The 43,904-nt window shown below is 69.4% G+C and carries 38 protein-coding genes, 1 pseudogene and 1 other annotated feature; of the genes and pseudogenes, 23 read left to right on the forward strand and 16 right to left on the reverse strand.

The window, feature by feature from the left end:
* Positions 1–129: 129 nt before the first annotated feature.
* Genes WD341_RS06860 through WD341_RS06875 form a run of 4 tightly spaced genes read left to right on the forward strand, consistent with a single transcriptional unit; the run spans position 130 to position 4,770 of the window.
* On the forward strand, positions 130–1,665 hold the full coding sequence (locus WD341_RS06860; protein ID WP_368424694.1) for a tripartite tricarboxylate transporter permease: 1,536 nt from the start codon (positions 130–132) through the stop codon (positions 1,663–1,665).
* Positions 1,665–2,486, forward strand: coding sequence for a sugar phosphate isomerase/epimerase family protein (locus WD341_RS06865; protein ID WP_368424695.1), 822 nt, complete (start codon positions 1,665–1,667; stop codon positions 2,484–2,486). Before WD341_RS06860 ends, WD341_RS06865 begins: the two co-directional genes overlap by 1 nt.
* Positions 2,483–3,931, forward strand: coding sequence for a mandelate racemase (locus WD341_RS06870; RefSeq protein WP_368424696.1), 1,449 nt, complete (start codon positions 2,483–2,485; stop codon positions 3,929–3,931). The genes WD341_RS06865 and WD341_RS06870 overlap by 4 nt, the downstream gene beginning before the upstream one ends.
* A complete protein-coding gene (locus WD341_RS06875; RefSeq protein ID WP_368424697.1) occupies positions 3,928–4,770 on the forward strand; it encodes a sugar phosphate isomerase/epimerase family protein in 843 nt (280 codons plus the stop codon). Before WD341_RS06870 ends, WD341_RS06875 begins: the two co-directional genes overlap by 4 nt.
* Positions 4,771–4,818: 48 nt before the next feature.
* Here the strand turns inward: WD341_RS06875 and WD341_RS06880 are convergent, their stop codons facing one another.
* Positions 4,819–5,850 carry a cobalamin-independent methionine synthase II family protein gene (locus WD341_RS06880; RefSeq protein ID WP_368424698.1) on the reverse strand — a complete coding sequence of 344 codons (1,032 nt, stop codon included), beginning with the start codon at positions 5,848–5,850 and terminating at the stop codon, positions 4,819–4,821.
* 100 nt (positions 5,851–5,950) lie between these two features.
* Between WD341_RS06880 and WD341_RS06885 the strand changes: the two genes are divergently transcribed.
* The 12 genes from WD341_RS06885 to WD341_RS06940 all read left to right on the forward strand — a co-directional run bounded on the left by WD341_RS06885 (position 5,951) and on the right by WD341_RS06940 (position 16,628).
* Positions 5,951–6,721, forward strand: coding sequence for an ABC transporter permease (locus WD341_RS06885; RefSeq protein ID WP_368424699.1), 771 nt, complete (start codon positions 5,951–5,953; stop codon positions 6,719–6,721).
* A gap of 23 nt (positions 6,722–6,744) precedes the next feature.
* Positions 6,745–7,440: a TetR/AcrR family transcriptional regulator gene (locus WD341_RS06890; RefSeq protein ID WP_368424700.1), complete on the forward strand. Its 696-nt coding sequence runs from the start codon at positions 6,745–6,747 to the stop codon at positions 7,438–7,440.
* Positions 7,441–7,554: 114 nt separating this feature from the next.
* Positions 7,555–8,355 (forward strand): phytanoyl-CoA dioxygenase family protein, encoded by an 801-nt coding sequence (locus WD341_RS06895; RefSeq protein WP_368424701.1) that lies wholly within the window; start codon positions 7,555–7,557, stop codon positions 8,353–8,355.
* Between the two features lie 292 nt (positions 8,356–8,647).
* Positions 8,648–9,781 carry a cupin domain-containing protein gene (locus WD341_RS06900; RefSeq protein WP_368424702.1) on the forward strand — a complete coding sequence of 378 codons (1,134 nt, stop codon included), beginning with the start codon at positions 8,648–8,650 and terminating at the stop codon, positions 9,779–9,781.
* Positions 9,782–9,840: 59 nt separating this feature from the next.
* On the forward strand, positions 9,841–10,968 hold the full coding sequence (locus WD341_RS06905; RefSeq protein WP_368424703.1) for an LVIVD repeat-containing protein: 1,128 nt from the start codon (positions 9,841–9,843) through the stop codon (positions 10,966–10,968).
* Between the two features lie 20 nt (positions 10,969–10,988).
* Positions 10,989–11,372, forward strand: coding sequence for a RidA family protein (locus tag WD341_RS06910; protein WP_368424704.1), 384 nt, complete (start codon positions 10,989–10,991; stop codon positions 11,370–11,372).
* A gap of 70 nt (positions 11,373–11,442) precedes the next feature.
* Entirely contained in the window at positions 11,443–12,030 is a 588-nt protein-coding gene (locus WD341_RS06915; protein ID WP_368424705.1) for a glutathione S-transferase family protein, read from the forward strand.
* On the forward strand, positions 12,027–12,947 hold the full coding sequence (gene fhmpcd1, locus WD341_RS06920) for a 5-formyl-3-hydroxy-2-methylpyridine 4-carboxylate 5-dehydrogenase (RefSeq protein ID WP_368424706.1): 921 nt from the start codon (positions 12,027–12,029) through the stop codon (positions 12,945–12,947). Before WD341_RS06915 ends, fhmpcd1 begins: the two co-directional genes overlap by 4 nt.
* Before the next feature lie 32 nt (positions 12,948–12,979).
* Positions 12,980–13,483 (forward strand): TRAP transporter small permease, encoded by a 504-nt coding sequence (locus tag WD341_RS06925; protein ID WP_368424707.1) that lies wholly within the window; start codon positions 12,980–12,982, stop codon positions 13,481–13,483.
* Complete coding sequence (locus WD341_RS06930; protein ID WP_368424708.1) at positions 13,480–14,769, forward strand: TRAP transporter large permease; 1,290 nt, start codon at positions 13,480–13,482, stop codon at positions 14,767–14,769. Before WD341_RS06925 ends, WD341_RS06930 begins: the two co-directional genes overlap by 4 nt.
* A 32-nt stretch (positions 14,770–14,801) precedes the next feature.
* On the forward strand, positions 14,802–15,824 hold the full coding sequence (locus tag WD341_RS06935) for a TRAP transporter substrate-binding protein (RefSeq protein WP_368424709.1): 1,023 nt from the start codon (positions 14,802–14,804) through the stop codon (positions 15,822–15,824).
* Between the two features lie 63 nt (positions 15,825–15,887).
* Positions 15,888–16,628 (forward strand): SDR family NAD(P)-dependent oxidoreductase, encoded by a 741-nt coding sequence (locus WD341_RS06940; protein ID WP_368424710.1) that lies wholly within the window; start codon positions 15,888–15,890, stop codon positions 16,626–16,628.
* 80 nt (positions 16,629–16,708) lie between these two features.
* Here WD341_RS06940 and WD341_RS06945 read toward each other — a convergent pair whose 3' ends face one another.
* Together WD341_RS06945 and WD341_RS06950 are read right to left on the reverse strand one after the other, a co-directional pair.
* Complete coding sequence (locus WD341_RS06945; RefSeq protein WP_368424711.1) at positions 16,709–17,140, reverse strand: hypothetical protein; 432 nt, start codon at positions 17,138–17,140, stop codon at positions 16,709–16,711.
* The gene (locus tag WD341_RS06950; protein WP_368424712.1) at positions 17,137–18,729 is read right to left on the reverse strand and encodes a GMC family oxidoreductase; all 1,593 of its coding nucleotides are present in this window, start codon (positions 18,727–18,729) and stop codon (positions 17,137–17,139) included. Before WD341_RS06950 ends, WD341_RS06945 begins: the two co-directional genes overlap by 4 nt.
* 111 nt (positions 18,730–18,840) lie before the next feature.
* Here WD341_RS06950 and ppaT point away from each other — a divergent pair, with 111 nt between their 5' ends.
* A complete protein-coding gene (ppaT, locus tag WD341_RS06955; protein WP_368424713.1) occupies positions 18,841–20,022 on the forward strand; it encodes a pyridoxamine--pyruvate transaminase in 1,182 nt (393 codons plus the stop codon).
* 56 nt (positions 20,023–20,078) lie between these two features.
* On the opposite strand, the gene WD341_RS06960 is transcribed toward ppaT, so the two are convergent.
* The 5 genes from WD341_RS06960 to WD341_RS06980 form a co-directional block, all read right to left on the reverse strand.
* Entirely contained in the window at positions 20,079–20,888 is an 810-nt protein-coding gene (locus WD341_RS06960; protein ID WP_368424714.1) for an N-acyl homoserine lactonase family protein, read from the reverse strand.
* Positions 20,889–20,952: 64 nt separating this feature from the next.
* Positions 20,953–21,888: an ABC transporter permease gene (locus tag WD341_RS06965; RefSeq protein WP_368424715.1), complete on the reverse strand. Its 936-nt coding sequence runs from the start codon at positions 21,886–21,888 to the stop codon at positions 20,953–20,955.
* Between the two features lie 3 nt (positions 21,889–21,891).
* Positions 21,892–22,965: an ABC transporter permease gene (locus WD341_RS06970; protein ID WP_368424716.1), complete on the reverse strand. Its 1,074-nt coding sequence runs from the start codon at positions 22,963–22,965 to the stop codon at positions 21,892–21,894.
* Complete coding sequence (locus WD341_RS06975) at positions 22,965–24,554, reverse strand: ABC transporter ATP-binding protein (RefSeq protein WP_368424717.1); 1,590 nt, start codon at positions 24,552–24,554, stop codon at positions 22,965–22,967. The genes WD341_RS06970 and WD341_RS06975 overlap by 1 nt, the downstream gene beginning before the upstream one ends.
* Before the next feature lie 202 nt (positions 24,555–24,756).
* The gene (locus tag WD341_RS06980; RefSeq protein WP_368424718.1) at positions 24,757–25,806 is read right to left on the reverse strand and encodes a BMP family protein; all 1,050 of its coding nucleotides are present in this window, start codon (positions 25,804–25,806) and stop codon (positions 24,757–24,759) included.
* A 386-nt stretch (positions 25,807–26,192) separates the two neighbouring features.
* On the opposite strand from WD341_RS06980, the gene WD341_RS06985 reads away from it, so the two are divergent.
* Positions 26,193–26,930: a FadR/GntR family transcriptional regulator gene (locus tag WD341_RS06985; RefSeq protein ID WP_368424719.1), complete on the forward strand. Its 738-nt coding sequence runs from the start codon at positions 26,193–26,195 to the stop codon at positions 26,928–26,930.
* A 36-nt stretch (positions 26,931–26,966) separates the two neighbouring features.
* Here WD341_RS06985 and WD341_RS06990 read toward each other — a convergent pair whose 3' ends face one another.
* Positions 26,967–28,643, reverse strand: a complete 1,677-nt coding sequence (locus WD341_RS06990) for a GMC family oxidoreductase (protein ID WP_368424720.1) — start codon at positions 28,641–28,643, stop codon at positions 26,967–26,969.
* 204 nt (positions 28,644–28,847) lie between these two features.
* Positions 28,848–28,903: a sequence feature (sul1 is cis-regulatory element that is thought to sense ions involved in sulfur or methionine metabolism; They are found in Alphaproteobacteria), on the forward strand.
* A gap of 75 nt (positions 28,904–28,978) precedes the next feature.
* On the opposite strand from WD341_RS06990, the gene WD341_RS06995 reads away from it, so the two are divergent.
* From WD341_RS06995 to WD341_RS07015, 5 genes are all read left to right on the forward strand, one after another.
* Positions 28,979–30,463, forward strand: a complete 1,485-nt coding sequence (locus WD341_RS06995; protein WP_368424721.1) for a SulP family inorganic anion transporter — start codon at positions 28,979–28,981, stop codon at positions 30,461–30,463.
* Between the two features lie 10 nt (positions 30,464–30,473).
* Positions 30,474–31,328, forward strand: coding sequence for a universal stress protein (locus WD341_RS07000; RefSeq protein ID WP_368424722.1), 855 nt, complete (start codon positions 30,474–30,476; stop codon positions 31,326–31,328).
* Between the two features lie 236 nt (positions 31,329–31,564).
* Positions 31,565–32,164, forward strand: a complete 600-nt coding sequence (locus tag WD341_RS07005; protein WP_368424723.1) for a hypothetical protein — start codon at positions 31,565–31,567, stop codon at positions 32,162–32,164.
* A 56-nt stretch (positions 32,165–32,220) separates the two neighbouring features.
* Positions 32,221–32,763, forward strand: a complete 543-nt coding sequence (locus WD341_RS07010) for a macro domain-containing protein (RefSeq protein ID WP_368424724.1) — start codon at positions 32,221–32,223, stop codon at positions 32,761–32,763.
* Positions 32,764–32,792: 29 nt separating this feature from the next.
* Entirely contained in the window at positions 32,793–33,146 is a 354-nt protein-coding gene (locus tag WD341_RS07015) for a TraR/DksA family transcriptional regulator (protein ID WP_368424725.1), read from the forward strand.
* 122 nt (positions 33,147–33,268) lie between these two features.
* Here the strand turns inward: WD341_RS07015 and WD341_RS07020 are convergent, their stop codons facing one another.
* From WD341_RS07020 to WD341_RS07050, 7 genes and pseudogenes are all read right to left on the reverse strand, one after another.
* Entirely contained in the window at positions 33,269–33,619 is a 351-nt protein-coding gene (locus WD341_RS07020; RefSeq protein ID WP_368424726.1) for an AMP-binding protein, read from the reverse strand.
* A gap of 127 nt (positions 33,620–33,746) precedes the next feature.
* The gene (gene ppsA / locus WD341_RS07025; protein WP_368424727.1) at positions 33,747–36,170 is read right to left on the reverse strand and encodes a phosphoenolpyruvate synthase; all 2,424 of its coding nucleotides are present in this window, start codon (positions 36,168–36,170) and stop codon (positions 33,747–33,749) included.
* On the reverse strand, positions 36,167–38,650 hold the full coding sequence (locus tag WD341_RS07030; protein ID WP_368424728.1) for a glycoside hydrolase family 65 protein: 2,484 nt from the start codon (positions 38,648–38,650) through the stop codon (positions 36,167–36,169). Before WD341_RS07030 ends, ppsA begins: the two co-directional genes overlap by 4 nt.
* Positions 38,640–40,259, reverse strand: coding sequence for a trehalose-phosphatase (gene otsB / locus WD341_RS07035; RefSeq protein ID WP_368424729.1), 1,620 nt, complete (start codon positions 40,257–40,259; stop codon positions 38,640–38,642). Before otsB ends, WD341_RS07030 begins: the two co-directional genes overlap by 11 nt.
* Positions 40,260–40,527: 268 nt before the next feature.
* Positions 40,528–40,722: pseudogene (locus tag WD341_RS07040) on the reverse strand (hypothetical protein); the annotation flags it as partial.
* Between the two features lie 435 nt (positions 40,723–41,157).
* Positions 41,158–42,933, reverse strand: coding sequence for an alpha-amylase family glycosyl hydrolase (locus tag WD341_RS07045; RefSeq protein WP_368424730.1), 1,776 nt, complete (start codon positions 42,931–42,933; stop codon positions 41,158–41,160).
* A 193-nt stretch (positions 42,934–43,126) separates the two neighbouring features.
* On the reverse strand, positions 43,127–43,904 hold a 778-nt coding region (locus WD341_RS07050; protein WP_368424731.1), incomplete at its 5' end, for a F0F1 ATP synthase subunit gamma.

Here is a 43,904-nt window from a genome sequence, read left to right on the forward strand (position 1 = left end):
CCTGGCGGGCTCGCCCGCGGCGTCGAAGCCCTCGAGCGTAGCTTCGGCTACGCTCCTCAGGCTTCTCCTGGCGGAGCGAGCCCGCCAGGTGCGATGCCGACCCCTTCCAGTATGAGAGATCCAGGCTAGATGGAGGGCCTGGGGTACTTTCTCGACGGCCTGGCCGCCATCGCCTTCGACGGCGGGGCGCTCTTCGCCGTCGGCTGGGCGACCCTGCTCGGCATCGCCGTCGGCATGATGCCGGGGCTGACCGCGACCCTGGGCGTGGCGCTGCTGACCACCCTGACCTTCCGCATGGCGCCCGGCGACGCCATCCTGATCCTGATCTGCATGTACGTCGGCGCGATCTACGGCGGCAGCCGCAGCGCCATTCTGCTCAACATCCCCGGCACGCCGGCCAATGCCGCCAGCGCGCTCGACGGCTTCCCCCTGGCCCGCGCCGGCCAGGCCGGCAGCGCCCTGGTGCTGGCGACCTCGGGCTCGACCCTGGGCACGGTCTTCGGCCTGCTGGCCCTGGCCCTGGTCGCGCCGCTGCTCGCCGAGTTCGCGCTCAGCTTCGGCTCCTTCGAGTTTTTCTGGCTCGCCGTCTTCGGCATCATCATCTCGGGTCACCTGACCGCGCTCGATGACCCGATCAAGGGCTGGATCGCGGGCTTCCTGGGCCTGCTGCTGGCGATGGTCGGGCAGGAGGGCATCCACGCCTACCAGCGCTTCAGCTACGGCTGGACCGACCTTGCCGGCGGCATCGGCCTGCTGCCGGCCCTGGTCGGCGCCTTCGGCTTCGCCGAGGTGCTCTCGGTCATGAAGGCCCGGCGCTACGACCTGGTGCGCGAGGCCGGCCGCGCCGGCCTGCCCGACCTGCGCGAGCTCTGGCGCTACAAGCGCACGCTGCTGCGCTCCGGGGTGCTCGGCACGCTGATGGGCCTGATCCCGGGCGTCGGCGAGGACATGGGCGCCTGGACCTCCTACGCCGCCGCGCGTCGGGCGAGCCGCGAGAAGGCGCGCTTCGGCAAGGGCGCGCGCGAGGGCCTGTTGGCCGCTGAGACCGGCAACAGCGCCGCCGTGCCGGGCGCGCTGATCCCGGTGCTGGTCCTCGCGGTGCCCGGCTCGGCGCCTGCAGCGGTGCTGCTGGCGGCGCTGCTGATCCACGGCATCCGGCCGGGGCCGCTGATCATGATCGAGTCGCCGGCCTTCGTCTTCGAGGTCGCCGGCATGCTGCTGTTCGCAGCGCTCGCGATCCTCGTCCTCGGCCTCGCCCTGACCCGGCCGCTGCTGAGCGTGCTGCGGGTGCCGCGCGAGCGCCTAATGCCGATCGTCTTCGTGCTCTGCACCGTCGGCGCCTTCGCCATCGCCAGCCGGGTCTTCGACATCTGGGTCATGCTGGCGATGGGTCTGGCCGGCTTCGCGCTGCGCGAGATGAAGTACCCCATGGCGCCGCTGGTCCTGGGCATCGTGCTCGGCGACATCCTCGACAAGTCCTTCCGCCGCGGCATGACCCTCTCCGACGGCAGCCTGGAGCCCTTCCTGACCCGGCCGATCTCGGCGGTGCTGGGCCTCGCCTGCCTGGTCACCGTGCTATTCAGCTTCCGCGCGGTGCGCGGCGGCGCCGCCGTCGCTCTCGGCCGCCTCTGGCCGACCCGCCGCGACAAATCCCAGGAGACCTGATGCGCCTGTCCCTCTGCAACGAGGTGCTGCGGCACCTGCCCTTCGCCGAGCAGTGCGACTTCGCGGCGACGCTCGGCTACGAGGGGCTGGAGATCGCCCCCTTCACCCTCGCCGAGGACCCGACCCGGCTTTCGGGCACCGCCGTCGGCGAGGTCCGCAAGGCCCTGGCCGACGCCGGCCTGGCCGCGACCGGCCTGCACTGGCTGCTGCTGGCGCCCAAGGGCCTGTCGATCACCGACCCCGACGAGGCGGTACGCGCCCGCACCCGCGAGGCGATGGAGCGGCTCTGCGGCCTCGCCGCCGACTTAGAGGCCCCGGTCCTGGTCCACGGCTCGCCGCAGCAGCGCCGCACCGGCGGCGACCCCGACGCCATCGCGCGGGCGGTCGAGATGCTCGCCTTCGCCGGCGAGGCGGCCGGGCGCGCCGGCGTCACCTACTGCCTGGAGCCGCTGGCGCCGCGCGAGACCGACTTCGTCAACACGGTCGCCGAGGCCGCCGAGATCGTGCGCCGCCTCGACCTGCCCGGGCTGCGCACCATGATCGACTGCTCGGCCGCCGGCCAGAGCGAAGGCCGCCCGGTCGAGGCGGTGATCCGCGAATGGCTGCCGAGCGGCCTGCTGCGCCACGTCCAGGTCAACGACCCGAACCGCCGCGGCCCCGGCGAGGGCGAGCTCGCCTTCGCGCCGATCCTGCGGGCGCTGGTCGAGCTCGGCTACCAGGGCGACGTCGCGGTCGAGCCCTTCGACTACCGGCCCGACGGCGGCGCCTGCGCGGCGCGCGCGATCGGCTACCTGAAAGGCATCCTGGAGGCAATCCGATGACCAGCGACCCTGCCGGCAGCGCCGCCGTCGCCCTGGAGGCCGTCGAATTCTTCGAGCGGCCGGTGCGCCTGCGCATGCCCTTCCGCTTCGGCATCGTCACCCTGACCCACGCGCCGCAGGTCTTCCTGCGCCTGACCCTGCGCGACGCCGTCGGGCGCCGGGCGACCGGCGTCGCGGCCGAGCTGCTGGCGCCGAAGTGGTTCGACAAGAACCCCGACCTCAGCAACGAGCAGAACTTCGACCAGCTGCGCCGGGCCCTGGTGCTGGCGCGCGAGCGCTACCTGGCCGGCCCCCAGGGCCTCGCGCCCTTCGCCCTCCACGCCGCCCACGAGGCCGCGCACTACGAGGCCTGCGCCGCCGAGGGACTGAACGGCCTGGTCGCCGGCTTCGGCACGGCGCTGCTCGACCGCGCGGTGATCGACGCGCTCTGCCGGCTCGAGGGCCTCGACGTCTTCGAGGCGGTCGCGGCCAACCGCCTGGGCATCACGGCCGCGACCGCGCCCGACCTGGAGGGCTTCGAGCTCGAGGGCTTCCTGCGCGGCCTGGCGCCGGCCGACTCGATCCAGGCGCGCCACACGGTGGGGTTGGTCGACGCCCTGACCGACGCCGGGATCCCGGCCGGCAAGGCCGTCGGCGACGGCCTGCCGGAGAGCCTGGAGGCGGCGGTCGGCTACTACGGCCTGCGCCGCTTCAAGCTGAAGGTGCAGGGCGACGTCGCGGCCGACCTGGAGCGGCTCGCCGGCATCGCCACCGTGCTCGACCGCGCGGGCGGCGACTACCTCTCGACCCTGGACGGCAACGAGCAGTACCAGGATCCCGAGGGCGTGCTGGAGCTGTGGCGGCGCATCGGCGAAGAGCCGAGACTGGAGCGCCTGCGCCGCTCGATCCTCTTCGTCGAGCAGCCGATCGCGCGCAGCGCCGCCCTCTCGGCGCCGCTCGGCCGGCTCGCCGAGGCGGCCAAGGTCGAGGTCGACGAATCCGACGCCGACATCTCGGTCTTCCCCAAGGCCCGGGCGCTCGGCTACCGCGGCATCTCCAGCAAGTCCTGCAAGGGCTTCTACCGGTCGCTTCTGAACCGGGCGCGGGTCGAGGCCTGGAACCGGCAGGAGCCGGAAGCCGGCTACTTCATGTCGGCCGAGGACCTGACGACCCAGGCCGGCATCGCCGTGCAGCAGGACCTGGCTCTCGCGACCCTGATCGGCTGCACCCACGTCGAGCGCAACGGCCACCACTACGTCGACGGCATGGCCGGCGCGCCCGAGGCCGAGCAGGCCGCCTTCCTGGCGGCCCATCCCGACCTCTACCGCCGCGACGGCGGGCGCGCGCGGCTGCGCATCGAGCAGGGCCGGATCGCGCTCGGCTCCCTGCGCACCCCCGGCCTCGGCGCCGGGCCGCTGCCCGACTGGTCGGCGATGGAGCCCATGAAGGAAGCCCCCCGGCCATGAGCGATCCCGATCCCAGGGGCCTCTCGATCAACCTCGCGACGCTGCGCGGCCAGTGCGACCTGCTGCAGGCGGTCGAGCAGTGCCTCGCCCAGGGCATCACGGCGATCGCGCCCTGGCGCGACCAGATCGCGAAGGTCGGGCTGCCGGCCGCGGCGCGGGCGGTGCGCGAGAACGGCCTCAGGGTCACCGGGCTCTGCCGCGGCGGCATGTTCCCGGCCGCCGACGCGGCCGGCCGGCGGGCGGCGATCGAGGACAACCTGCTTGCGCTGGAGGAGGCGGCCGAGCTCGGCGCCGACTGCCTGGTGCTGGTCGTCGGCGGCCTGCCCGAGGGCTCCCGCGACATCGCCGGCGCCCGCGCCATGGTCGCCGACGGCATCGCGACGCTGCTGGAGCCGGCGCGCAAGGCCGGCATGCCGCTGGCGATCGAGCCGCTGCACCCGATGTACGCCGCCGACCGCGCCTGCATCAACACGCTCGACCAGGCCCTCGACCTCTGCGAGGCGCTGGACCGCGACGGCCTCGATCTCGGCGTCGCGGTCGACGCCTACCACGTCTGGTGGGACCCGAACCTGGAGGGCGCGCTGCGCCGCGCCGGCAAGCGGATCCTGGCCCACCACATCTGCGACTGGCTGGTCCCGACCCGCGACCTGCTGCTCGACCGCGGCATGATGGGCGACGGCGTCATCGACCTCGCCGGCCTGCGCCGCTCCGTGGAGGCCGCCGGCTTCCACGGGCCCCAGGAGGTCGAGATCTTCTCCGCCGAGAACTGGTGGAAGCGCCCGCCCGAGGAGGTCGTCGCGACCTGCCTCGAGCGCTGGCGCCTGCACTGCCAGGCGTGACCGGCCAGGCGTGACCGGCCAGGCCTGACCGGCCAGGCGTAGCGGGGGCTACTCCGCCGCCTGGGCGCCGCGCCGGCCCTCGTAGAGGTCGCGGCCGGCGGTCAGGGCGCGGATCTTGGCGTCGGCGACCGAGCGCTTGAGCATCCAGAAGCCGCAGTCGGGGTGGATGTAGCGCACGCGCCCCTCGCCGAGCAGGCTCTCGGCCCGCTCGATCTGGCCGGCGATGGAGTCGGCGGACTCGACGACCGTGGACTTGATGTCGACGACGCCGAGGCCGAGGCCGATCTCCGGCTTCAGGTCGCGGAACACGGCCAGTTCCTCGATCGGCCGGTGCGCGCACTCCATGACGATGTGGTCGGCGTGGAGCGCGTTCAGGTAGTCCATCAGGTGGCCCCAGGTGCCCTTCTGGATGGTCTGGCCGCCGTAGTTGCCGAAGCAGAGATGCACCGCCGGCGTGCCCGGCACGGCGTCGAGAACCCGGTTCATCGCCTCGGCCGCCCAGCCGCCCTCCTCGGGGCTGCCCGGCAGGTTCGCCTCGTCGACCTGGATCACCGCGGCCTCGCAGTGGCTGACCTGCTCGGCCAGCACGTCGGCGATCGCCAGCGCCAGCTCGGCGGTCGACTTGTAGTGGTCGTCGATCAGCGTCTTGGCCAGCATGTGCGGGCCGGTCAGGGTGAACTTCAGCGGCCTCGACGCCAGCGAGACGGCGCGCTGGCAGGCCTGCGGCAGGTCGAGGGTGCCGCTGTCGAGCGGCCCGTCGACGACGCCCGGCGGCACGGCGCGAAAGCGCATCCCCGGCCGCGCGCGGTAGGCGACGGCCTCGTCGAAGCGGACTTCCGTGCGCACGCCGCCCATGCGGCTGACGAAGTACTCGATCATGCCGTTGGTCTCGGGGTGGTTGACGTCGAAGCGGTAGAGCTCGCCGTCGCAGACCAGGTCGATGCCGGCGCTCTCCTGGGTGTCCAGCACGACCCGCGTCGCGTCGACCAGCGCCTGGGTCGAGGGCAGCGCGACCAGCCAGTCGGGCACGGGGTAGGATCCCACGACGGTGGTTTTGATCCGGGGCTCGTTCGACGGCATGCTATCCTCCTCGGGGTTTGCGCTATAATTATCCAGACGGTTAAAAGAGACAAGCCGCCGAGGCAAGGCCGCGGCGAGGTCGGACGAGACGGGGAGAAGCATGCAGCCGAAACTGACCACCTGGCAGCGCTGGGGGCTGGCCATCGCGGTCCACCTCCTGCTGGTCGCGCTCTGGCACTTCTGGGTCGAGCTGGCGGAGGTCCCGGCCTACGTCGTGCCGACGCCCTGGGACACCCTGATGGCCCTCGGCGACGACTACGACTGGGTGCACAACACGCTGGTGACGGGCGGCGAGATCTTCGCCGGCTATTTCGCCGCCGTGATCTTCGGCGTCGGCATGGCGGTGCTGTTCTCCTGGTCGCGCATGCTCAACGCCCTGCTGATGCCGCTGATCGTCTCGACCAACATGATCCCCAAGGTCGCGCTCGGCCCGATCATCATCGTCTGGTTCTCCTACGGCTTCATGCCGAACGCGATCATCGCCTTCTCGATCTGCTTCCTGCCGATCCTGCTGACCACGGCGCGCGGCCTGCTGGAGGTCGAGCCCGAGCTGCTCGACCTGGTGCGCGCGCTGCGCGCCTCGCGCTGGCAGGTCTTCACCAAGATCCAGCTGCCGGGCTCCCTGCCCTACATCTTCTCGGGCATGAAGGTCGCCGTGGTACTGGCCGTCGCCGGTGCCATCGTCGGCGAGTTCATCGCCTCGGGCGAGGGCCTCGGCTACCTGATGCTGCAGGTCCAGGTCACGCTCGACACCGCGGCGATGTTCATGGCGGTGCTGCTGACGACGCTGATCGGCGTCGTGCTCTACGGCCTGGTGATCGGGCTCGAGCGGCTGGTCGTGGTGCAGGACCGCCGCCAGTCCGGCGCGTGACCGCGGCCGCGGAGGCCGCGGCGATGCCGGACGCGCCCGAGGAACCGGCGGCGCAGCGGGCTGCCCAGCGCGACCCGCAGCGCGCCCGGCGCGACATCCTGCGCGCGGCGCGCGCCGAGTTCGCCGCCTACGGCCTGGGCGGCGCCCGCGTCGACCGGATCGCCGCGCAGGCCGGCCTCAACAAGCGCATGCTCTACTACTACTTCCGGAGCAAGGAGGGGCTGTTCACGGCGGTCCTGGAGGCGGTCTACGACGAGCTCTGCGCGCTCGCGGAAAGCCTGGAGGTCGAGGCCGGTCCGCCGCTCGAGCGCCTCGAGCACTTCGTTGAGCTGGTCTTCGACCACTACGCCCGCCACCCCGACTCGATCACCCTGCTGAACAGCGAGAACCTGCACGGCGCGCGGCATCTGGCGACCTCGCCGCGCCTGAAGGAGCTGAGTCCCGGCTTCCGCAAGCAGCTCGCGCGCCTGATCGCGCGCGGCGAGGCGGACGGCAGCTTCCGCCGCGGCATCGACCCGGTCGACCTCTACCTCTCGATCGTCGGCCAGATCTATTTCGTGCAGTCGAACGCCGCGACCCTGTCGCTCTTCTTCGGCCGGGACATGACCCGGCCGCGCGTGCGCCAGGAATGGCGGCGCCACGTCCGGCAGATGATCCTGGCCGGCGTCCGCGCGCCCGAGCGCGCGCCCGAGCGCCCCCCCGAGCGCACCGGCCGCTGATCCGCCTGCCCGCCCGGAACCGTCCGGACGGGCCGGGCTCTTGCCAGCCTTCCCGCGCTATGTAACCATCCGGTTAAAAGCTGCGTCCGGATGCCTGCGAGCGGAGGAAGTGCCATGTCGAGCGTCACCGTCGGCCCCGAAGCGACCGGCGCCCAGCCGGACTGGCTGCGCCGCTACTGGCAGGACGGCCACGTCACCGTGCCCGGCATCTTCTCTGCCGAGCAGACACAGGCGGCCATCGCCGACGCCATGGCCTGGGCCGACGCCTTCCTGGCCGAGCTCGACGCGGAGAAGCGGGCCTGGTACCTCGACCGCGCGGGCGCCAGCGGCGATCCCGAGGCGGCGGCACGCTCGGCGGTGCTGCGCAAGCTCGACAATCCCCACGCGCTGCGGCCGCTGTTCCGCGCGCTGGCCGCGCACCCGCCGCTGGTCGAGCGCGTCGAGGCGCTGATCGGCCGGGGCGTCAGCGTCTACTTCAGCCAGATCTTCTTCAAGCCGCCCCACGGCGGCGGCCCGAAGCCGGTGCACCAGGACAACTTCTACTTCGGGCCGGCCGACCCCGACGGCATGGTCACGGCCTGGATCGCGCTCGAGGACGCCGACCTGGAGAACGGCTGCCTGCACTACGCCGAGGGCAGCCACCGGCGCGGCGTCCTGCCCCACAGCGCGCCGGAGGGCCGTCCCTTCGACCTGCAGATCCCGGAGAAGGCCCGCGCCGGACAGGCCATGACGCCGGCGCCGGTGCCGGCCGGCGGCGTCAGCTTCCACCACGGCGGCACCTGGCACCAGTCGGCCGACAACCGCTCGAAGCGCTGGCGGCGCGCCTGCGCCCTGCACTACGTGCGCAACGGCAACGCCTTCGCGACGCCGGCCCTGCCCTACGACCACTCGCTGGTCGTCCGGATCACCGGCTGAGGACCGGGCGCGGGCAAGCGGTCGCGTAATGGTTCGGAACGCGCGGCGGCCATCCCTATTGGTCACACGACGGGCCGCGCCGCGGGTCCGTGACCGCCCGTGCCCCGCCCGTCCGCTGTGGTGAGCCGCCCGATGTATCCGCGCGACCGAACTTTACCCTGCGCGGACCTTTGACTTTCCAGCAAGCCCGCGCATAGAGTTCGCCTGAACGGGCAGCGTTCGACTGAAACCAATAGCGAAATTGGTTTCGTCCGGCCGCTGCCCGAGCCGTGCCAGATCCGGGAGGTGCAGGGTGGGCGCAGAGAGCAACATCAAGGCGGCGCTGGACAAGCTCTACGACGAGGTCCACCAGGCCAACATGTTCCCCTTCTGGGCGACGACCACGGAGGTCGCCCACGACGAGATCCGCCAGCTGATGGCCTCGCCCAAGGCGCTGCCCTATGTCTGGCGCTACCGGGACCAGATCGGCCCGCTGCTCGAGCGCTCGGCCGAGCTGGTCTCGATGTCCGATTCCGAGCGCCGCTCGCTGATCCTGGTCAACCCGGGCCTGGCGCCGCGGCGCGCCAGCGTGACGACCATGTACACGGCCTACCGCCTCAACGACCCCAACGAGGTGATGCCGCCGCACCGCCACTCGCCGAACGCCATCCGCTTCGGCCTGACCGGCCACCAGAACTTCACCGGCGTCGAGGGCGAGGACATCGTCTTCGGCCCGGGCGACATGGTGCTGACGCCCCACGACACCTGGCACAATCACGGCAACAAGGGCGACGAGCCGGCGGTCAACCTGTCGGTCCTCGACCTGCCGCTGGTCGAGACCCTCAACGCCATCTACTTCGAGCACGACTACAAGGAGCAGGAGGGCGGCCGCGAGATCAGCCGCGCCGAGCAGACCGCCCGCTTCGACCCCGACTACTCCAAGCACGTTTACGGCCGCGGCGGCCTGATGGCCCGCTTCGTCGGCCACGACCGCGGCACCGGCGCCGCCTCGCCGATGTACGTCTACCGCTGGGAGCCGATGCGCGAGTTCCTTGAGGCCTACAAGGACCACGAGGGCGACCCCTACGAGGCGCTGAAGATCGAGTACATCGATCCGAGCAATGGCGAGCCGGTCTTCAAGACCATGACCTTCTTCGCGCAGATGCTGCGCCCCGGCGAGAAGACCCTGCCGCTGAAGCAGACCGCCAGCCTGCTGGTCTCGCCCTTCGAGGGTCCGGCCGGCCATTCGGTCATCGACGGCGAGCGCCACGACTGGGCGCAGTTCGATACCCTGGCGGTGCCGGGCGGCACCTGGTGCCAGCACGTCAACGACAGCCAGCAGCCGATCGTCCTGTTCGTCGCCAGCGACGAGCCGGCGCTGAAGAAGCTCGGCCTGTTCAAGCGCTGGGGCCGGAACGCCCAGGGCGACACCCTGCGCCTCGACTGATCCCGCGCTCCGCGGCCTCCACGCCCCGCCCCTTCCCTCCCCAAGGAACGCCCTTCTCAATGAGTCGAGCCGAGAACACCAAGCTCATCGCGAACATCGACTGCGCCGGCGGCGGCCAGGTCTGGGTCGACGGCGACATTCTCTACGTCGGCCACATGCGGCCGCCGAGCGGGACCTCGATCTACGACATCTCCGACCCCTCGAAGCCGCGGCTGCTGCATCGCATCGAGGTGCCCGAGGGCTGGCACTCGCACAAGGTCCGCGCCCAGGACGGCCTGATGATCGTCAACCACGAGCGCTTCGGGCAGGCCGCGCCGGAGTTCGGTGGCGGGATCGCGATCTACGATGTTGCGGACCCGGCCAACCCCAGGCAGATCTCCAAGTGGATGACCCACGGCAAGGGCGTCCACCGCTACGACTTCGACGGCCGCTACGCCTACCTCTCGCCGACGGCGGAAGGCTTCCTCGGCAACATTGTGATGATCGTCGACCTGCAGGACCCGACCGATCCGCAGGAGGTCGGCCGCTGGTGGATTCCCGGCCAGTGGGCCGCAGGCGGCGAGGAGAACCCCTGGACCGACTACGTGCCGCCGCGCTGCCACCACCCCTTGCGGGTCGGCAACCGGCTCTACGTCAGCTACTGGCACCACGGCTTCTTCATCCTGGACATCGAGGACCTGTCGAAGCCGAGGCTGATCTCCCACCGCAACACCAGCCTGTCCTTCCCGCACCCGACGCACACCTGCCTGAAGATGCCGATGCCGCTGAAGGGACGCGAGGTGATGATCGTCGCCGACGAGGACGTCGCCAAGCTCTACCCCTCGGCGCCGGCCTTCACCTGGGTCTACGACATCACCGACGAGCGCAACCCGATCTCGCTCTCGACCTTCCAGGTCGAGGGCGTCGACCGGGACGGCAGCCCGCAGGAGCCGATGACCGGCTGCCACCAGCCCTCGGAGCGGCTGACCGGCACGACCGTGGTCCCCTTCGCCTGGTTCGCCCAGGGGCTCCGGCTGATCGACTTCGCCGACCCCTTCCGGCCCCGCGAGGTCGGCTTCTACGAGCCCGACGCGCCGGCCGGCTTCGAGCGCTCCTCCTCGAACGACGTGACGCTCGACCGGCGCGGCCTGATCTACCTGATCGACCGCCAGCGCGGCGTCGACATCATCGAGACCACGGCATTCTAGCGAGAGAGGTGAGAGCCACCATGCACGGCAAGATCACGCCGGTCGGCAAGAAGAACCCCAACCTGCCCTTCCATCCCGGCGTGCGTGCCGGCGACTTCCTGTTCGTCTCGGGACAGGTCGCCAAGGACGCCGAGGGCAATATGTGCGACGGCCCGATCGAGGAACAGACGCGCTGGACGATCGAGGCCATCCGCCGCGTCCTGCAGGCCGCCGGCGGCGACCTGTCGGACGTCTGCAAGGTCACGGTCTTCCTCGACGACGTCCGCAACTTCGGCCGCTACAACAAGGTCTTCGCCGAGTTCTTCTCGGACGGGAACGTCTCGCGCACGACGGTCGAGGCGCGCGCCGTCATCGATACCAAGATCGAGATGGACGCGGTCGCCTACCTGCCGGTCAAGGGCTGAACGGTCTCTCGAACGCGACCGAGCCGCACCGCAACAAGGCCGCACCACAACAAGAATGAGGGAGCCTGACATGAAGGTCCTGGGACGCAAGACTTCCGGCAACGTGCAGAAGGTGCTGTTCCTGCTCGAGGAGCTGGGCAGCGACTACACGCGCGAGGACTACGGCCGCCAGTTCGGCAACACCGCCACGGAGGACTACCTGGCGATCAACCCGGCCGGCAAGGTTCCGAGCCTGGTCGACGGCGAGCTGAGGCTGTGGGAATCCAACACCATCCTGCGCTACCTGGCGGCCAAGGCGGGCTCGCCGCTCTATCCCGACGACCTCGCCGCGCGGGCGCACATCGAGCCCTGGATGGATTGGCTGCTGGCCTCGCTCAACGACACCTACGTGACCATCTTCAAGCTGTCCAAGGCGGGCGATCCCGTCCCCGAGGCAAACGGCAAGGCGCTGGCCGAGGCCCTGACGCTGCTGGACGGCCGTCTCGCCGCCTCGCCCTGGCTGGCCGGCCCGGAGATGACGATCGCCGACATCTGCCTGGCGCCGATCGTCCACCGCTGCCTCGGCTTCCCGGTCGAGCTGCCGGCCCTGCCGGCGCTGCGCGCCTGGCACGAGAAGCTCGCGGCGCGCCCGGCCTTCCAGAAGGTCGTCGCGGCGTGACCGTCGCGGCGGTCGTCGGCCTCGGCACCATGGGCGCCGGCATCGCCGCGGTGATGGCGCGCGGCGGCCTGAGCGTGCGCGCCTTCGACATCGAGCCCGCCGCCGTCGAGCGGGCGCGGGGCGAGCTGCCGGCGATCGCCGGCCTACTCGACCGCCTCGGCCTGCCGGCCAAGGGCGACGCCATGGCCGTCGCCTTCGCCGGCAGCCTGAAGGAGGCGGTCGAGGGCGCCGACCTGGTGCTGGAGAACGTGCCCGAGCGGCTGGAGCTGAAGCTGGAGGTCTTCCGGCAGCTCGACGCTCTGACTACGCCCGACTGCGTCCTGGCCTCCGACACCTCGGGCATCCCGATCACGAAGCTCCAGGCGGTCGTCTCGAACCCGCAGCGGGTCGTCGGCATGCACTGGTCGAACCCGCCGCACCTGATCCCGATGATCGAGGTCGTGGCCGGCGAGCTGACCGGCGCCGCGACGCGCGACTGGATGGTGGCGCTGATCCGAGCGCTCGGCCTGCTGCCGGTCACGGTCAAGAAGGACGTGCCCGGCTTTGTCGAGAACCGCGTGCTCTACGCGATCATGCGCGAGGCCCTGGACCTGGTCGAGCAGGGCGTGATCGAGCCCGAGGATCTCGACACCTGCGTCAGCTGGGGCATCGGCTACAAGCTGGCGATCGTCGGCCCCATGGCGCTGCTCGACATGGCCGGCCTCGACATCTACCAGTCCGTCGCCTCCTACCTGAATCCCGAGCTGAGCCGTCGCCAGGACGTGCCACCGGTGATCGCCGAGCGCACCGCGGCGGGGCGGCTCGGCCTGAAGACCGGCGGCGGCCTGTTCGACTACGCGCCCGAGGACCTGCAGTCGCTGCGAGCGAGGCGCGCCCAGCGCTTCGTTGCGGTGCGCAAGGCGCTGGAAGAGGGCTGAGCGGTCCGGCCGCGGGCCTTCCGGGGGAGAGCATGACGCAGGTGCTGAACAGAGTCGGCTCGGTCTTCCGCAAGCTGCTCGGCGTCCTGCTGATCGCCATGGTGCTGCTCAACGTCGCCAACGCAGCGGGACGCTATCTGTTCGGCCGCTCGATCCAGGGCTCCGACGAGATCCTGGTGTTCGCCATGGTCTGGCTGGTCTTCCTGGGCGCCGTTCTGGCCACGGCGCGGCGCGGGCACCTGAGCTTCGACATCCTCGATCGGCTGCTGCCGCCGGGCCCGCGGCGCCTGCTGCGGATCGTCCAGCACCTGACGATCGCCGGGCTCTCGGGCTACGTCGCGCTGCAATCCTGGACGGTGCTGCAGAAGCTGATGCTGATCGGCCAGAGCTCGATGGCCCTCGGCCTGCCCATGGCGATCCCCCACGCCGCGGTCGTCGTCAGCTTCCTGCTGATCGCGCTGTTCTCGCTCTACGCGGCCGTCCGGCCGTCGCGCTCAGACGACGCTGGCGCCCCGGAACCGGAGCGCGCGCCGTGACCTGGACCCTGGTCCTGCTGCCCGTGGCGCTGTTCCTGCTGGGCTTTCCTGTCTTCTCGGTGCTGCTCGCGGCCGCCGTCGCGACCATGGCGACGGTGATGTCGGTGCCGCCGGTGGCGATTCACCAGATCCTCTTCGGCGGCGTCGAGAACTACGCCCTGCTGGCCGTGCCCTTCTTCGTCTTCGCCGGCGAGCTGATGGGCCGCTGCGGCGTCTCGGACCGCCTGGTGCTCTGGATCCAGAGCTTCACCGGCCACCTGCGCGGCAGCCTGGGCGTCACCGCCATCGCCAGCTCGACGATCCTCGGCGCCGTCTCGGGCTCGAGCCCGGCGACGGTCGCGGCGACCGGGCGCGCGCTCTACGGCGACCTCCTCGCGGCACGCTACGGCAAGCGCTTCTCGCTCGGCCTCATCGCCTCCTCCGGCTCGGTCGCCATCGTAATCCCGCCGAGCATCGCGATGATCCTCTACGGCGCCAGCGGCGAGCAGTCGATCACCAAGCTGTTCATCGCCGGCATCGTGCCGGGGCTGCTGATCTCGCTGGCCATGGCGGCCTTCGTCGTCCTCTGGGTGCGGCTGCGCGGCCTCGGGCCGGCGGGCGGCGCGACCGAGATGGCCGCGGCCGGCCGCCTCGGCTTCCGCGGCGCGAGCGTCCATGCCGCCGGCGCGCTGGCGATGCCGGTCCTGGTGTTGGCCGGCATCTACCTCGGCTGGTTCTCGCCGACCGAGGCCGGCGGCGTCGCCTGCTTCTATGCCATGCTGCTGGCGCGCTACGGCTACCGCACCCTGAGCTGGGGCGGGATCCTGGAGGCGGCCTCCGACGCCGCCTACCTGACCGGCCAGATCCTGATCATAGTCGCGGCGGCGGCCCTCTTCTCCTGGTGCCTGACCGTCGAGGGCGTGCCCCAGGCGCTGATCGCCTGGGTCCAGCAGGCCGAACTCTCGCCGCTCGTCTTCCTGCTCGCGATCAACGCGATCCTGCTGCTGCTCGGCTGCCTGATCGACCCGACCTCGGCGATCCTGGTGCTGACGCCGATCCTGCTGCCGATCGTCCTGCACCTCGGCATCGACCCGATCCACTTCGGCATCGTCATGACCGTCAACCTGTCGATCGGCATGTTCACCCCGCCCTTCGGCCTCAACCTCTTCGTCGCCCAGTCGGTGCTCCAGGCCGACATCTGGGACGTCTGCCGCGGCGTCCTCGGCTTCTTTCTGGTGCAGGTCGCGACCCTGCTGGTCATCACCTACCTGCCGCCGCTCTCCCTCTGGCTCCCCGCGCTGCTCTGACGGCGCCCCTCAAGAACGAAAGGAAGCAGACCATGCCCCTCGGCTCACCGCTCCTCGCCCGCCGGCGTCTCGGCACGCTCGCGGCCGCCTTCGCCGCGGCCGGGCTTCTCGCTCTGCCGGTTCAGGCCCAGACCGTCATGAAGCTGGCCAGCGCCACCATCAACGACGTCCAGCACGAGTGGCAGAAGGTCTTCGCCGAGGAGCTGGCGGCGCGGGCCGGCGACGGCATCACGACCGAGATCTACCCGGCCAGCCAGCTCGGCACGATCCCGCGCATGGCCGAGGGCGTGCTGCTCGGCACCATCGAATCCTTCATCACGCCGACCGCCTTCCTGGTCAACACCGAGCCGACGCTGCAGATCTTCGACGCGCCCGGCATCTTCGATTCGCCCGAGCACCTGGCGCGGGTGATCCACGACCCCGACTACCGCGACCACATCGAGACCCTGGCGCTCGACAAGGACCTCAGGATCATCGGCGCGATCTACAACAGCCCCTTCCTGGTGCTGACCAAGCAGCCGGCGCCGACGCTCGAGGACCTCGAGGGCCTGAAGATCCGCACCTTCGCCTCGCCGCTGCAGATCCAGCCGATGTCGGCGATCGGCGCCAGCCCGCTGCCGCTGCCGCTCAGCGAGGTCGTGCCGGCTCTGCAGGCCGGCAACATCGACGGGATGCTGGCAGGCATGCCGATCCTGACCGCCTTCAAGTATTACGACGTCGCCAAGTACGTGACCGACCTGCAGTTTTCGCTGATCGTCTCGGTGGCGGTGGTCAACGAGACCTGGTTCCAGTCGCAGCCCGAAGAGGTCCAACAGGCGATCCGCGAGGCCGGGCGCGCCGCCGAGCAGGCCGTGCTGCCCTGGGGCATCACCAACGTCGAGAAGTCCAACCAGGCCTGGCTCGACAACGGCGGCGAGATCCTGCAGCTGAGCGCCGAGGACAAGAGCCGCATGGACGCGACCTTCAAGGAGGTCAGCGACCGCATCCTGGGCGAGGACGAGAAGGTCGCCGGCGAGTACGAGCGCCTGCTGGAGGTCGTCGAGGCGAAGCGCTGAGGGCGGCACCCGGCAAAGAGAATCCACGAGAAGATCAACGAAAAGTTCAACGAGGAGGCTAGCATGGGCAGGTTCGACGGCCGGGTGGCCATCGTCACGGGATCGGCAAGGGGCATCGGCGGCGCGGCCGCCCTGCGCCTGGCCAGCGAGGGCGCGACGGTCGCCTTCGCCGACATCAACGAGGCCGGCGCCAAGGCCAAGGCGGCCGAGGCCGGCAAGGACTGCTTCGCGGTCGGCGTCGACGTCGGCGACCCCGACTCGGTGGCCCGGCTGCACGAGAGCGTCCTCGCGCGCTGCGGCAAGCTGGACGTGCTGGTCAACGCCGCGGCGATCGTGCCCTTCGTCGCCTGGAACGACCTGACCTTCGAGGAGTGGCGCCGGGTCCTGCGGGTCAACCTCGACGGCCTGTTCCTGATGTGCCGCGCCTCTTCCGAGGCGATGCGCAAGGGCGGCTACGGCCGCATCGTCTCGCTCTGCTCCAACTCGATCTTCGCCGGCACGCCGAACATGGCGCACTACGTCGCCGCCAAGGGCGGCGTCATGACCTTCTCGCGCGCGCTGGCGACCGAGCTGGGCGGCGACAGGATCACGGTCAACTGCGTGGCGCCGGGGCTGACCGACACCGAAGGCGTGCAGGAGAGCCCGCACAAGGACGCCTTCGAGTTCTGTGAGATGCTACAGGCGATCAAGGCCCGCGGCACGCCCCAGGACATCGTCCCGGCGATCGCCTTCCTGTCCTCCGAGGAGGCGCACTGGATCACCGGCCAGACCCTGGTCGCCGACGGCGGCATGGTGCGCTGGTAGCAGGCGGAGCCGGCCTCTCGACAGGCTCGGGGTGAAGCGAGGCGGGAGCGAACGGCGGGAGGGCGACGCGCCGACCGCGCCTACCTCACGGCCTCGACGCGGCAGGCGACCCGTCCGGCCGCGAGGCCGCAGCGCGCGGCGAAGCTTGCCGCGGGATCAGCGCGCAAGGCGCCCAGCGGCAGCTCGCCGCGGCTGCCCGTCCAGTCACCGGTCAAGCCGCACAGCAGGTTCTCCAGCGGCACGTCCCGGCCCTCGCGCGGCGCCAGCGCCAGGGCGCCGCTCGCGAAGTCCCGCCGCAGCGGCACCGACAGGCGGGCGCCGGGCGCCACGACGCCCAGGTCCTGGCTCATGAAGTGCGCGAGCACCGCCGTGCAGCGCAGGCTCTGGTCCGTGTCGTTGCCGATCGTGAGCCGGAGCGGCGCCATCGCCGCCGGCGGCTCGCCCCCGGCACAGGCCGAGAGCGCCACCGCCAGCAGGGCGGCCCACAGGCAGATCCCGGCCTGCCGGGTCATGGCAGCGCTTGCTCCGGGAGGCGCACCGGCGGCAGCGGCGGCCGCCCGGCGATCAGGTCGGCAGCGCGCTCGGCGATCGCCACCACCGCGGCATTGACCGGGCCGGTGGTGATCGTCGGCAGCACCGAGGCGTCGACCACGCGCAGGCCCGCCAGGCCGCGAACCCTCAGGTCGCTATCGACCACCGCCTCGGCGTCTCCGCCCCCGTCGCCCCTGCCCATCCGGCAGGTGCCGACCGGGTGGTGGTGGGTGAAGGCGGCGCGCTCGAGGAAGGCCAGGCGCGCCGCGCGCGAGCCGAGGTCGGCCTGGCGCGGCAGCAGCTCCTCCGCGCGCCAGTCCGCGAGCGCCCGCGCGGCACCCAGGCCGCGCGCGAAGTCGAGCGCCTCGAGGTAGCGCTCGCGGTCGGCCGCCTCCGAGAGGTAGTTGGGATCGATCGCCGGCGCCGCCGCCGGGTCGGCCGAGCGCAGCCGCACCGAGCCGCGGCTGGCCGGGTGGGTGAAGCCGAACATCAGGGTGTAGGCCGAGCCGGGCGGCGGCGCCTCGAAGGCCTCGGTGACGATCGGGGCGACGACGCAGGCGGCGACGATCTCGGGCGCGCCGCGCGAGCCGGCGAGATTGGCGTAGGTCAGGGATTCCGAGTGCTGGTAGCGCGAGGGCGGCACCGGCCGGCGTGCGCGGTAGAGGTTGCCGCCGGACAGCAGGTGGTCCTGCAGGTTGGCGCCGACGCCGGCCAGCGCGTGGCGCGGCGCGACGCCGGCCACCCGCAGCGCCTCGGTCGCGCCGACGCCCGAACGCTGCAGCAGCAGCGGCGAGCCGATCGCGCCGGCACTGACGACGACTTCGCGCTCGGCGAGCAGCCTCTCGAGGCGATCGCCGCGCCGCAGCTCGACGCCCCGGCAGCGGCCGTGCGCGTCCAGGACCAGCCGCTCGGCGAGCGCGCCGGTGATCAGCGTCAGGTTCGGCCGCGCCAGCACCTCGGGCGTCAGGTAGGCGTCGGCGACGCTCTGCCGCCTGCCGTCCTCGATGGTCAAGGTGTTGAGGGTCGGACCGGCCATGCGCGCGCCGTTGTGCTCCGGCGTCGGCTCGAGGCCGAGCTCCTCGCCGGCCGCCAAGTAGGCCTCGACGATCGGATGGGGCCGATCGGGGGTCAGCAGGTGCAGCGGGCCGCGGTCGCCGTGATAGGCCGAGGGACCGAAGGGCGAGCGCTCGCTGCGGATGAAGTAGGGCAGCAGGTCGCGGTAGCCCCAGCCGGCGCAGCCGGCGGCCGCCCAGGCTTCGAAGTCGTCCGGGTGACCGCGGACGTGGGCCATGGCGTGGAGGCAGGAGGAGCCGCCGACGAGGCGGCCGCGCGGCCAGGCGTGGACCCGCCCCGCGCCGTGGCGCTGCGGCTCGGTCCGGTAGGCCCAGTCGTAGGACCGGCCCTGCAGCGCCGGCCACTTCAGCGGGTCGGCGATGTCGGGGTCGCAGGCCGGCCCGCCGGCCTCGACCAGGACGACGCGGCAGCCGGCCTCCTCGCTGAGCCGCGCCGCCAGCACGCAGCCGGCCGAGCCGGCCCCGACGATGACGATGTCGCAGGCGCGCGTCTTCATCGCGAAAACACGAGCGAATACTTGATATGTCCTGGCATTTTATTTGGTCAGTGTTGAATCATGACGAAGATTCTTGTACGATACTGAAGCACATTCCGAAAGGAGACAGTCATGTCCGAAGAACCGCTCCGCAAGCCGGTGATCACGCTGACCGCCGGGCCGGTGCAGGGCTACAGCGAGGTGCTGCAGGCCATGGCCCGGCCGCTCGGCTACGACTACGACCCCTGGTTCCTCGACTTCTACGAGCGGGTCGCCCGCAAGTGCGCGGCGGCGCTGCGCTGGCCCGAGCCGGCGCTGATCGTCCAGGCCGAGCCGGCGGTCGCCATCGAGGCGGCGGCCGCCTCGGTGATCGGCCGCGAGGACGTCGTGCTCAACCTCGCCTCCGGCGTCTACGGCAAGGGCTTCGGCTACTGGTCGGCGCGCTACCACAAGGAGATGGTCGAGATCGAGGTGCCCTACGACCAGGCCATCGACCCGGCCGCGGTCGCGGCGGCGCTGAAGCAGCGGCCGGACATCTCCGTGGTCTCGGTCGTGCACCACGACACGCCCTCGGGCACGCTCAACCCGCTGGTCGAGATCGGCCGGATCGTCGAGGCGCACGGCGCCCTGCTGATCGTCGACGCGGTCTCCTCCTTCGGCGGCATGGACATCCACCCGGCCGACTGCCACGCCGACGTCTTCATCACCGGCCCGGGCAAGTGCCTGGGCGGCACGCCGGGCATCACCTTCGTCGCGGTCAGCGAGGCGGCCTGGCGGCACATGGAGGCCAATCCCGACTGTCCCTTCGCCTCGATCCTCAGCCTCAAGGACTGGAAGAACGCCTGGCGCCGCGACCAGCCCTTCCCCTTCACCCCCTCCGTGGCCGAGATCGGCGGCCTCGACGCCGCCCTCGACCTCTACCTCGAGGAAGGGCCCGAGCGGGTCTGGGCGCGCCACGCCCTGACCGCCGAGGCCTGCCGGGCCGGCGTCCGGGCGCTGGGCTGCGAGCTCTGGGCGGCGAGCGAGGCGATCGCCTCGCCGACGACCACCGCGGTCAAGGTGCCCGAGGGGCTCAGCGACGACGCCATCGTCGAGACCGCGCGCCGGCGCTACGGCGTGATGCTCTCGATCGGCCGCGGCGAGACGCTCCACAAGCTGCTGCGCATCGGCCACATGGGGCCGACCGCCGAGCCGGTCTATGCCCTGGTCGCGGTCGCGGCCCTGGGCGGCGCGCTCAAGGCGCTCGGCTTCCCGGCCGAGGTCGGCCGCGGCGTCGAGGCGGCCCAGGCCGTCATCGACCGGGCACTCGCCTAGGCGGGGATCGACCGGGCGGGGCTGGATCGGGCCCGCCCGGCCGGCCGCGCCCTCGCTCACGAGTAGTGGCCCGGCGCCTTCACGTAGTCGCCGAAGCTGTCGGGGTCGTGGGAGTAGAACAGCTCGGCGTCGTGCTTCTCGGCCAGGTCCTTCAAGCGCTGCATCGACTGCAGGCTCGCCGTCGGGTCCAGGTGGAAGGACGAGATGCACATCATGTCCATGTTCTTCTGGCTGTAGCAGGCGTCCGCCGTGAACAGCATCGGCCGGCGGCCCGCCAGCTCGACCATCATCGAGTAGTGGCCGGCGGTGTGGCCCGGCGTCTCGAACAGCCAGAGGCCCTTGGCGATCTCCTGGTCGCCGGTCAGGGTCTCGAAGCGCGGCGTGTAGATGTCCAGCGCCGGCTCGGCGGCATCCTTGGCCGCGGTCTTCTCCTTGGCCAGGTCCGGCGCGAAGCTGAGGTCGGAATAGCCGAGGTGCTCGAAGGGCTGGTGGCAGCTGCAGGCCTCCAGCTCGGCGGCGTGGCAGAGCGTGCAGGCCTCGGTCAGGTACTTGTTCCCGCCGCAGTGATCGAAGTGGTAGTGCGAGTTGATGACGTAGTCGATGTCCTGCGGCCGCTTGCCGATCTTGGCCAGGGCTCCGGGGATCGTCTGCTCCGGCGTCTGCAGGGGCTTCTCGAAAGGCAGCACGCGCTGCACGTGGTCGTGGTCGTAGCCGGTGTCGAAGACGTAGAGGCCGTCGGCGTGCTCGACCAGCACCGAGTAGCAGGGAAAGCGCAGCTCGCCCCCCGGCCCGCGGTTCCAGAAGGCGTGGAACCCGTCGATCACCAGCGTGCCGCCGTCGAGCAGGTAGACTTTCGTGTCGGTCATGGTTTCGCTCCCTTTTCCGATTCGATTCCGTGTCGCCGCCCCGGCGTTCCCTGTCCCCGTGGCCTCAGCGTTCCCCGCGGTGATAGGGCTGGGCCAGGGCCGGCGGCAGGTAGGCGTGACGCGCGAAGAGCACCAGCACCAGGATCACCATGGCGAAGGGCAGCATCTGGATGACGTCGGTCGGAACGTTGACGCCGGCAACCTGCATCGCCGTGGTCAGCGCAAGGCTGGCGCCGAACAGGAAGGCGCCGAACAGCACCCAGAGCGGCTTGCCGCGCGCCAACATCGCCAGGACGATGGCGATGAAGCCGGCGCCGCCGGTCATGAAGGGCAGGAACAGGCCGCCGCCGACGATCGAGAGGTAGGCGCCGCCGAGGCCGGCGAGAAAGCCGGTCAGCAGCACCGCCGCGACGCGCGTGCCGAGCACGCTGACGCCGGCGGCGTCGAGGGCGGCGGGCTTGTCGCCGGCGGCCTGCAGGTTCAGGCCGAACTGGCTGCGCCGGAACACCAGGATCAGCAGGAACGGCAGCAGCACCGCCAGGTAGACCAGCAGCGTGCGGTCGAAGAGCGCGCGCCCGACGATCGGCAGCTCGCTGAGCAGCGGCACCGGCAGGCTCTCGATCCGCCCGAGGCGCGGGTAGCTGCGCGCGAAGCGGAAGTAGTGGAGCAGCGCCGTCAGCCCCTCGGCGCCGAGGGTGATGGCGATGCCGACGACGATCTGGTTCATGCCCAGCCGCACGCAGAGCAGCGCCATGACCGCCGCCGCCGCGACGCCGCCGGCGCCGCCGGCCAGGAAGCCGAGCGCGACGGACTCGCTCTGGTAGGCGACCGCGAAGCCGAAGTAGGCGCCGAACAGCATCATGCCCTCGAGGCCGATGTTCAGCACGCCGGCCTTCTCGGAGATCTGCTCGCCCAGGCCGGCGAGCAGCAGCGGCACGCCGGCGGTGACCGCCCCGAACAGCAGCGATCCCAGGAAGACGGTGGTCAGCAGCGCTTCCACGGCTCAGGCCCCCCGCCGCTTGCGCCAGGCATGGTCGAAGGTCTCCACGACGGCGAAGAAGAGCATCAGCAGGGCCACCTGGACGAGGACGTAGAAGCTGGGCACCCCGAGCCGCCGCGCCGCGCTCTCGCCGCCGATCATCAGGACGGCGAAGAAGAAGACGAAGGCGATCACCGCCCAGCCGTTGAAGCGGGCCAGGAAGATCAGCGGGATCACCGCGATGCCGTAGGCGGGATTCCAGTCGGCCCGGATCGTCCCCTGCACGCCCAGCAGGTCGACGGCGCCGCCCAGGCCGGCGAGGCCGGCGCTCAGGGCGAAGGCGACGAAGGTCAGGCGCTTGAGGTCGATGCCGGCGTGGATCGCCGTGCGCGGGTTGCTGCCGACGATCTGCAACTTCAGGCCGAGCGCGGTGCGGCTCATCAGGTAGTGGACCCCGATCACCGCCGCCAGGCCGAGCAGCACGCCCCAGTGCACGGTCGTGTCACCGAGCCGGGCGAGGCGGTCCGCGACCGCCAGGGTCTCGGTCTGCGGCACCGTCGTCGTCGGGTCGTTGAAGACGATCTTGATCAGCACGTTCGCGAGGCTGACGCCGAGGAAGGACATCATCAGGGTCGAGATGATCTCGTTGATGCCGTGGCGCGCCTTCAGGTAGGCCGGAATCGCCGACCAGGCGGCGCCGACCAGGGCCGCCGCCGCGAAGCAGACGAGCAGCATCAAGGCATGGGGCAGCAGGCCGGCCAGTGGGGGCGCCAGGGCGGCGACGCAGACGGCGGCGAGCAGGAACTGCCCGTCGACGCCGAGATTCCACAGGCCGGCGCGGAAGGCCACGATCAGCCCGGCGGCGATCAGCAGCAGCGGCGCCATGCGCGTGATCGAGGCCTCCAGGCCGGTCGGACTGAGCAGGCCGCGCTCGACGACATAGCCGTAGTAGGCGAAGGGGTCCTTGCCGAAGGACAGCAGGATCAGGCCGCCGGCGGCGAGCGCCAGCAGCACCGGCAGCAGCACGCGCAGGAGCGTGACCAGGACGCCGCCCCAGCGGGAGGCGGAACGGGAGGCGGGAAGCGCGCGATCCGACATCAGGCGGCGTCCGCGCCGATCATCAGGCGGCCGATCGCCGCCTCTGCGCCCGGGGCGTTCTCGACGGTGCCCTTGACCCTGCCGCCGTCCATCACCGCGACGCGGTCGCAGACCTCGAGCAGCTCGTCGAGCTCGTTCGAGATCACTACCAAGGCCGCGCTCCGCGTGCCGGCGCCGGCGCGGATCCGGTCGCGCGCCAGCTTGGTGTTCTGCAGGTCGAGACCGTAGGTCGGCTTGTTGAAGATCACCAGGCGGGCTTCCGGATCGAGCTCGCGGGCGAGCAGGACCTTCTGGATGTTGCCGCCCGAGAGCTTGGCGATCGGGGTCCGCTCCGAGGGCGTACGCACGTCGTGCTCCTGGATCTGCGCGCGGGCATGGCCGTGGATCGCACCCCAGCGGGTCAGGCCCCGACTCCAGAAGGGCGGCCGCCCGATCTCCTTCAGCACCAGGTTGGCGGCCACCGAGTGGCCTGCCGACGTGCCTTCGCCCAGGCGCTCGTCGGTGATGTAGCGCACCCCCGCGTCGCGGCGCGCCACGACCTCCAGGCCGGTGATGTCGCGGCCGTCCAGGACCATCGAGCCGGCGGCGAAGGCGCGCTGGCCGGCCAGGGCCTCGGCCAGGTGCTTCTGGCCGTTGCCGTCGACGCCGGCGATGCCGAGGATCTCGCCGGGCCAGACCTCCAGCGTCGCCTCGCGCAGCGGGCATTCGCCGCGCTCGCCCCGGGTCGCCGCGCCGGTCAGGACCAGGGCCGGCGGGCCGCTGCGATCGAGGCTGCGGCGAGTCGCGGCCTCGGCCTCGCCGGCCAGCGTCTCCTCGAGCTCGGCGGCCTGCTCGTCGCGGCCGAACATGAAGCCGATGACGGCCTCGATGACCTGCTGCTCGGTGGCGTCGCGGAGCTGCTCGGGCGCCAGCTCGCCGACGACGCGGCCGAGCCGCAGCACGGTGATGCGGTCGGCCAGGGCGTAGGCCTCGCCGAGCTTGTGGGTGATGAAGACCACGGCGACGCCGTGGTCGCGCAGCCGCCCGACGACGGCGCCCAGCTCGCGCACGCCCTGGGGCGTCAGCATCGAGGTCGGCTCGTCGAGGATCAGCACCAGCTCGCCGTGCCAGAGCGCGCGCATGATCTCAAGCTGCTGCTGCTCGCCGAGCGACAGGCGGCCGACCGGCGCGTCGGGGTCGAGGCGGGTCGAGAGCAGCGCGCTCAGCTCGGTGAAGCGCGTCAGCGTCGCCGCCCGGTCGAGCGGCCGCCACCAGGCGCCGCCGAGCATTAGGTTCTCGAGCACGGTCAGGCTGGGGATCAGCAGCACGTGCTGGTAGACCGTGCCGATGCCGAGCTTGAGCGCGGCGCGCGGCGAGGCGATGCGCACCGGCCGGCCGGCGACGCTGATCTCGCCCTCGTCCGGCTGCTGCATGCCCGAGAGGATCGAGATCAGCGTCGACTTGCCGGCGCCGTTCTCGCCGAGCAGGGCGTGGACCTCGCCGCGCCGGAAGCTCAGGGAGACCCGGTCGTTGGCGACCACGCCCGGAAAGCGCTTGGTCACGCCGGAGAGCGCGATCGCGACCGCGCCGCCTGCGTCCTCCTTCGACATCTCGCTCGACATCCCGTTCCCTGGGGAACGCTCACCAACCATCGACCACCCCCGGCGTGCGGCAGCAGGTCCCCATCGGGGAAGGCATCATGAAGCAGAGTTCCCGCGGCGGTCGAGCCGCCCGGGGTGCCGCAGGCGGGGCTTCGAGGCGGGCGGGCCGGAAAACCCGCCACCTCGCGCCCCGCCCCATCCAGCCGTCGCGTCAGTCCTTGCTCTCGACGCTCGACATCAGCGCGCGGACCGCCTGGGCGTCCGTCACCGGCTCCAGGGTCATCGAGCCGTCGACGAACTTGTCGCGGGTCGCCGAGACCTGCGACCAGACCTCGGCCGGGATGTTGTCGGTCTCGAGCAGCGAGACCGAGCCGTCGGCGACCTGGATCTTGTAGTGCTTGGTGCCGAAGGTGTCGTTCTGCAGGTCCTCGACCATGGCCGAGTAGACCGGCTCCATGTTCCACAGCACCGAGGTCAGGAGGCTGCCCTTGTCGATCGAGGACTTGTCGCCGATCACGTCGATGAACCAGACCTGTCCGCCGTCGGTCGCCTTGGTCGTCTCGACCGCCTCCATCATGCCGAAGCTCGAGCCGTTGCCCTGGCCGAAGATGATGTCGGCGCCGGCCGAGATGACCGACTCCGTGACGCGGCGGCCGCCGGCCGCGTCGGCGTAGGCGGCCGGGCCGATCACGGCGTAGATGATCTTGACGTCCGGCTTGGTCGCCGTGACGCCCTGGGCGAAGCCGGCCGACTGGGCGTTCCACGACGGCGGCTCGCCCGAGACGACGATGCCGACGGTGCCGGTCCGCGTCATCAACGCGGCCATCTGGCCCGCCAGGTAGGCGCCCTCGTGGCCGTAGAGGGTGTAGTCGGCGACCAGGCCCTCCTGGAGCGCGTCGGGACGGTCGACGATGGCGACCGGCGTGCCGGTCTCGGCGGCGATCTCCGGCGCCGAGGTGTTGTAGCCGCTGGCGTGGGCGATCAACAGGCTGGCGCCCTCCTCGGAAAGCTCGCGCAGGGTCGGCCGCACATCGCCGTAGCCCAGCCCCTCGGCCGGGATGAACTCCAGGCCGAACTTCTCGGCCGTCGCCCTGGCCGCCTCGACGCCCTGCTGGTTCCAGCCGTAGTCGGTGCCCTGCTCCGGCACCAGGACCGCGATGCTCTTGACCTCGGCCGACAAGGCCGTGCCGGCCGCCATCGTACCGACCGCCAGACCCAGGGCCGCTGCCGCGATGCCCCACCTACCCGTAGCTGCGCCCATTCCAACCTCCTCTGTCGTCGTTTGACCGTCGCCTTTTCCGGCGTTCGCGACGACGAGCCGGCCGGCAGGCAACTGCCGCCTCGGCGCCCCGTCACGTTTGCGCGATTGGTTCCGCTAGTGCGGAGCTTCGCCAAAGGATGATACCAATGGCCCAAGGCATGTCAATCGCGGCCGGTCGCCGGGCGTTCAGGCGGGCCGCCGTACGGTCCGGCCTGCGGACCGTGCGCCCCGGCGATCCCGGGACCTTGCGATTCGCCCCCGGCTACCGTACATTTCGGACTCCTAATTCGACCATTGGTTCTCCCCTGGCACCATACGAACGCCGCCCGGGGGGACGCCGTCGGGCAGCCGGTTCGTGCCGGGGCCCTCATCGTGGGATTCGCGGAGTGGCAACGGACCGCTATCAACAGACGCTGACGGCGCTGCTGCAGCTGATCGAGAGCGACGCCCTCGATGTCGGCGGGCGGCTGCCGACCGAGCGCGAGCTGTCGGAGACCTTCGGCGTCGGCCGGCGCATCCTGCGCCGCGCCCTGGCCGAGCTCGAGGCCCAGGGCCGGATCCTGCGCCACCAGGGGCGTGGCACCTTCGTGGTCGGCCGCGAGGCCGCGCCGGCCGCGGGCGGAGCGAGCGCAGGGCCCGAGGCCGCCGCGCTGCTGCCCTTCGACCTGGCCAATCCCGTCGAGCTGATCGAGCTGCGCCTGGCGCTGGAGCCGGTCATGGCCCGCCTCGCCGCGATCCGCTCCTCGCGACTCGAGGTCGAGGAGCTGCGCGAGCTGGCCGAGCGCACCGCCAGGGCCGACAACCACGTCGGCTACCAGCAGGCCGACGCGGCCCTGCACCGCCGGATCGCGGAGCTGTCGCGCAACTCCCTCTTCGTGACCCTGCACGAGGGGGTCGGCCGGGCGATGCAGGATTCCGCCCTGGCCCGCTTCGGCGAGAACGGCCACTGCTTCAAGCGGCAGGCGCAGCACGCCAGCTTCCACAAGGCGATCGTCGAGGCGATCGCCGCGCGCGACTGCCAGCGCGCCGAAAGCCTGATGCACGACCACCTGAGCGACGTGCACCAGAGCCTCTTCGTCGACAGCCTGCCGGCCGGCTACGCGCGGCGGCAGGCCGCCGAGTAGTCTTCCCGCAGCAGGCCGCCGACTAGCCTTCAGGCGTCAGGCCGCCGCGCTCTCGCGCCGCGCCGCCGGATCCTCGGCGGCGAGCGGCCTGCGGCCGAGGATCAGGTCGGCCGCCTTCTCCGCGATCGCCACGATCGGGGCGTTGATGTTGCCGCTGGTCAGGTCCGGCATCACCGAGGCGTCGACCACGCGCAGGCCCTCAAGGCCGCGGACCCGCAGCGCGGCGTCGACGACCGCGTCGGGATCGCCCTCGGGACCCATGCGGCAGGTACCGAGCGGGTGGTGCACCGTGATCGATGTGCGCCGGATGTGGGCGTCGATCTCCTCGCGCGAAGCCTTGGCCGCGCCCGGCGCGATCTCGGCCTTGACGTAGGGCGCGAGCGCCGGCTGGGCGGCCAGGTCGCGGGCCAGGTCGAAGCCGGCGCGCAGCGACCGCCAGTCGCCCTCGGTCGACAGGAAGTTCTGGCGGATGATCGCCAGCTCGCCGGGGTCGGCGCTGGCCAGGGTGACGCTGCCCCGGCTCTCGGGATGCAGCATCACCACGCGGCAGGCGAAGCCGTCGGCGAAGGGTGCCTTGAAGGGCTGGAAGTAGGGCCAGGCGCCGAGCGGCGCCGCGGTCATCAACAGCTGGACGTCGGGCACCTCGAGCCCCGAGCGGCTCTTCAGGAAGGCCGTGATGCCGCCCGGCACGTCGGCGGCGAAGCCGCTGCCGAACAGGTAGGCGCGGCCCATCTCGCGGGCGATGCGGTCGTAGCGCATCATACGGTGGAAGGGCCCCGGCTCCTTGCGCTCGTACATCAGGATCACCGAAACGTGGTCCTGCAGGTTGCGCCCGACGCCGGGCAGCGCGACCCGGGTCTCCAGGCCGTGGCGCTTCAGCTCCTGCTCCGGGCCGACGCCCGAGAGCATCAGCAGCTGCGGCGAGTTGATGACGCCGCCGGCCAGGATCACCTCGCGCCCGGCGCGCACGGTGACGACCCGCCCCTCCTTGACGTACTCGACGCCGACGGCCCGGTCGCCCTCGAACAGCACCCGCGTGACCAGCGCCTTGACCTCGACGGTCAGGTTGGCGCGGCCCAGGGCCGGGCGCAGGTAGGCGGTGGCGCCGCTGCAGCGGCGGCCGTTGCGGATCGACATCTGCAGGCGCCCGAAGCCCTCCTGCTCGGCGCCGTTGTAGTCCTCGGTCCAGCCGTGGCCGGCCTCGCGCCCGGCCGCGGCGAAGGCGTCGACAAGGCTGTCCTGGTAGCGGCAGAACTGCGTGCCGATCGGGCCCTCGCCGCCGCGCCAGGCGTCCGCGCCGCCGGCCCAGCTCTCCTGCCGACGGAAGTAGGGCAGCAGCTGCGCGTAGGACCAGTCCGGCAGTCCGGCCGCGGCCCAGCGGTCGAAGTCGCGCCGGTTGCCGCGCACGTAGGCCATGGCATTGATCGAGGAGGAGCCGCCGACGACCTTGCCGCGCGCGCACTCGACCCGGCGCCCATCGACGCTGTCCTCGGGCTCGCTGAAGTACATCCAGTCGTGCAGCCGCTTCTGCAGGATTTTGCCCCAGCCGAGCGGCACGTGGATCAGGGGGTCGCGGTCCCAGCCGCCGGCCTCGAGCAGCAGGACCTCGGCGGCCGGGTCGGCCGACAGGCGGTTGGCCAGGGTGCAGCCGGCCGAGCCGGCGCCGACGATGACGAAGTCGGCGCTCTGCGTCTTGGAGCGGGAGCTTGGCATGAAGTATCGGACTCGCTGTCTGGTGGGGCCGCGCCGATTGGTTCGGCTCGCAGCGGAAGCAGCGCCCCATGATGCTTAGCCCGCGCCAGATTGCAATGGCGCGTCCTCGCGGCATCGAACCAATGACCGCTTTGGTATCGTTCAGGCATCTCCCCTGCTTTATGTTGCATTGCAACATAACCGGGCGTATGACTGCGCCATTCGAATGGACCCGGTGCGACTCCGGGTGGCTCCGCCGGCCGCCGACCCGCCGGTCAGACCTTCCAAGACCCTGCAATGCCCGTCGCGGAGGGACCCGGTCCCCTCGTCGCGCGCCGCCATTGCCCGGAGACCAGATGAACGCGCTCTACGCCTATCGCGACCAGTGGGTCGGCAACATCCGCGGCGATCTGCTGGCCGGCCTGGTGGTGGCCCTCGCCCTGATCCCCGAGGCCATCGCCTTCTCGATCATCGCCGGCGTCGATCCCAAGGTCGGGCTCTACGCCTCCTTCTCGATCGCGGTGGTCGTCGCCATCGCCGGCGGGCGGCCGGGCATGATCTCCGCCGCGACCGCCGCGACCGCCGTGCTGATGGTGACGCTGGTCAAGGAGCACGGGCTGCAGTACCTGCTCGCCGCCACCGTGCTCGCCGGCCTGCTGCAGATCGGCGCCGGCTTCCTGCGCCTGGGCTCGGCGATGCGCTTCGTGTCGCGCTCGGTCATCATCGGATTCGTCAACGCGCTGGCGATCCTGATCGTCATCGCGCAGCTGCCGGAGCTCGTCGGCGTGCCCTGGCTGACCTACCCGATGGTCGCCGCCGGGCTCGCGATCATCTATCTCTTCCCCCTGATCACCCGCGCGATCCCGTCGCCGCTGGTCTGCATCGTCGCCCTGACCGCGGCCGCCCTCTACTTCGGCTTCGACCTGCGCACCGTCGGCGACATGGGCGAGCTGCCCTCGACGCTGCCGATCTTCCTGATTCCGGACATTCCGCTCACCCTCGAGACGCTGCTGATCGTCCTGCCCTACTCGGCGGCGGTCGCCGCCGTCGGCCTGCTGGAATCGCTGATGACGGCGACCATCGTCGACGAGCTGACCGACACGCCGAGCGACAAGAACCGCGAGTGCGTCGGTCAGGGCCTGGCCAACACGGCGACCGGCTTCATCGGCGGCATGGCCGGCTGCGCCATGATCGGCCAGTCGATGATCAACGTGAAATCCGGCGGCCGTGGCCGCCTCTCGACCGCCGCCGCCGGCGTCTACCTGTTGTTCATGATCGTCGTGCTGGGCGACTGGGTCAGCCGCATCCCGATGGCGGCCCTGGTCGCGATCATGATCATGGTCGCGATCGGCACCTTCAGCTGGTCGTCGATCCGCAACCTCCGGCACCACCCGCGCAGCTCCTCGATCGTCATGCTCGCCACCGTCGTCTGCGTCGTCCTGACCCACAACCTGGCGATCGGCGTGCTCGTCGGGGTGCTGCTGTCGGGCATCTTCTTCGCCTGGAAGATCGCGCAAATCTTCCGGGTCACCTCAACCCTCTCGGCGGACGGCACGGCCCGAACTTACGTCGTCGAGGGCCAGGTCTTTTTCGCCTCGGCCGAGGCCTTCACCGCCTCCTTCGACTTCAAGGAGGTCCTGGAGAAGGTCACCATCGACGTCGGCCGCGCCCATATCTGGGACATTTCGAGCGTCACCGCGCTGGATATGATAGTGCTTAAGTTCCGACGCGAGGGTGCCGAGGTCGAGATCGTCGGGTTGAACCAGGCGAGCGAGACGATCGTCGACAGACTGGCGCTGCACGACAAGCCCGGCGCGCTCGAGAAGCTCTTGGGCCACTAGGAGAGGAAGATTGACGAAGCTGATCGCCCTCATCGACGGCTCGCTCTACTCGCACAGCGTCTGTGACCATGCCGCCTGGGTCGCCGGGCGGACCGGCGCGGCGGTCGAAATCCTGCACGTCATCGGACGCCGCGAGACCGGCAGCCCGCCGGCCGACCTCAGCGGCAGCCTGAAGCTCGGCGCGCGCACCGCCCTGCTGGAGGAGCTGGCGACACTCGACGAGCAGCGCGGCAAGCTGGCGCAGAAGCGCGGACGGGCGATCCTGGAGGACGCCAAGGCCAAGATCGCCGCCGCCGGCGTCACCGAGGTCACGACCCGCCTGCGCATCGGCGACCTTGTCGAGGCCGTCGCCGAATGCGAGGCCGAGGCCGACCTCGTCGTCATCGGCAAGCGCGGCGAGGCCGCCGACTTCGCCCGGCTGCATCTCGGCTCGAACCTGGAGCGCGTCGCCCGTTCCAGCCGCCGGCCGCTACTCGTGGCCGCCCGTGCCTTCAAGCCGATCGAGCGCTTCCTGATCGCCTACGACGGCGGCACCAGCAGCATGAAGGCGGTCGACACCGTCGCCCGCAGCCGCCTCTTCTCGGGTCTGCGGTGCAGCCTGGTGACCGTCGGCCCCGACTCGGAGAACACGAGAAAGCGCCTCGGCAACGCACAGGCGTTGCTCGAGGCCGGCGGCTACGCGGTCGAGGGCATGGTCATCGACGGCGATCCCGAGACGGTGATCGCCGAGACGGTCGAAAAGCAGGCCATCGACCTGCTGGTCATGGGAGCCTACGGCCACTCGCGGATCCGCAGCCTGATCATCGGCTCGACCACGGCCGAAATGCTGCGGTCCTGCAAGATTCCGGTCATGCTCTTCCGCTAGCGGCCCGGATGGCGGCGGCCTGCGCCGCCGCGGGTTTCGCGGCCGGCAAGGGACCTTTCGGGGAACCTCCGGACTTGTTTGTATCAAGAGCGACACTTCCCGCGCCGTCCGACTGGACGACGCCCCGCCGCCGCCACCCCGCGGCGGCCCGGGACGGGAAGTCCACCGGTCGGTCCCACGGCCCCGAGGCGGCCGCGCAAGGCGACCCGACGCATCGAGAAAAGGAGAAGCCTGACTTGGCCACAGCAGCGACGAAAGCGGGGGCGCCGGAGCGCGTCGACCTGCAGCACCACCGCTACCGCATCATCGCCGGCAAGCGCGGCGGCGCCTGCCACGCCATCGCCTACCTGGGGATGCGCAAGATCGAGGAGTGCAGCGCCCCGACGGTCGAGGAGGCGGTCGCCGCCCTGCAGGAGCTGCTCGACCGGCGCATCGAGCAGCTGCGCGCCGAACGGACCGGCAGCGTGCCGAGCGAGGCGGAGTACGACGAGGCGCTCCAGGTCCTCCAGGCCGAGATGACGAAGCAGTCGATGGCGCTGCTCCTCCTGCTCATCCGCCTGCCGGACGGCGCCGCCACGCTGCCCGAGCTGGCGCACCGGCTCGAGCGGTCGGAATCGGCGGTGCTGGCGACCGCCGGCCGGCTCGGCCGAAGGCTGGGCGCGCTGCTCGACTTCACGCCCGATCCCGAAGGCCTCGACCGGACGCTGGCGCCGCTGCTGGTCTTCGCGGAGATCGGCCAGCGCGACGGCAAGCGCCCCCTGGCCCTGCGCCTGCGCCCCGAGACCCTGACGCCGCTGCGCACCATCGACCAGGGCGACACGCTGCAGCGCCGGTAAGCGGCCGCGCCCCGAAGACCTGAAGCGGGGGGCTCCCCCGGAGAGGAGGCACGTCCATGACCCAGCGCACCCACCGCGGCGTGGCCGTCGAGTGCATCGCCGGCGATATCGCCGCCCAGCCGGACGTCGAAGCCGTGGTCAACGCCGCCAATGCCGAGCTGCGCAGCGGTGGCGGCGTCGCCGGCGCCCTTCACCGGGCGGCCGGTCCCGGGCTGGAGGAGGAATGCCGGCCGCTCGCGCCGATCCGGCCGGGTCAGGCCGTCATCACCGGCGGGCACCGCCTGCCGAACCGCTGGGTGATCCACTGCCTGGGTCCGGTCCATGGCCGCGACGAGCCGGCCGACGGCCTGCTGGCGGCCTGCTACCGCAACGCCCTGCACCTGGTCGAGAAGCAGGGGATCGTCTCGGTCGCCTTCCCGGCGATCTCGACCGGCGCCTTCGGCTTTCCCATGGAGGCGGCGGCGCGCATCGCGCTCTCGACGGTGCTCCACGAGCTGCAGCACCTGACAACCGTGAGGCTGGTCCGCTTCGTCCTCTTCGATCCCGCCGACGCCCTCCTCCACAGCCGGATCCTGGCACAGCTCCACGACGCCGCCTGAGCCGCCGCCGGGACCGGAGGAGACGCATCATGCTGAGCGACGGAGACCTGCGAGACCTCAAGGCGGAGCTCGAGCGGCGGCTGGCCGAGCTCGAGAGCCAGGGCGCCGCGACCCGCGACAGCCGCCGGCCGGTCGAGCTCGACCAGCAGAGCGTCGGCCGCCTCAGCCGCATGGACGCAATGCAGCAGCAGGCCATGGCGATGGCGACCGAGCAGCGGCGCCTCGCCGCCGGCCAGCGGATCCGCGCCGCGCTGCGCCGCCTGGAGACCGACGAATACGGCGACTGCCTGCGCTGCGGCGAGGAGATCGCCCTGGCCCGCCTGCGCCTCGACCCGGCGACCGCGCTCTGCGTGCCCTGCCTCGAGGGCGGCGAGGACCGCTGACGGCCCGCCGGCGTGCGGGGACGGTGGTGGCCGGGGCCTCGCCCGTCCGGGCCCGCCTCCGGACGCAAAGAAGACGCCAGGGTCAGGGACCTGGGCGGCTTGTTGGCTGCGGCTTGGATGTCTTAGCCAGCCTCGGCAATCACGCCGATCTGAAAGGCAATGTTCCGATGCGTGAGTGGCACGCCCTTGGGCGGTCGGGTTGTGCCCGAGGTATAGAACAGGATCGCGCGGTCGACGATCCAATCGGCGCCGCCGGGGCCACAGAGAACCACCGGGTCGTTCTCTCGGATACCCCTGCGGGATAGCATGCGCGCAAGGGCTTCGACCTCCGCAGCCAGGACGCGGAAACTGACCCGCCCGACCTTATCGCCGCCAACCGCAACCAACGCATCACGATCGCCTCCGGAGGCGAGATCGCACGTGAGCGCCTGCAGCGTCGCGGGAGATCCGTCGCTATCGTTGCGTTCCGTCATGGCGCACTCCCCGAACGCCAGGACCCGGGAAGAAAAACCCGGCTCGGGCATCCGCGTCAATGGGTCGGGCTCGCACCATCAACGACCGCCGCCTGATCTCCGGGATGGCAGGTTTCATCCGGTCGCCTCACGTGCGGCTTGACCGCTCATTCCCCTTTCCGGCGTCGCGTTCGCGTTCCGCCTGTGCGACCACACGCTTTACAGCGAGAAAGCTGTCGGGGCTCACCGATATCGAATCGATGCCGTGCTCAACGAGAAAGCTTGCGAATTCGGGATGGTCGCTCGGCGCCTGGCCGCAAATGCCGGTGTGCGTTCCGCTCTTGCGCGCCTTGGCGAGCAGGTCGGCGATGGCGACCGTCACCGCCTTGTTTTGCTCGTCGAACAGCGCGCTCAGGGCAGCGCTGTCGCGGTCGACGCCGAGCATGAGCTGGGTCAGATCGTTCGAACCGATGGAGAAGCCATCGAACCGTTCGGCGAAATCCTCGGCCAGGATGATATTGGAGGGGACTTCGGCCATGACGTAGACCTCAAGCCCGTTGCGGCCGCGAATGAGCCCGTTCTCCGACAGCACCTTGAGCACACTGTCCGCCTCCTCGATGGAACGGCAGAAGGGGATCATGACGACAATGTTGTCGAGGCCGATCTGTTCGCGCGCGAAACGCACCGCACGGCATTCCAAATCGAAGCCCTCGCGGTATCCCTCGCTGTAATAGCGGCTCGCTCCGCGCCAGCCGAGCATCGGATTTTCCTCCTTCGGCTCGAAGGCGGCGCCGCCGATCAGCTGGGCATATTCGTTGGTCTTGAAGTCGCTCATACGCACGATCACGGGGTTGGGATGGTGCGCCGCGGCGATCCGGGCCATGCCGCGCGCCAGCGTCTCCACGAAGTACTCGGTCTTGTCCTTGTAGGCGTGGGTCAGCTCGGCAATCTGCCGGCGGGCCTCCTTGTCCTCGAGCTTGTCGTAGCGTACCAGCGCCATGGGATGAATCTTGATCAGATTCCCGATGATGAACTCCATGCGGGCGAGCCCCACACCGTCGGTCGGCAGCAGCCACCAGCGGAATGCGGCCGCCGGGTTGCCCAGGTTCACCATGATTTTGGTGCGAGTTTTCGGGATGTCGGCGATGCCGATCTCGCGCACCTCGAAGTCGGCGACACCCGAATAGACATGTCCCTCGCTGCCTTCTGCGCAGGAGACCGTCACCTCGCCGCCTTCCTTGAGCGTCGTGGTCGCGTTTCCGGCGCCGACGATGGCGGTGAGGCCAAGCTCGCGGCTGACGATCGCGGCATGGCTGGTGCGGCCGCCCTGGTCGGTCACGATGGCGGATGCCTTCTTCATGATCGGAACCCAGTCGGGATCGGTCATGCCCGTCACGAGAACGGAACCCGACTTGAACTGGCCGATCTCCGCTGCGCTCTTGAGGCGACAGATCTTGCCGGTTGCGATCGAATCTCCGATCGCCAGCCCGGAGACCAACCTACGGCCCTTCTTCTTCAGCCGGTAGGTCTTGAGCGTGCCCACGTCCTTGCGCGACTGCACGGTTTCCGGGCGCGCCTGCACGATCGCCAGCTCCCCGGTCTCGCCGTCCTTTGCCCATTCGATGTCCATGGGCTGGCCGTAATGCGTCTCGATAGCGCACGCCCAGCGCGCGAGCTTCAATACCTCGTCGTCTTCCAGCACGAACGAGCCGCGCTCCTTCTTGCTAGTGTCAACGAGTTTGGAGGTGGCCTGACCTCCGGTCGCATAGATCATCTTCTTGGCTTTGCTGCCGAGCGTCTTCTCGATGATCGGCCGCAGCGCCGGGTTGTCCAGCAACGGCTTGAAGACATGGTACTCGTCCGGCCCGACCATGCCCTGAACCACGGTCTCACCCAAGCCCCAGGCACCGTTGATCAGAACGCTGCGGGGAAAGCCACTCTCGGTATCGATGGAGAACATCACGCCCGCGCCGGCCTTGTCGGAGCGGACCATTGCCTGCACCCCGACCGAGAGGGCCACCTTCATATGCTCGAAGCCGTTGTTGATGCGATAGGCGATGGCCCGGTCGGTGAACAGCGAGGCGTAGCAGCGCTTGCAAGTCTCCAGCAACGCCTTTTCCCCGCGGACGTTCAGGAAACTCTCCAGCTGGCCGGCAAAGCTTGCTTCCGGCAGATCTTCCGCAGTGGCGCTGCTGCGCACGGCAACGCTGGTCACCTTTCGGCCGGCGCGCTCCGTCATCTCGCGGTAAGCGCGCGCGATGGCTTCCTCCAGCGGAGCCGGAAACGTGGCCTGGAGGACCATCTTGCGCACGGCCTTGCCGACCTGAGGCAGGTTGCTTCCGCTCGCCTTCAACTCGGCCAGCTTGGCGGTGATGCGGTCGGTCAGGTCGTTGGCCTCGAGGAAACTCCAGTATGCCTCCGCCGTCGTTGCAAAGCCGTCCGGCACATTGATCCCGGCCTCCTTGAGCTTGCCGATCATCTCACCGAGAGATGAGTTCTTGCCGCCGACAGTCGCTGTATCCGAGCGATCAAGGTCCGAGAACCAACTGATCACAGGGGTCTGTTCGTTCATGGCTTCGCCTCCTTTGCGGCACTCATGGCCCGGTTCTCGTCGCGATCACGGTCTTCAGGCTTGATCAGCCGGAATTGGCAAACCTCGCCCGGCGCCAAGTCCCGATAGTGGCCCCGGTACGCCACCTTGATCGGGACGGAGGTAAACGATCGGCTGCCGATCCGCAGCGTGTCGTGATCGACCTCGATATCCAATACTTGCCGGCGATAGCGCAGCCGCACCTTGATCTGATGCAAGTTATCGGGTAGCGCGGGATCGAAGTGCAACGTGTTGGCTCGCATCTCGATGCCGATATAGCAGCGCTGTATGAGGTCGATGGTCCCGGCCATGGCGCCCACATGGATGCCCTCCGGGGTGGTGCCGCCCTGCACGTCTGCTATATCGCTATCGAGCGCACGCTGGAAATGACGCCATGACCGCGACCGGTCCGAGCGCGCGAGCACCCAGGAATGAGCGACGCCACTCAGCGTCGAACCATGCGACGTTCGGGCGAGATAGTAATCGATGTTCCTAGGGATGCTCGCGGGCTCGAACGGATAGCCCAGCTGCTCAAAGATCAGATAGAGCTCGTCGGCCGTGAACTGATAGAACAGCATCAGCACGTCGGGCTGCTTGGAGGCCTTATAGCGGTTTATGTCATCGTTCTCCGCCTCAAGGATTCGGTCAAGCCGATGGATGTCGCCGTGCTTCTTACGGTAGCCTTCCCAATCAAACTCCGTGAGATTCTCATAGCCTTCGAACTGGCTGATGATGCCGTCATCGTGGAACGGCACGCGAAGCTTTCGGCTGACGTCATACCAGCGCTCGGTCTCACTGAGGTCCAGGCCGATGCGTTCGCACAGTTGGATGCAATGCGTCTTGGGCAAAAGTTCGAGGACATCGAGGGATCGTGTGAGGACCCAGGAAGCCATGACGTTGGTGTAGGCGTTGTTGTCGATGCCGCCCTCGGCCTCCGGGTCGGCGCCGGGATAGGCCGTATGGTATTCGTCCGGTCCCATGACCCCCTTGATCTCGTAGCGGTCGATCGCGGCGTTGTAGGTCGCGATGCTCGCCCAGAAACGGGCGATCTCGAGAAACAATTCGGCGCCATAGGCGTAGATAAACTCGTGGTCGTCCGTGGCTTGGTAATATTGCCAGACATTGTAGGCGATCGCCGAACTGATGTGGCGCTGACGGTGGGTGTTGTCGGGATTCCACCGTCCTGATTTCGGGTTGAGATGGAGATGCTGGGTTTCCTCTCGGCCATTGCTGCCACTTTGCCAGGGAAACATCGCCCCTTCGAAGCCGGCAGCGCGGGCTGCGCGCCGCGCTTCCGGCAACCGGCGATAGCGATAGTGCAGGAGCGCGCGAGTAAGCGTAGGGATGCGCAGGCTGAGAAACGGGAAAATGAACAGTTCGTCCCAGAAGATGTGGCCCCGATAGGCCTCGCCGTGCCATCCGCGCGCAGGGACGCCGACATCGAGATCGATGGTGTGCGGCGAGGCGGTTTGCAGCAGGTGAAAGATATGAACGCGCAACTTGAGCTCGGTGTCCTCAGCCGTGCCGTCCGTAAGCTCGATGCCGCAATCATCCCACAGATGCCGCCAAGCGATCTCATGGGCCGCGAGCAGATCGTCGAAGCCGCCGGCATGACCGAGCGTTCTTTTCGCTTCGAGCCCCGACTCGGCGATCGCCCAATCGCGCGAGGTATGAAGCGCAACGATCTTCTCGGCTCTGACTGGAGCGCCCTGCTCAATCGTGCAGGCGATCTCCTGCCAGATCTGATCGTTCAGCGTCTGCGTCTGATACTCCGCCTCGGATTCGCGCCCCCCTCGGTAAAGACGAGTGCGCACCGCCAGCGCGACCTGGATCAGGGATTGGCTGGTCTGACAGCACAGGAAGAGGGTATCGGTCCCAAGATGATCCAGTTCGAGGACTTCGAGGTGCTTGCTGGCCAGAGCGCGGTAGCGCGCCACGCCGCTGTTGACCACGCCCCCGTCGAGGCCTGAGCGGACCGTGAGGCGTCCCGACCAGTCCTCGGCGGTCAATTCAACCGCAAGGCCGGCAAGATGCTGATCGGCCATGCTGACGAGACGGCGCTCGCGCCATCGCGTGGTACGGCCCGCCTTGTCCCGGAACCTGATGTCGCGATCGAGCACGCCCCGCCCGAGATCGAGCGCCTGACGGAATGACAGGACCTCGACATCGTCGATGCGAAACCAGGCGCCGTCGTCGACACGAAACGTCAGCGGCAGCCAGTTCGGCATGTTGACGAGGTCTTCGTTCTCCACGTTGCGGCCCGCAACCTCGCTCACCAACCGGTTGTAGCCGCCAGCGAGATAGGTGCCGGGATAGTGGATGTCGTCGGCCGGCGTATCTGGGGCTGCGCCACGCGTCGCGAAATATCCGTTGCCGAGCGTGCACAGCGCCTCGCGTAATCCCTCCTGCTCGGGCCGATAGCCCTCATAGACAAGCGACCAGTCGCGCGACTCAGGCATCATCGCCCCGCTCCCTTCGATCTGGCATCTCGGCAGCCGTCGCAGCGAGCCAATCAATCAGGCGCCTGACCTCGCCCGTATCCGCGACCGCATAATCCGCGGCGGTTCGGCGCGATTCATGATCGCGCACGACGATCGTAAGGCCGATTCCCGCGAGCGCCCGAAATGCGTCCTCGTCGGTGATGTCGTCCCCCACATAGACCGGAAGAACGTCTGGATCATCACGTTTGAAGCGTTCCAGAAGCCAGAGCACTGCACGGCCCTTATGCCAGTCCAGATCTGGCTGGATGCGGAAGACTTTCTTGCCATGCCCTTTCCGGAGCCCGCCGCATGCGGACAGCACCTCGTCGACGACAGCTTCTATCCGAGGCACGTCCTTTTCCGCGGCCTGGCGGTAGTGAACGGCGATGGAGAACCGCTTGCGTTCGACCGAGTGGCCGGCGATGTCGGACAGCTTCTCGTGCAAGCGCCTTTCCGCCTCATCGATCTTGGGCAGGGACTCGACGCCACGCTCCAGGCGTTCGCTCGATCCATCCGGGCCGGCGATTTCGAAGCCGTGACTTCCCGCAACGAATATCGTCTCGATCCTGACCAATTTCTGGACCATTTGAAGATCCCGACCACTGATGATCGCCACCTTGCAAGACTTGGCAAGTTCCGCAATCGCGGCACGCATGTCATCGGCCAGAAACGCCTTGGTGTGATCCTCGACGATGGGCGTGAGCGTGCCGTCGTAGTCGAGGAAGGCCGCCAGCGAGCGACCGGATAGACGCGCGCGCAGCTCCCGGTCGCAATCCCAGACGGTCGGTAAACCGTCGGTGGTCTTGACGGCAATGCGGTGATCCTTGCTGACGACCAATTCGCTCAGATCGTCAACGACAATGTGCGCCCCTGACTCTTTCAAAGCATCGCCATAGCCTCCGCGGTCGACGCCGATCACGAGGGCGAAGCCTCCGCGCGCGCCCGCCTCGACGCCCGCAATGGCGTCCTCGACGATCGCGGCATGTTCGGGCTTGACGCCGAGCCGTGAGGCTGTCTCGTGGAGCATCGCCGGATCCGGCTTGCCGCGCAGGCTGAGTTCCGCCAAATCGTTGCCGTCGACCTTGGCGTCGAACAGGTCGAGCACGCCGGCGTTGCGCAGGACGTCTTCCGCGTTGCGACTTGAGGAGAAGACTGCCGCCTTGGTGCCGCTCTTGCGCAGGTCGTGGATGAGCTTCAGCGTTCCCGGATATGGCCGAACCCGATTGTCGTTGAGCCATGCCCGAAAGTAATTCTGCTTGCGCCTGCCAAGCCCGAATACGGTCGCGGCGTCGGGCGGGCCCTCGGGCGAGCCCTCGGGCAGATCGATTCCGCGCGAGCGAAGAAAGCTTCTGATGCCGGCGTGCCGCGGCTTGCCGTCGACGAATTCCCGGTACTCACGCTGCGGATCGAACGGACGGAACTCGTTGCCGCCTGCCGCCGCGCGGGCGCGCAGAAACTCGTCGAACAAGCGTTTCCAGGCGGCGGCGTGCGCCTGCGCGGTGTCTGTAACGACTCCATCCATATCGAACAACACCGCCTTCAGCCGGGCAGTCGGGGCAGTGCTCGGTCCTTGGGCATTGCCTTCGTTCATCGTGGTTCCTCCTCACGGTGCGCGCCCTTCTGTTCAGACTGAGCGAGGGTTTCGCCGCTCCGGCCGTCACCGGAGATTGCGCCTTTTGCTTCCCGGCTCGCTGTCCTCGGCAGCAGCCGTGCCCGAGCGCAGCTGGCGGCGAAAGGCCCACTTCTCCAGTTCGACTGCGACGAACACAAATAGACCGGCGGCGGCGCACCGCAGCCATGCTTCGGCATCGAGCGGGCTCGGTGCCGAAAAGAACGTTCATGAAAGGTGCATGCGTGATCAGCACTTGAAAGCCAATGCAGATGACGATTGCGATCAGAACCGCGCGACTACCGAGCAGGCCAACGCCTGTGTAAACCGGGGCGTGCAGGAAACGAACGTTCAGCAGGTAGAAAATCTCGTCCAGGACCAGCGCCGCCGGCTTGGCATCATTGAGTGGGCCACTGCGATTGGAAACGAGGAAGAGACGGGGCATCGGACGTCCTCAAATGGCTCGCCATTCCCCCGAGACTTTCTCAGCCAGCAGGTCTGAGGCGGCAGGGGAGTAGTTCAGAAAGTATTGACCCTTGACCCCTGGCGCATTGATCCGGATCAAGCTGCGCGATCGGCGCGGGCACCGGTCGAGAGGTCGGTAACGGCTCTGGCTGTAAGCGTCTGATCGAAAACATTGAATGATGTCAGTCCGTTGCGATCATCGATGTGTCGAATTGGCCCTCAAGGCGCAGTATGTCGCCTGATATCATTGGCAAGGCGTTTGCGCGCGAGGGGTGCGCTTGCCAAGCGGCCTTACGGACTTGGAGTGGGCGGTCCTGAAGCCGCCTCGCCGACGCGCTCGCATCGCGGACGACCGCCGTGGCGGAGCTATCGGCTGACGATGGAAGCCTTGCTATGTTCGCTGCGCGGCGGAGATCTATTCTCGTTGCGGGTCCTTGGAATAAATCAGGAGGCTGTATGAGCCGATGGCCACCCCGGCCGAGGCGGGCAGATCGTCCAAGGGTTCCGCCTCGGCGGTCACGTCCGCGCTCTCAAAGTTGGCAAAGTCATCGCTGTAACCCTTCCAGTCACTGTTGAGCCGGAGCACCCAATGCCCAGCTTCAGGGAAGCCGACCCGATACGGTCGTTTCGGCTCATGACTGAAGTTCGCTACGATCATCACGTCGTCGCCGGGCCCGCCTTCGTGCCAACGGCGGTAGGCGACGACCTTCTGATCTTCGTCTATGCGAGTCAAGGCGATGTGCCTTCCACCAAGGCCGGCGGTGACGCCCATGCGATCAAGGCGAAAGCGGATCAAGTCGCGGTAAAGGCGGATGATGCCATGGAACTCTTCCGATCGGTCCCAGTCGAGCGGAACTGTATCCTGGAACCATTCTCCCTGAAGGAACTCCTGCCCCTGAAACAACATCGGGATGCCCGGCGCTGTCAGCGTCAGCGCCGCCCCCAGTGTTGAGCGTTTCTGCGCCGCCCAGTGCGAGGGATCGCCCGGTGCGATCTCATGGACGACGCGGGCCTTGCCGTTCGCCACTTCGTCGTGCGACTCGGTGTACACGACGCGCTGGTAGGGGTCGCCATTGTAGGCGTGCGACAGGGCACGAGCCACCATTCCCATGTCCCTGCGGGCGTCATCCTGGGCAACCAATACTGCTCGAATCGGGTGCACGAACTCGGCATCCCACTGAGCGCCAAAGCCAGCCCCGCCATCCGCGGGCGCCGCAGTGAGAATGTCCTGGTTGCGCAAATCCTCGGCGATAATAATGCGGCCGGGGAAGCGGTCGCGCACCTCCTCGTTGATCCAGCGCATCAGCGACCAGCCGTCCTCCAGTGCGTCTTCCGGATCGTTCTCGTCACCCTTTACCGTGCGCATGTAGAGCGTCATGTCGAACCGGAGGCCGTCGAGGCCATACTCGTCCAGCCAGAAGAGTGCGTTGTCGCGGATGAACTGGCGCACCTCCGGGCGGCCGTAATCCGGACGGGTGTCGCCCCAGGGTGTGTTGGAACGCCAATCGTTGTAGAAGTAGATACCTCCCTTGTCGCTCTCTCCCCAGCCGTCGAATCGCCAGAGGTCGAGATCTGAGGGACCGAAATGATTGTAGACGACGTCGAGAATCACCGCGATCCCGGCCTCATGCGCAGCGCGAATGAAGTTACGGAAGGCCTCGGGGCCTCCATAGCTGGATTCGATGGCAAATATATGGGCAGGGTTGTAGCCGAGCGAGACGTCGCCGGCGAACTCCATCGCCGGCATCACCTGGACAGCGCTGACGCCGAGCTTCTTCAAATGGTCGAGTCTGCGGATCGCATCCTCGAAGGTGCCAACCTCGTTGTCCTGCGTCCGGTGAAAGGTCCCGACGTGCATCTCGTACATGACGAGGCGATTCCAGGGCGGCATCTCGAAGTCGTGCTTCTCGTGGGCGCGGGATACGATGATGCCGTTGCCGACGGAGCTCGTAACGGCGCGAGCGTAAGGATCGATCCGTGCGAATCTTTCACCACGCGCACCAATGACGAACTTGTAGCCTTGACCGGCCGTCGCCCCGGCAACGTCGCCGTACCAGTAGCCCCCACCCTCGCGCTCCAGTGGCGTCGCTTCGTCATCCCAATCGTTGAAATCGCCAGTTACGTGAACTGACTCCGCGTTTGGCGCCCAAACTCTGAATGCCACGCCGTGTTCGTGATCCAGCGCGCCCATGCCCGCGTGCTTCCCATCGCCCACCGCCACCCTCCTGCAAGACCATGCGACGACGGATACATGGCGAGAGAGCCATTCTGCGCCAAGGGTAAAAGCTGCTGCAAGAATCAAGCGCATTTTTCAGCGTCGCCCGCGTAGGACGGGTCGCGCCTGAGATGAGGGAGCGCTGAGTCGTCAGACGGCGCGGAACCGCTCAGTCGGCCGAGCTGACGGCTTCGTAGCCCGACACGACGTCCAGCAGTTCGCGGGTGATCGTCTCCTGTCGCCGGAGGCGGTAGAGCTGGCGCAGGTCATCGCGCCGCTCTTCGATGTTGCGCTCGGCGGCCTGCATCGCAGCGAGCCGCGAGGCGTGTTCGCTGGCCAGAGCCTCGGCCAGCGCGCGGTAGATCACCACGAAGAGCCGCTGCTGCACCAGCCATGACATCAGCCGGTCGGGATCCATCCGGAAAAGCGGCAGGGACCGCCCCGGCCAGTCCGCCTCGGACAGTTTGCGCAGATAGCTGTCGGGCAGCGGCAGCAACCGGCGGGCCTGCGGCTTTGCCGTGGTGCGGCCCTCGCGGCGGTTGTGCGCAAGCCAGACCTGCCCGACCCCTTCGACCCGCGTCCACCGGTCGATCTCGACGATCATGATCTGGACCAGCCGCGACAATCCCTCGACCGAGCCCGGCAGGGGATGAACGGAATCTGCACGCCGCCCGTCCGCTTCGAGCCGGGCCGCGACGCGCGCCCCGATGACGCCCAGCACCATGGGCCGGTTGTCCAGCCGGGACCAGGCGAAGCGGGTGATCTTGTCGTTGTAGCCCCCGCAGAGCCCGCGATCCGAGCCGATGACGATCAGGGCCTCGCGCCCCGTCCCGCTGGCGGCCCCTGGCAGGGGCAGGCCCGCCTGCCGACGCTGGCGCAAGAGCGCCATCAGACCCAGTTCGACGGTGCGTGCATAATGCGACATCGCCGCTTCGGCCTTTTCGTAT

Origin of the sequence: Tistlia sp. (genome assembly GCF_040905785.1) — a bacterium.
GTDB lineage: Bacteria > Pseudomonadota > Alphaproteobacteria > Kiloniellales > DSM-21159 > Tistlia.

What these genes read in the sequence shown, in the direction of transcription:
- WD341_RS06880 (WP_368424698.1), bottom strand. Translation starts at nt 5,850, where the DNA reads ATGCCGTCGAACGAGCCCCGGATCAAAACCACCGTCGTGGGATCCTAC.
- WD341_RS06925 (WP_368424707.1), top strand. Translation starts at nt 12,980, where the DNA reads ATGACGCAGGTGCTGAACAGAGTCGGCTCGGTCTTCCGCAAGCTGCTC.
- WD341_RS07045 (WP_368424730.1), bottom strand. Translation starts at nt 42,933, where the DNA reads ATGGGCGCGCTGGATCACGAACACGGCGTGGCATTCAGAGTTTGGGCG.
- WD341_RS06885 (WP_368424699.1), top strand. Translation starts at nt 5,951, where the DNA reads ATGCAGCCGAAACTGACCACCTGGCAGCGCTGGGGGCTGGCCATCGCG.
- WD341_RS06975 (WP_368424717.1), bottom strand. Translation starts at nt 24,554, where the DNA reads ATGTCGAAGGAGGACGCAGGCGGCGCGGTCGCGATCGCGCTCTCCGGC.
- WD341_RS06990 (WP_368424720.1), bottom strand. Translation starts at nt 28,643, where the DNA reads ATGCCAAGCTCCCGCTCCAAGACGCAGAGCGCCGACTTCGTCATCGTC.
- WD341_RS06875 (WP_368424697.1), top strand. Translation starts at nt 3,928, where the DNA reads ATGAGCGATCCCGATCCCAGGGGCCTCTCGATCAACCTCGCGACGCTG.
- WD341_RS06910 (WP_368424704.1), top strand. Translation starts at nt 10,989, where the DNA reads ATGCACGGCAAGATCACGCCGGTCGGCAAGAAGAACCCCAACCTGCCC.
- WD341_RS06960 (WP_368424714.1), bottom strand. Translation starts at nt 20,888, where the DNA reads ATGACCGACACGAAAGTCTACCTGCTCGACGGCGGCACGCTGGTGATC.
- WD341_RS06945 (WP_368424711.1), bottom strand. Translation starts at nt 17,140, where the DNA reads ATGACCCGGCAGGCCGGGATCTGCCTGTGGGCCGCCCTGCTGGCGGTG.
- WD341_RS06890 (WP_368424700.1), top strand. Translation starts at nt 6,745, where the DNA reads ATGCCGGACGCGCCCGAGGAACCGGCGGCGCAGCGGGCTGCCCAGCGC.
- ppaT (WP_368424713.1), top strand. Translation starts at nt 18,841, where the DNA reads ATGTCCGAAGAACCGCTCCGCAAGCCGGTGATCACGCTGACCGCCGGG.
- WD341_RS07015 (WP_368424725.1), top strand. Translation starts at nt 32,793, where the DNA reads ATGCTGAGCGACGGAGACCTGCGAGACCTCAAGGCGGAGCTCGAGCGG.
- WD341_RS06980 (WP_368424718.1), bottom strand. Translation starts at nt 25,806, where the DNA reads ATGGGCGCAGCTACGGGTAGGTGGGGCATCGCGGCAGCGGCCCTGGGT.
- otsB (WP_368424729.1), bottom strand. Translation starts at nt 40,259, where the DNA reads ATGAACGAAGGCAATGCCCAAGGACCGAGCACTGCCCCGACTGCCCGG.
- WD341_RS06970 (WP_368424716.1), bottom strand. Translation starts at nt 22,965, where the DNA reads ATGTCGGATCGCGCGCTTCCCGCCTCCCGTTCCGCCTCCCGCTGGGGC.
- WD341_RS06950 (WP_368424712.1), bottom strand. Translation starts at nt 18,729, where the DNA reads ATGAAGACGCGCGCCTGCGACATCGTCATCGTCGGGGCCGGCTCGGCC.
- WD341_RS06935 (WP_368424709.1), top strand. Translation starts at nt 14,802, where the DNA reads ATGCCCCTCGGCTCACCGCTCCTCGCCCGCCGGCGTCTCGGCACGCTC.
- WD341_RS06860 (WP_368424694.1), top strand. Translation starts at nt 130, where the DNA reads ATGGAGGGCCTGGGGTACTTTCTCGACGGCCTGGCCGCCATCGCCTTC.
- WD341_RS06865 (WP_368424695.1), top strand. Translation starts at nt 1,665, where the DNA reads ATGCGCCTGTCCCTCTGCAACGAGGTGCTGCGGCACCTGCCCTTCGCC.
- ppsA (WP_368424727.1), bottom strand. Translation starts at nt 36,170, where the DNA reads ATGAACGAACAGACCCCTGTGATCAGTTGGTTCTCGGACCTTGATCGC.
- WD341_RS07010 (WP_368424724.1), top strand. Translation starts at nt 32,221, where the DNA reads ATGACCCAGCGCACCCACCGCGGCGTGGCCGTCGAGTGCATCGCCGGC.
- WD341_RS06905 (WP_368424703.1), top strand. Translation starts at nt 9,841, where the DNA reads ATGAGTCGAGCCGAGAACACCAAGCTCATCGCGAACATCGACTGCGCC.
- WD341_RS06870 (WP_368424696.1), top strand. Translation starts at nt 2,483, where the DNA reads ATGACCAGCGACCCTGCCGGCAGCGCCGCCGTCGCCCTGGAGGCCGTC.
- WD341_RS07030 (WP_368424728.1), bottom strand. Translation starts at nt 38,650, where the DNA reads ATGATGCCTGAGTCGCGCGACTGGTCGCTTGTCTATGAGGGCTATCGG.
- WD341_RS06995 (WP_368424721.1), top strand. Translation starts at nt 28,979, where the DNA reads ATGAACGCGCTCTACGCCTATCGCGACCAGTGGGTCGGCAACATCCGC.
- WD341_RS06940 (WP_368424710.1), top strand. Translation starts at nt 15,888, where the DNA reads ATGGGCAGGTTCGACGGCCGGGTGGCCATCGTCACGGGATCGGCAAGG.
- WD341_RS06915 (WP_368424705.1), top strand. Translation starts at nt 11,443, where the DNA reads ATGAAGGTCCTGGGACGCAAGACTTCCGGCAACGTGCAGAAGGTGCTG.
- WD341_RS06895 (WP_368424701.1), top strand. Translation starts at nt 7,555, where the DNA reads ATGTCGAGCGTCACCGTCGGCCCCGAAGCGACCGGCGCCCAGCCGGAC.
- WD341_RS07020 (WP_368424726.1), bottom strand. Translation starts at nt 33,619, where the DNA reads ATGACGGAACGCAACGATAGCGACGGATCTCCCGCGACGCTGCAGGCG.